At 62.5% G+C, this 56077-nt stretch carries 58 protein-coding genes and 4 tRNA genes; 13 read left to right on the top strand and 49 right to left on the bottom strand.

Annotated elements, in window-relative coordinates; genetic code table 11:
- Positions 1 to 30: 30 nt before the first annotated feature.
- Both XALGPE39_RS02975 and XALGPE39_RS02970 read right to left on the bottom strand, forming a co-directional pair.
- Complete coding sequence (locus XALGPE39_RS02975) at positions 31 to 675, bottom strand: histidine phosphatase family protein (RefSeq protein WP_045726924.1); 645 nt, start codon at positions 673 to 675, stop codon at positions 31 to 33.
- 156 nt (positions 676 to 831) lie between these two features.
- On the bottom strand, positions 832 to 2910 hold the full coding sequence (locus tag XALGPE39_RS02970) for a S46 family peptidase (protein ID WP_200893898.1): 2079 nt from the start codon (positions 2908 to 2910) through the stop codon (positions 832 to 834).
- Between the two features lie 232 nt (positions 2911 to 3142).
- Here XALGPE39_RS02970 and tdh point away from each other — a divergent pair, with 232 nt between their 5' ends.
- Both tdh and kbl read left to right on the top strand, forming a co-directional pair.
- Positions 3143 to 4174, top strand: a complete 1032-nt coding sequence (tdh, locus tag XALGPE39_RS02965; RefSeq protein ID WP_045726922.1) for an L-threonine 3-dehydrogenase — start codon at positions 3143 to 3145, stop codon at positions 4172 to 4174.
- 185 nt (positions 4175 to 4359) lie between these two features.
- A complete protein-coding gene (kbl, locus tag XALGPE39_RS02960; protein WP_045726921.1) occupies positions 4360 to 5562 on the top strand; it encodes a glycine C-acetyltransferase in 1203 nt (400 codons plus the stop codon).
- A gap of 216 nt (positions 5563 to 5778) precedes the next feature.
- Here the strand turns inward: kbl and XALGPE39_RS02955 are convergent, their stop codons facing one another.
- The 3 genes from XALGPE39_RS02955 to XALGPE39_RS02945 form a co-directional block, all read right to left on the bottom strand.
- Positions 5779 to 6528 (bottom strand): pseudouridine synthase, encoded by a 750-nt coding sequence (locus XALGPE39_RS02955; protein ID WP_045726920.1) that lies wholly within the window; start codon positions 6526 to 6528, stop codon positions 5779 to 5781.
- 111 nt (positions 6529 to 6639) lie between these two features.
- Positions 6640 to 7146 carry a hypothetical protein gene (locus XALGPE39_RS02950; protein WP_045726919.1) on the bottom strand — a complete coding sequence of 169 codons (507 nt, stop codon included), beginning with the start codon at positions 7144 to 7146 and terminating at the stop codon, positions 6640 to 6642.
- A gap of 268 nt (positions 7147 to 7414) precedes the next feature.
- Positions 7415 to 8515 carry an OmpA family protein gene (locus XALGPE39_RS02945; RefSeq protein WP_045726918.1) on the bottom strand — a complete coding sequence of 367 codons (1101 nt, stop codon included), beginning with the start codon at positions 8513 to 8515 and terminating at the stop codon, positions 7415 to 7417.
- A gap of 641 nt (positions 8516 to 9156) precedes the next feature.
- Between XALGPE39_RS02945 and XALGPE39_RS02940 the strand changes: the two genes are divergently transcribed.
- From XALGPE39_RS02940 to XALGPE39_RS02925, 4 genes are all read left to right on the top strand, one after another.
- Complete coding sequence (locus XALGPE39_RS02940) at positions 9157 to 10182, top strand: zinc-binding alcohol dehydrogenase family protein (protein ID WP_045726917.1); 1026 nt, start codon at positions 9157 to 9159, stop codon at positions 10180 to 10182.
- A 180-nt stretch (positions 10183 to 10362) separates the two neighbouring features.
- Complete coding sequence (locus tag XALGPE39_RS02935) at positions 10363 to 12408, top strand: NADPH-dependent 2,4-dienoyl-CoA reductase (RefSeq protein WP_045726916.1); 2046 nt, start codon at positions 10363 to 10365, stop codon at positions 12406 to 12408.
- Between the two features lie 339 nt (positions 12409 to 12747).
- A complete protein-coding gene (locus tag XALGPE39_RS02930) occupies positions 12748 to 13209 on the top strand; it encodes a cell wall hydrolase (protein ID WP_045726915.1) in 462 nt (153 codons plus the stop codon).
- A gap of 132 nt (positions 13210 to 13341) precedes the next feature.
- Positions 13342 to 13950 carry a glutathione S-transferase N-terminal domain-containing protein gene (locus XALGPE39_RS02925; RefSeq protein ID WP_045726914.1) on the top strand — a complete coding sequence of 203 codons (609 nt, stop codon included), beginning with the start codon at positions 13342 to 13344 and terminating at the stop codon, positions 13948 to 13950.
- Positions 13951 to 14181: 231 nt separating this feature from the next.
- On the opposite strand, the gene XALGPE39_RS02915 is transcribed toward XALGPE39_RS02925, so the two are convergent.
- From XALGPE39_RS02915 to XALGPE39_RS02905, 3 genes are all read right to left on the bottom strand, one after another.
- Positions 14182 to 16677, bottom strand: coding sequence for a prolyl oligopeptidase family serine peptidase (locus tag XALGPE39_RS02915; protein ID WP_045726912.1), 2496 nt, complete (start codon positions 16675 to 16677; stop codon positions 14182 to 14184).
- Positions 16678 to 16832: 155 nt separating this feature from the next.
- The gene (locus tag XALGPE39_RS02910) at positions 16833 to 17819 is read right to left on the bottom strand and encodes a malate dehydrogenase (RefSeq protein WP_045726911.1); all 987 of its coding nucleotides are present in this window, start codon (positions 17817 to 17819) and stop codon (positions 16833 to 16835) included.
- A gap of 239 nt (positions 17820 to 18058) precedes the next feature.
- Positions 18059 to 18553, bottom strand: a complete 495-nt coding sequence (locus XALGPE39_RS02905; protein ID WP_045726910.1) for a peptidylprolyl isomerase — start codon at positions 18551 to 18553, stop codon at positions 18059 to 18061.
- A 201-nt stretch (positions 18554 to 18754) separates the two neighbouring features.
- Here XALGPE39_RS02905 and typA point away from each other — a divergent pair, with 201 nt between their 5' ends.
- Entirely contained in the window at positions 18755 to 20584 is a 1830-nt protein-coding gene (gene typA / locus XALGPE39_RS02900) for a translational GTPase TypA (protein WP_045726909.1), read from the top strand.
- 12 nt (positions 20585 to 20596) lie between these two features.
- Positions 20597 to 21079 carry a DUF2127 domain-containing protein gene (locus XALGPE39_RS02895; protein WP_045726908.1) on the top strand — a complete coding sequence of 161 codons (483 nt, stop codon included), beginning with the start codon at positions 20597 to 20599 and terminating at the stop codon, positions 21077 to 21079.
- A 275-nt stretch (positions 21080 to 21354) separates the two neighbouring features.
- Here XALGPE39_RS02895 and XALGPE39_RS02890 read toward each other — a convergent pair whose 3' ends face one another.
- The gene (locus XALGPE39_RS02890) at positions 21355 to 22752 is read right to left on the bottom strand and encodes a 3-deoxy-7-phosphoheptulonate synthase class II (protein ID WP_045726907.1); all 1398 of its coding nucleotides are present in this window, start codon (positions 22750 to 22752) and stop codon (positions 21355 to 21357) included.
- Positions 22753 to 22962: 210 nt separating this feature from the next.
- Here XALGPE39_RS02890 and XALGPE39_RS02885 point away from each other — a divergent pair, with 210 nt between their 5' ends.
- On the top strand, positions 22963 to 25086 hold the full coding sequence (locus XALGPE39_RS02885; protein ID WP_045726906.1) for a TonB-dependent receptor: 2124 nt from the start codon (positions 22963 to 22965) through the stop codon (positions 25084 to 25086).
- A 246-nt stretch (positions 25087 to 25332) separates the two neighbouring features.
- Here XALGPE39_RS02885 and XALGPE39_RS02880 read toward each other — a convergent pair whose 3' ends face one another.
- The 40 genes from XALGPE39_RS02880 to XALGPE39_RS02685 form a co-directional block, all read right to left on the bottom strand.
- Positions 25333 to 25845 carry a disulfide bond formation protein B gene (locus XALGPE39_RS02880; RefSeq protein WP_045726905.1) on the bottom strand — a complete coding sequence of 171 codons (513 nt, stop codon included), beginning with the start codon at positions 25843 to 25845 and terminating at the stop codon, positions 25333 to 25335.
- Positions 25846 to 26030: 185 nt separating this feature from the next.
- Positions 26031 to 26414 (bottom strand): 50S ribosomal protein L17, encoded by a 384-nt coding sequence (rplQ, locus tag XALGPE39_RS02875; protein ID WP_045726904.1) that lies wholly within the window; start codon positions 26412 to 26414, stop codon positions 26031 to 26033.
- A gap of 270 nt (positions 26415 to 26684) precedes the next feature.
- On the bottom strand, positions 26685 to 27683 hold the full coding sequence (gene rpoA / locus XALGPE39_RS02870; RefSeq protein WP_045726903.1) for a DNA-directed RNA polymerase subunit alpha: 999 nt from the start codon (positions 27681 to 27683) through the stop codon (positions 26685 to 26687).
- A gap of 50 nt (positions 27684 to 27733) precedes the next feature.
- Entirely contained in the window at positions 27734 to 28363 is a 630-nt protein-coding gene (gene rpsD, locus XALGPE39_RS02865; RefSeq protein ID WP_045726902.1) for a 30S ribosomal protein S4, read from the bottom strand.
- Between the two features lie 14 nt (positions 28364 to 28377).
- Positions 28378 to 28770 carry a 30S ribosomal protein S11 gene (rpsK, locus tag XALGPE39_RS02860; protein ID WP_003470632.1) on the bottom strand — a complete coding sequence of 131 codons (393 nt, stop codon included), beginning with the start codon at positions 28768 to 28770 and terminating at the stop codon, positions 28378 to 28380.
- 9 nt (positions 28771 to 28779) lie between these two features.
- On the bottom strand, positions 28780 to 29136 hold the full coding sequence (gene rpsM / locus XALGPE39_RS02855) for a 30S ribosomal protein S13 (RefSeq protein ID WP_045728919.1): 357 nt from the start codon (positions 29134 to 29136) through the stop codon (positions 28780 to 28782).
- A 339-nt stretch (positions 29137 to 29475) separates the two neighbouring features.
- Positions 29476 to 30846 carry a preprotein translocase subunit SecY gene (gene secY / locus XALGPE39_RS02850; RefSeq protein ID WP_045726901.1) on the bottom strand — a complete coding sequence of 457 codons (1371 nt, stop codon included), beginning with the start codon at positions 30844 to 30846 and terminating at the stop codon, positions 29476 to 29478.
- 7 nt (positions 30847 to 30853) lie between these two features.
- Positions 30854 to 31297: a 50S ribosomal protein L15 gene (rplO, locus tag XALGPE39_RS02845; protein ID WP_045726900.1), complete on the bottom strand. Its 444-nt coding sequence runs from the start codon at positions 31295 to 31297 to the stop codon at positions 30854 to 30856.
- Between the two features lie 5 nt (positions 31298 to 31302).
- Positions 31303 to 31494 (bottom strand): 50S ribosomal protein L30, encoded by a 192-nt coding sequence (rpmD, locus tag XALGPE39_RS02840; protein ID WP_045726899.1) that lies wholly within the window; start codon positions 31492 to 31494, stop codon positions 31303 to 31305.
- Entirely contained in the window at positions 31487 to 32032 is a 546-nt protein-coding gene (gene rpsE, locus XALGPE39_RS02835; protein ID WP_045728918.1) for a 30S ribosomal protein S5, read from the bottom strand. Before rpsE ends, rpmD begins: the two co-directional genes overlap by 8 nt.
- Positions 32033 to 32186: 154 nt before the next feature.
- Positions 32187 to 32546 carry a 50S ribosomal protein L18 gene (gene rplR / locus XALGPE39_RS02830; protein ID WP_045726898.1) on the bottom strand — a complete coding sequence of 120 codons (360 nt, stop codon included), beginning with the start codon at positions 32544 to 32546 and terminating at the stop codon, positions 32187 to 32189.
- 93 nt (positions 32547 to 32639) lie between these two features.
- Complete coding sequence (rplF, locus tag XALGPE39_RS02825) at positions 32640 to 33167, bottom strand: 50S ribosomal protein L6 (RefSeq protein WP_045726897.1); 528 nt, start codon at positions 33165 to 33167, stop codon at positions 32640 to 32642.
- Positions 33168 to 33183: 16 nt separating this feature from the next.
- Positions 33184 to 33582, bottom strand: a complete 399-nt coding sequence (gene rpsH, locus XALGPE39_RS02820; protein WP_045726896.1) for a 30S ribosomal protein S8 — start codon at positions 33580 to 33582, stop codon at positions 33184 to 33186.
- Positions 33583 to 33849: 267 nt separating this feature from the next.
- Positions 33850 to 34155, bottom strand: coding sequence for a 30S ribosomal protein S14 (gene rpsN, locus XALGPE39_RS02815; protein WP_045726895.1), 306 nt, complete (start codon positions 34153 to 34155; stop codon positions 33850 to 33852).
- A gap of 65 nt (positions 34156 to 34220) precedes the next feature.
- Positions 34221 to 34763 (bottom strand): 50S ribosomal protein L5, encoded by a 543-nt coding sequence (rplE, locus tag XALGPE39_RS02810; RefSeq protein ID WP_010341606.1) that lies wholly within the window; start codon positions 34761 to 34763, stop codon positions 34221 to 34223.
- Positions 34764 to 34774: 11 nt separating this feature from the next.
- Positions 34775 to 35092, bottom strand: coding sequence for a 50S ribosomal protein L24 (gene rplX, locus XALGPE39_RS02805; protein WP_045726894.1), 318 nt, complete (start codon positions 35090 to 35092; stop codon positions 34775 to 34777).
- Between the two features lie 15 nt (positions 35093 to 35107).
- A complete protein-coding gene (rplN, locus tag XALGPE39_RS02800; RefSeq protein WP_003486699.1) occupies positions 35108 to 35476 on the bottom strand; it encodes a 50S ribosomal protein L14 in 369 nt (122 codons plus the stop codon).
- Between the two features lie 14 nt (positions 35477 to 35490).
- Positions 35491 to 35760: a 30S ribosomal protein S17 gene (rpsQ, locus tag XALGPE39_RS02795; protein ID WP_045728917.1), complete on the bottom strand. Its 270-nt coding sequence runs from the start codon at positions 35758 to 35760 to the stop codon at positions 35491 to 35493.
- An 11-nt stretch (positions 35761 to 35771) separates the two neighbouring features.
- Positions 35772 to 35957, bottom strand: coding sequence for a 50S ribosomal protein L29 (rpmC, locus tag XALGPE39_RS02790; RefSeq protein ID WP_012915064.1), 186 nt, complete (start codon positions 35955 to 35957; stop codon positions 35772 to 35774).
- Positions 35957 to 36370, bottom strand: coding sequence for a 50S ribosomal protein L16 (gene rplP, locus XALGPE39_RS02785; protein ID WP_012915063.1), 414 nt, complete (start codon positions 36368 to 36370; stop codon positions 35957 to 35959). Before rplP ends, rpmC begins: the two co-directional genes overlap by 1 nt.
- A 5-nt stretch (positions 36371 to 36375) precedes the next feature.
- Entirely contained in the window at positions 36376 to 37110 is a 735-nt protein-coding gene (gene rpsC, locus XALGPE39_RS02780) for a 30S ribosomal protein S3 (RefSeq protein ID WP_045726893.1), read from the bottom strand.
- Positions 37111 to 37127: 17 nt separating this feature from the next.
- Positions 37128 to 37463 (bottom strand): 50S ribosomal protein L22, encoded by a 336-nt coding sequence (rplV, locus tag XALGPE39_RS02775; protein WP_003486710.1) that lies wholly within the window; start codon positions 37461 to 37463, stop codon positions 37128 to 37130.
- A 12-nt stretch (positions 37464 to 37475) separates the two neighbouring features.
- Positions 37476 to 37745 (bottom strand): 30S ribosomal protein S19, encoded by a 270-nt coding sequence (rpsS, locus tag XALGPE39_RS02770; RefSeq protein WP_012915061.1) that lies wholly within the window; start codon positions 37743 to 37745, stop codon positions 37476 to 37478.
- Positions 37746 to 37751: 6 nt separating this feature from the next.
- A complete protein-coding gene (gene rplB, locus XALGPE39_RS02765) occupies positions 37752 to 38579 on the bottom strand; it encodes a 50S ribosomal protein L2 (RefSeq protein WP_045726892.1) in 828 nt (275 codons plus the stop codon).
- 10 nt (positions 38580 to 38589) lie between these two features.
- The gene (rplW, locus tag XALGPE39_RS02760) at positions 38590 to 38889 is read right to left on the bottom strand and encodes a 50S ribosomal protein L23 (protein WP_003470672.1); all 300 of its coding nucleotides are present in this window, start codon (positions 38887 to 38889) and stop codon (positions 38590 to 38592) included.
- Complete coding sequence (rplD, locus tag XALGPE39_RS02755; RefSeq protein ID WP_045728916.1) at positions 38886 to 39491, bottom strand: 50S ribosomal protein L4; 606 nt, start codon at positions 39489 to 39491, stop codon at positions 38886 to 38888. Before rplD ends, rplW begins: the two co-directional genes overlap by 4 nt.
- A gap of 12 nt (positions 39492 to 39503) precedes the next feature.
- Positions 39504 to 40154, bottom strand: a complete 651-nt coding sequence (gene rplC / locus XALGPE39_RS02750) for a 50S ribosomal protein L3 (RefSeq protein ID WP_045726891.1) — start codon at positions 40152 to 40154, stop codon at positions 39504 to 39506.
- An 11-nt stretch (positions 40155 to 40165) separates the two neighbouring features.
- Positions 40166 to 40477 carry a 30S ribosomal protein S10 gene (rpsJ, locus tag XALGPE39_RS02745; protein WP_045726890.1) on the bottom strand — a complete coding sequence of 104 codons (312 nt, stop codon included), beginning with the start codon at positions 40475 to 40477 and terminating at the stop codon, positions 40166 to 40168.
- 484 nt (positions 40478 to 40961) lie between these two features.
- Positions 40962 to 42152 (bottom strand): elongation factor Tu, encoded by a 1191-nt coding sequence (gene tuf / locus XALGPE39_RS02740; RefSeq protein WP_045726889.1) that lies wholly within the window; start codon positions 42150 to 42152, stop codon positions 40962 to 40964.
- 45 nt (positions 42153 to 42197) lie between these two features.
- Positions 42198 to 42273 (bottom strand) — tRNA-Thr (locus XALGPE39_RS02735).
- A gap of 30 nt (positions 42274 to 42303) precedes the next feature.
- Positions 42304 to 42377, bottom strand: a tRNA-Gly gene (locus tag XALGPE39_RS02730).
- 32 nt (positions 42378 to 42409) lie between these two features.
- Positions 42410 to 42495: transfer RNA gene (locus XALGPE39_RS02725), tRNA-Tyr, on the bottom strand.
- A gap of 169 nt (positions 42496 to 42664) precedes the next feature.
- Complete coding sequence (ychF, locus tag XALGPE39_RS02720) at positions 42665 to 43756, bottom strand: redox-regulated ATPase YchF (RefSeq protein ID WP_045726888.1); 1092 nt, start codon at positions 43754 to 43756, stop codon at positions 42665 to 42667.
- Positions 43757 to 43830: 74 nt separating this feature from the next.
- Positions 43831 to 44415: an aminoacyl-tRNA hydrolase gene (gene pth / locus XALGPE39_RS02715; RefSeq protein WP_045726887.1), complete on the bottom strand. Its 585-nt coding sequence runs from the start codon at positions 44413 to 44415 to the stop codon at positions 43831 to 43833.
- 57 nt (positions 44416 to 44472) lie between these two features.
- Positions 44473 to 45117 (bottom strand): 50S ribosomal protein L25/general stress protein Ctc, encoded by a 645-nt coding sequence (locus XALGPE39_RS02710; RefSeq protein ID WP_045726886.1) that lies wholly within the window; start codon positions 45115 to 45117, stop codon positions 44473 to 44475.
- Positions 45118 to 45227: 110 nt separating this feature from the next.
- Complete coding sequence (locus tag XALGPE39_RS02705; RefSeq protein ID WP_045726885.1) at positions 45228 to 46187, bottom strand: ribose-phosphate diphosphokinase; 960 nt, start codon at positions 46185 to 46187, stop codon at positions 45228 to 45230.
- Between the two features lie 140 nt (positions 46188 to 46327).
- Positions 46328 to 46404 (bottom strand) — tRNA-Gln (locus tag XALGPE39_RS02700).
- Between the two features lie 12 nt (positions 46405 to 46416).
- Positions 46417 to 47280: a 4-(cytidine 5'-diphospho)-2-C-methyl-D-erythritol kinase gene (gene ispE, locus XALGPE39_RS02695; protein ID WP_045726884.1), complete on the bottom strand. Its 864-nt coding sequence runs from the start codon at positions 47278 to 47280 to the stop codon at positions 46417 to 46419.
- Entirely contained in the window at positions 47277 to 47927 is a 651-nt protein-coding gene (lolB, locus tag XALGPE39_RS02690; protein ID WP_045726883.1) for a lipoprotein insertase outer membrane protein LolB, read from the bottom strand. The genes ispE and lolB overlap by 4 nt, the downstream gene beginning before the upstream one ends.
- Positions 47924 to 49597: a tetratricopeptide repeat protein gene (locus tag XALGPE39_RS02685; protein WP_045726882.1), complete on the bottom strand. Its 1674-nt coding sequence runs from the start codon at positions 49595 to 49597 to the stop codon at positions 47924 to 47926. Before XALGPE39_RS02685 ends, lolB begins: the two co-directional genes overlap by 4 nt.
- A gap of 66 nt (positions 49598 to 49663) precedes the next feature.
- On the opposite strand from XALGPE39_RS02685, the gene hemA reads away from it, so the two are divergent.
- The 4 genes from hemA to XALGPE39_RS02665 all read left to right on the top strand — a co-directional run.
- Positions 49664 to 50947 carry a glutamyl-tRNA reductase gene (hemA, locus tag XALGPE39_RS02680; protein ID WP_045726881.1) on the top strand — a complete coding sequence of 428 codons (1284 nt, stop codon included), beginning with the start codon at positions 49664 to 49666 and terminating at the stop codon, positions 50945 to 50947.
- Positions 50925 to 52010, top strand: coding sequence for a peptide chain release factor 1 (gene prfA / locus XALGPE39_RS02675; RefSeq protein WP_045726880.1), 1086 nt, complete (start codon positions 50925 to 50927; stop codon positions 52008 to 52010). Before hemA ends, prfA begins: the two co-directional genes overlap by 23 nt.
- Before the next feature lie 22 nt (positions 52011 to 52032).
- Entirely contained in the window at positions 52033 to 53742 is a 1710-nt protein-coding gene (locus XALGPE39_RS02670; RefSeq protein WP_045726879.1) for a tetratricopeptide repeat protein, read from the top strand.
- 886 nt (positions 53743 to 54628) lie between these two features.
- Positions 54629 to 56077 (top strand): glycoside hydrolase family 6 protein (locus tag XALGPE39_RS02665; protein ID WP_082061810.1); only part of this gene is annotated, 1449 nt, incomplete at its 3' end.

The raw sequence follows: 56077 nt of genomic DNA, 5'->3' as shown, positions 1-56077 counted from the left end.
AGCATCGCAAGGCGAACGAAGTAGCGGCGATTACAGCGCCCGGTGCTTTGCCTCGCCGAAGAACGGTGTGTGGTGCGCGCAATCGTTCAACCGCACCACCTCCAACTGGTCCAGATCCGGCCCTTCCAGCAGATTCAACGTGGTGGGTGCCTGACGGAAACTCCACAGCCGCGCAATCGGCAGGCCCAGTACTCGGCACAGGATCACCCGGTTAACCGCATCGTGTGCCACCACCAGCAAGGTGTCGTGTTCGCCCAGCCCTTCGGTGGCACGCGCCAGACCACGCCAGGAGCGCTCCAACACCTGCCGCAGCGATTCCCCGCCCGGCATCAGCACGGTATCGGGCTCTTCGCGCCAGGCGCGCAAGCGCGCCGGGTCCTTGTCGTGAATCTCGCTGGCCAGCAACCCTTCCCACTCGCCGTGGGCGATTTCCTGCAAGTCCGGCTCGGTCTGCAACATCGCTTCACGCTCGGCGCCCAGGGCCAAACATGCGGTGCGCTGCGCACGCAAGAGCGGCGAGGCGACCGCACGCGACAGCGACACTTCGCGCAGGCGCGCACCCAATGCCTGGGCCTGGGCCTCGCCGACCGGAGAAAGCGGGATGTCGATCTGGCCCTGGTAGCGGCCTTCGGCGTTCCACGGGGTTTCGCCGTGACGGGCGAGCAAAATGCGCATGCGCTGAGATTCCGTTGGGGGAAAAACCGTCTCGCTAACGAAAACGGAGCGGCATGATACTCGCTCCGTTGGTGAAAACCTGTGCGGTGCCGCTTTGTCGTCACCACGGCCTGCTGCAACGGCGGCGATCACAGTGCCGCCGTCGCAATGCCCACATCACTTGGCCAGTTTCAACTCTTGCAACAGCCGTGGTGCCGGCGCCACTTCCTGCATGATCCAATGCAGGTAGCGCGTATCAACCGCGATCATTCGGGTCATCGCCGGGTCGAACACCCAATTCGAACTCACCGACTCCCAGTTACCGTCGAATGCCAGACCAACCAGTTTGCCGTGCGCGTCCATCACCGGCGAACCGGAGTTGCCGCCGGTGATATCCAGATCGGACAGGAAATCCACCGGCACCGTACCCAGTTTCTTGTCTTCCAAGCCGCCATAGCGCTTGGCCTTGGCCGCTTGCAACAGCGCCTTCGGCGAATCGAACGGTTCGCTCCCGGTATCCTTGGCGACCACGCCATCGAGCGTCGTGAACGGGGTGTAGAACACGCCATCCTTCGGCGCATACCCCATGACGTTGCCAAAGGTGATGCGCAGCGAGGAGTTGGCATCCGGATAGACGAACTCACCCTTGCTCTTCTTGTAATCGGCCACAGCCTGCAGGTAGCGCGGACGCGCCAACAGATCCTCGCCTTCGCGACGCTTCTGTTCGCGCTCGATCTGCAGCAACGCAGGCATCAATGCCACCGCGTAGCGCAGCGCCGGATCGTCACTGGCTTCGAACGCGGCGCGGTCGGCATGCAACCATTTCAGACGCTCCTCTGTGCTACCCAACCGCGTGCCGGCCAGCCGCGTAGCGGCGGCTTGCGCATCGGCGCCGGCCAGCCACTGATCCAGCGCCGGCACATGCTGCGCCTTGGGCAACTTCAGATATTGCGCAAACCAGTAACGCTGCAGTTGGCTGTCCATCGCCGGAACATAACGATGCTCCATCTGCTTCATCGCACCCTCGATCTCGGGCAGGTCACGCGCTTGATACCCCGGCTCACGCTCGGCATCCGGCTTGGCGCGTTCGATCGCCAGGCGGTACAGCGACACCGCACTTCCCAGCACGCCGGTACGGCGCAACTGCCGCAGCACCAGGTCGCGGTCGCGGGTGGTTTTGGCCTGCTCGTTCAGCGCCAGCAATTGCGCATGCGCCTGCAAGGCCGCGCTGCCCGTGCGCCCCTGATGTTTCAACCACTCCAGCACCGCACGCTCCTCTTCGCGTTTCTTGGTGGCGGCGTCGATGCGCTTGAAGCCTTCCAACTGGCCTTCGAAGTTCTTGGCGACGTTGTTCCAACTGGCCATTGTGGCCGCGTACTTCACCTGAATCTCGGGGTTCTGCTTTCCAGCCTGCTCCACCAACGCGATCAGGTCGCGGTATTGCTGCGCGGCCACGGGATAGCCCCAGTCGGCGACGGCGTCGAATTCGGCAGCCAGCGCGTAACGACTGGTGCGCCCAGGGTAGCCGGCCACCATCACGAAATCGCCCGCACCCAGCGGCTGGTCGGCGAATGCCAGGAAATGCTTAGGCTGGTACGGCACGTTGTCCTTGGCATACGCCGCAGGCTTGCCGTCCTTGCCGACATAGGCACGAAAGAACGAGAAATCGCCGGTGTGGCGCGGCCACATCCAGTTGTCGATTTCGCCACCGAACTTGCCGATTCCCGACGGCGGCGCGTACACCAGGCGGACGTCGCGGATTTCCAAATTACGGAACAAACGGTAGGTATTGCCACCGGAGAAGCTGTAAAGCGTGCAGCGGTAACCGGCCTCGGCCTCGCATGCGGCGACCTGCGCCTTGTCGAAGTTTTCCAGCGCCTGCTTGCGTTTGAGCGCATCCTTGCCAGCGGCGTCCATGGCCGCCTTGGCCTGCGCGGTGACGTCGGTGATGCGATCAAGGACGTAGATGCGTTCGTTCGGACCGGCGCTCAATTCCGCGCTGCCAGTGGCAGCGTTGAAACCGTCGCGGATCAGGTTCTTCTGCGGGGTGGAATTGAGCTGGATCGCACCGTAAGCACAATGGTGATTGGTCACCACCAAGCCTTGCGGGGAGACGAAGCTGGCGGTACAGCCACCGAGCGAGACCACCGCGCCCATGGGGTCGCCGGTCAGGTCGGCCAGTTGCTGTGGCGACAGTTTCAAACCGGCTTTTTGCAGCGGGCCAGCGATATCCGGCAACTGCTGTGGCACCCACATACCCTCACCGGCATGGGCGCACGAAACACTGGCCAGAACGGCGGCAACGGCAACGGCGATGGTCCACGGAGTCGGACGCATAGAAGCGGTTTCCTTGAAGAAAGATCCGCCAGTCTAACGGCGGCGGCGGCTGTTCCCGACCGTGACCAATGGCACCCTATACGCCGCGGCGCATGACCATGCGAACGCGCGGCTTATACTTTGCTCCTCTCCAACCGAACCTTGCACCACCATGGCGCAGACAATGAAGGCGCTGGTCAAGCGCGACGCAACCAAGGGCATTTGGCTGGAACAGGTGCCGGTGCCGACGCCTGGCCCCAACGAAGTCCTCATCAAATTGGAAAAAACCGCGATCTGCGGCACCGACCTGCACATCTACCTGTGGGACGAATGGAGTCAGCGCACGATCAAGCCAGGCCTGACCATCGGCCACGAATTCGTCGGCCGCATCGCCGAACTGGGCCCAGCGGTCAGCGGCTATCAGGTCGGCCAGCGCGTTTCCGCAGAAGGCCATATTGTCTGCGGCCACTGCCGCAACTGCCGCGGTGGACGCCCGCATCTGTGTCCGAACACCCTCGGTATCGGCGTCAACGTCAACGGCGCCTTCGCCGAGTACATGGTGATACCGGCGTCCAACCTGTGGCCGATTCCCGACCCGATTCCATCGGAGTTGGCAGCGTTCTTCGATCCCTACGGCAACGCCGCGCACTGCGCGCTGGAATTTGACGTCATCGGCGAGGATGTATTGATCACCGGCGCCGGCCCGATCGGCATCATCGCCGCCGGCATCTGCAAGCACATCGGTGCACGCAACGTGGTGGTCACTGACGTCAACGACTTTCGCCTCAAGCTGGCGGCGGACATGGGCGCCACACGCGTGGTCAACGTCGCCAATACCTCGCTCCGGGACGTGATGGCCGACCTGCACATGGAAGGCTTCGACGTGGGCCTGGAAATGAGCGGCAACCCGCGCGCCTTCAATGACATGCTCGACTGCATGTACCACGGCGGCAAGATCGCCATGCTCGGCATCATGCCGCGCGGCGCTGGCGCCGACTGGGACAAGATCATCTTCAAGGGGCTGACCGTGCAAGGCATCTATGGCCGCAAGATGTACGAGACCTGGTACAAGATGACCCAGTTGGTGCTGTCCGGTTTTCCGTTGGGCAAGGTACTCACTCACCAATTGACCATCGACGAATTCCAAAAAGGTTTCGACCTGATGGAAGAAGGGAAAGCAGGCAAAGTCGTCCTGAGCTGGTAAGCGATCGGTCGCGATGGGCAGCATTGAATCCAGAAAGACGCGGGGCGTCGCCAGACACCCTGCATCGTCTCGGTGGTCGCTCAGCAGCCGATCTTTGCACGGACCACACTTCGTCAGCCAAACACCCTCTCCTTGAAAGCATCGCCACGGTAAAATCGGCGGATCTTCCGCCGTGCGTGCCCGTCATGACCGACTCCCGTCTCACCCAGCACTACGCCGACGAACTGGACGCGATTCGCGCGCAAGGTCTGTTCAAGTCAGAACGCATCATCGTCGGCCCGCAAGCGGCCGAGATTGCGCTGGCCGACGGCCGCCGCGTGCTGAATTTCTGCGCCAACAACTATCTGGGTCTGGCCGATCATCCCGCACTGATCGCTGCCGCCAAGGACGCCCTGGACACGCACGGCTTCGGCATGGCCTCGGTGCGCTTCATCTGCGGCACCCAGGATCTGCATAAGCGGCTAGAGGCGCAGATCGCCGCGTTCTTCGGCACCGAGGATACGATCCTCTACGCCGCCTGCTTCGACGCCAACGGCGGCCTGTTCGAACCGCTGCTGGGCGAACACGACGCGATCATCTCCGACGCGCTCAACCATGCTTCGATTATCGATGGCGTGCGCCTGTGCAAGGCAAAACGCTTCCGCTACGCCAACTGCGACATGGCCGAGCTGGAAGCGCAATTGCAAGCCGCCGATGCAGCCGGCTGCAAGACCAAGCTAATCACCAGCGACGGGGTGTTCTCGATGGACGGCTTCATCGCCCCATTGGACGAAATCACCGCACTCGCCAAACAGTACAACGCGCTGGTGCATATCGACGAGTGCCACGCAACCGGCTTCCTCGGATCCAGTGGCCGCGGCTCGGCTGAGGTCAAGGGCGTGCTGGACAGGATCGACCTGTTCACCGGCACCCTGGGCAAGGCCATGGGCGGGGCGCTCGGCGGGTTCACTACTGGCCGAGCCGAGGTGATCGAACTCTTGCGCCAACGCTCACGGCCCTACCTGTTCTCCAATTCGCTACCGCCGCACGTGGTGGCTGCCGGCATCAAAGCATTCGAAATGCTGGACGCAGCCGACGATCTACGCGAACGCCTGGTCGAGAACACCGCCTACTTCCGTGCACGCATGGCCGCCGCCGGTTTCGACATCAAGCCCGGCACTCACCCGATCTGCCCGGTGATGCTGTACGACGCGCCGCTGGCACAGCGCTTTGCCGAGCGCCTGCTGGAAGAAGGCATCTACGCAATCGGCTTCTTCTTCCCAGTCGTGCCCAAGGGGCAGGCGCGCATCCGCACTCAGATCAGCGCCGCGCATACCCGCGCGCACCTGGATCAGGCAATCGATGCGTTCACTCGGATCGGTCGCGAGTTGAAGGTCATTGGCACCTGACATGCGTCAGGTGCCAACAAGCCAAGCGTGCTTGCTCGCCGCGCAAGCCAGAGATTCTGGCGACACCTCGGCAGAGAACCGCATGGATGATGGCTAAGGGGTACACGCTGCGCAGGCAAGCGACGATGTGTCGAGCCTACTTCGCCCGACTCAATCGCACGACCAGGCTGCACCCCGATTTCGGCGATCTCCTGGCCATGCGATTCAGCGCGCGGCTTACGCGCTCACGTCCGTCACTGCCAACGCGCTGACTTCGGCCGCACTGAGTGTGCGCCATGCCCCCTTGCTCAGTTCACCCAGCGCTAGCGTGCCGATCGCCACCCGCACCAGACGCACGACGTCCACACCCAGGGCGGCGAGCAAACGCCGGATCTGTCGGTTACGCCCCTCGTCCAGCACCACCTCCAGCCAGGCGTGGCGCTCGCCCTGGCGCAACAGACGCACCTGCTTGGCACGTAGCACTTCGCCATCGGCGACAACGCCCGCACACATACGCTGCAACAGTGCCGCATCCGGCAGAACATCCACCTGCACGTGGTACGTCTTGTCCGGACCACTTCCCGGATCGGTGACGCGCGCCGCCCATTGCGGATCGTTGGTGAAGAGCAACAAGCCTTCGCTGGCCTTGTCCAGACGACCGACCGGCGCCAGCCATGGCAAGCCGGCACCATCGAAACAGCGGTAGACCGTCTCGCGGCCACGCTCGTCTTGCGCGGTGGTCACAAGCCCACGCGGCTTGTTGAGCATCAGGTACAAGCGTTCGCTCGCCGACAGCGGCGCACCATCCAAGGCAAGGCGATGCCGGCCACGCAAGATCGGGAATTCAGGGTCGGTGACAACCCGCCCATCGACCGCAACGCGACCGGCGGCAATCCAACGCACCGCCTCGGTCCGCGAGCACAGCCCCAACTTGGACAGCGTGCGCGCTAGACCATGTCGTGGCCCAGCCACCACAACGGGAGGCATCGCCGCCGTCGACGTCAGCGCACGCGACCGGCTTGAACGCGGCGGTTTCAACTATCGCACCATCGGATGGGCGCGGGCAGCGACCGGACCGCAGACGAACCCGCGCCGGGCTTACTTGGCCTCGACCGGTGCTGGTACCGGTACCGGCGCAGCAGCCGCAGCGGCCGGGGCGGCAGCCGGACGGGCCTTGATCACATGCACGCCACGCGCCTTCATCCACGCATCGAATTCATCGGCGGTCATACGTTTTCCGTTCTGACTCATGTCAAAGCGCCACGGCGTGTTGTCGAACGCGGTCTTCGGCTTGTAGGCCGACGGATCATTCGGATTGACCGCACCACCGGGAGGAATCGCTTTCGCCACGCTCTGACAGCTCTCCGCACGCAGGCGCAGCAGCACCCGATCCAGCGACTGATCGCTGCTGTAGGACTGCGTCAGCACCCCGCTGGGCATCCCCAGCTGCACATCGCGGCTGAACAACTCGGTGGCCACCGGCGCTGCAACCGTGGCCGGTAACGCCAGCGGCTTGGGCAGGAGATCGCCGGAGCAATCCGGCGCGGCATGGGCAACAGGAACCAGGGCCAGACCAATCAGGCTAGCCATCACGATACGCAGCATCGGTTTTTTCCACTCGGGCGAGACGACGCAGCGAGTGTAGGCAGGCCACGGCAGAGTTTCAATCAATACCGGCACTACATCGGCTAAATAATTGGGAAGGATGAAAAAATGCACCCCGCAAGAGATCCAGATCACAACGGTCCGGTAGCGGACGTATTGTTTGTCTGCGCGCCAATAGCGCAGAGGCGACCTCTTCGATCAAGGCGACCACACACAAACACAAAGCCCGGCGCGAGGCCGGGCTTTGCTTGAGACGTGAAGCGTCCGATCAGTTGTTCTGGACGTTCAGCTCGGTACGACGGTTCTTGGCGCGACCTTCCGGATTGTCCGAACCATCCGGGTTGGTGTTCGGCGCGATCGGGCGGGTCTTGCCGTAGCCAATCGGTCCGATCAGACGCGAAGCGTCAACGCCGTTCTTGACCAGGTAGTCGTACACGACGCGGGCGCGACGCTCGGACAGCTTCTGGTTGTACTTGTCGCTACCGATGGAGTCGGTGTGACCGGCAACCTCGACCTTCAGGTCGGGGTAACGCTTCAGGATCTCCGTGGCCTCGCTCAGGATCGAGATAGCATCCGGACGCAGGGTCGACTTGTTGAAGTCGAAGTTGACACCCTTCAGGTCGATCGACACCGGCACCGGGCAACCGTCCGGACCAACGGTCTGACCCGGCTTGGAGTCAGGGCACTTGTCGTCGCAGTTGTTGACGCCGTCACCGTCGTCATCCTTATCCGCGCAGCTCGGGGCAACCGGCGGCGGCGGCGGCGGCGGGACCGGAGCGGACGGGGCAGGCCCAAGCGGGATCACCACGCCAACCGAGGCCAGCGTGTCGCCGAACCAGTTACGGGACGGAGCCGCGACGCTCTTGTCGTCGAAATCAGCGCGGTAGGCCACTTCAGCGCGCACCGCAATGTGCTTGTCGAAGGTGGTCTGCAGACCGGCGCCGACCTTGGCGGCAAAGTTGCCGTCCTTGCGCTTGCCGGGGGAGATGGGACCGCCGGTATCGAACGATTCTTCAGCGCGCTGGTAGCCCGCGCCGAACAGCACGTACGGGTTCCAACCACGGCCTTCCTGGATGAAGTGGCGACGCAGGTCGACGGAGACGCCGTACTGGCTCCAGTTCAGGTCTTCGTTGGCCTTGAAGTTCGGGTTCTGATAGTTCAGTTCACCGTCCAGCGACCAGTTCGGGTTGATGAACTTGCCCAGACCAAGGGTGACGAACGGGGCATCGTTGGTGTGGCGATGCTCGTCCTGGAAATTGAAACCAGCAGCACCGGTCAGGTACCAACGGTCGTCGAATTCCTGAGCGGATGCTGCCTGGGCAACGGCCAGACCGCCCAACAACGCGGCGGTGAGAATTTTCTTGTTCATTAATACAGCTCCTTGTTTCGGGGAGTTAAAACGATAGAGGCATGGTTTAAGTACAGATGTCTCATCACATCCAGACGGCCGTTTCCGCATGCCATCGCCGCGCACCTTATGCTTGGCATGGTGAAGAGAGCGTTAACAAGCACGTAACATGTGGAAGCCGACGCCACTGACTGCTTGCTGCATGGCACCGACTACACCCTATACAGCTTGATGAAATCATGCAACGCAACTTTTACATTTGCGTTTGTCTTGGTAGACAGCGGTCCGCACAACGATGGATATCCCATTCCGGATCAAGAGACAGCCGCTGCTTAGCCAGTCAGGTCTTCGACAGAAGCGAAAATAGGCTGGTCCCGAGGCGGTCAGCGCTTTGCATGTCATGCGGTCGATGATCGCAAAAAGCCGGTGTCGCACCCCTTGGCGACCTGATCGTGGGCACGAGCACGGCTTAATAGTTGCGGCAAAATCTGCAACAGTCAGTCGGCACCTCAACCGGCCCACATGCAGCGATCAAAGACGACCAGCCCCGTGCCCGTGGTGATGTCGGTCTCCTAAGCTGGCGTCGTTGCGCGCAATCTGCTGCCTGCGGCCACTGCCCGAACCATGGCATCGCCCCTTCTCCCAATACCCAGGAGTCTTCAATGAAAGCGGTCGCCCTCACCCGATACCTGCCGATCGACGATCCGCAGTCACTGCAAGACATGGACCTGCCCATGCCAGCAACGCCTACCGGCTTCGACCTGCTGGTCCGAGTGGAGGCAGTGTCGGTCAACCCGGTGGACACCAAGGTGCGCACACCTAAGCCATTGCTGGAAACCCAGCCCAAGGTGCTGGGCTACGATGCCGCTGGTGTGGTCGAAGCAGTCGGCCCACATGCCGAGGGCTTCGAACCCGGCGACGAGGTGTACTACGCTGGCGACATCACCCGCGCCGGCAGCAATGCGCAATATCAGTTGGTCGATGCACGCATTGTCGCGCGCAAACCGACCACGCTGGATTTCGCCCAGGCTGCGGCACTGCCGCTGACCACGTTGACCGTCTGGGAACTGCTGTTCCAACGCATGCCGTTCGACTTCGACGACGCGCGCAATCGCGGCCTGTGCCTGCTCGTGATCGGCGGCGCTGGTGGAGTCGGCTCGATCGCGATCCAGTTGGCGCGGCACGCCGGCTTCAATGTGATCGCCACCGCCTCGCGCGCCCAAACCCGCGATTGGTGCCTGCAACTGGGCGCACACCACGTCATCGACCATCGCCAACCGCTTGCACCGCAGTTGCAGGAACTGGGCATCGAGCAAGTGGACGCGGCGCTGAACCTGGCCGACACCGACCGCTATTGGCAGGCGTTGGGCGAGCTGATCGCGCCACAGGGCCACGTCGGGCTGATCGTCGAGCCGACTGGACCGCTGCACATCGGCGATCCGTACAAGGCCAAATGCATCGGCATCCATTGGGAAATGATGTTCGCGCGCCCACGCTTCCGCACTGCGGACATGATCGAACAACACCGCATTCTGGCGCGCACGGCCAGTCTGGTGGATGCCGGTGCGTTGCGCACCACGCTGACCGAAACCCTGACCCCAATCAACGCGACCAACCTGCGTCAAGCACATCGGCGTTTGGAATCAGGGAGCACCATCGGCAAGTTGGCGCTGGCCGGCTGGGAGTGAACACGGCAACCCGATAGGTGCGGCATTGACCACGGCAAAGAACCGTTGCGGCCGATGGTCTGACTCTACGCATAGGGACTGACGGCAGGCACTGCGCCGCCGCTCCATCCGTCTCTAGCCCACTTGCCGCAGCGGTGATTTCGAGGCAACCTGCGGGCCATACGCAAGCGTATCCCCGCCATGTCATCGACCTCCGGTCATCCCGCCTCCACCACCACCTATCCGCATCTGTTCGCCCCGCTCGATCTGGGCTTCACGCAGTTGCGTAATCGGGTGCTGATGGGTTCCATGCACACTGGCCTGGAGGACCGGGCCCGCGACTTCCCGAAGCTGGCCGCCTATTTCGCCGAACGCGCCGCTGGCGGTGTCGGGCTGATCGTCACCGGCGGTTTCGCACCGAACATCGTCGGCTGGCTAAAACCCTTCGGTGGCAAGCTGTCATGGTCCTGGGAGGTGCGTCCGCATCGGCAGGTGACAGCCGCGGTGCACGCGCACGGGGCCAAGATCTGCCTGCAATTGCTACATGCCGGACGCTACGCCTATCACCCACTGTCGGTGGCGCCATCGCGACTGAAGGCGCCGATCACGCCATTCACCCCGCGCGCACTGTCCGAGCGCGGGGTCGAGCGCCAGATCCACGCCTATGCGCACGCGGCGCGGCTGGCGCGCGAAGCAGGCTACGACGGCGTCGAAGTGATGGGCTCGGAAGGCTATCTGATCAACGCATTCCTCGCCCCGCGCGGCAACCGCCGCCACGATGCCTGGGGCGGCGACGCAGTCCGGCGCATGCGGTTCGCGGTGGACATCGTGCGCCGTATCCGCGCCGCTTGCGGACCAGACTTCATCATCATCTACCGACTCTCGCTGGCGGACCTGGTCAAGGACGGCAGCGATTGGCAAGAGATCGTGGCGCAAGCCCAGGCAATCGAAGCGGCCGGCGCGACCCTGATCAACTCCGGTATCGGCTGGCACGAGGCACGCATCCCCACCATCGCCACCTCGGTGCCGCGCGCCGCCTTCGCCGCAGCCACCGCCAAGCTCAAGCCGCACCTGCGCGTGCCGCTGATCGCGAGCAACCGTATCAATATGCCAGAGGTGGCCGAACGCATCCTCGCCAGCGGCGGCGCCGACATGGTCTCGCTGGCGCGACCGCTGCTGGCCGACCCGGAATGGGTGAACAAAGCACGAGATGGTCAAGCACAGGCAATCAACACTTGCATCGCCTGCAACCAGGCTTGTCTGGACCACGTGTTCGAGCACAAAACCGCCAGTTGCCTGGTCAATCCGCGCGCGGCCGCCGAAACCGAACTGAACTACGTGCCGACCCGCACACCCAAGCGCATCGCCGTGGTCGGCGCAGGCCCGGCCGGCCTGGCCTGCGCCAGCGTGGCCGCCGAACGCGGACACCATGTCACCCTGTTCGACAGCGCCGCCGAGATCGGCGGCCAGTTCAACCTGGCCAAGCGGATCCCCGGCAAGGAAGAATTCCACGAAACCCTGCGCTACTTTCGCCACAGACTGGACACCACCGGAGTCGAACTGCATCTGCACACCACCGCCGATGCAGCGCGGCTGGCCGGCTTCGACGACGTCGTGCTGGCCACCGGTATCGTGCCGCGCAAGGTGGATTTCCCCGGCGCCGATCACCCCCATGTGGTCAGCTATCTGGATGTGCTGCAGGGACAGGTGCAGGTGGCAGACAAGGTCGCGATCATCGGGGCCGGCGGCATCGGTTTCGATGTCGGCACATTCCTCGTACATGCCGGTGCATCGACTGCACTGGACCCGGCGCGCTGGATGGCCGAATGGGGCGTGGATCCGCAGTTCGAGGGACGCGGCGCACTGTGCAAGCCGAGCCCGGAACCACCGTTGCGCAGCGTCTGGCTGTTGCAGCGTAGCCCGGGCCGTCCTGGTGCGCGGCTGGGCAAAACCACCGGCTGGATCCATCGCACCGCACTGAAGGCCAAGGGCGTGACCATGCTCGGTGGGGTCGAGTATCTGGGCATGGACGACAGCGGCCTGCGGATCCGGGTGAACAACATCGAGCAGTTGCTGGCGGTCGGCACCGTCGTGGTCTGCGCCGGCCAGGAACCACGGCGCGAGCTGCAGACAGCGCTGCTAGCCGCCGGATGCACCCCGCACCTGATCGGCGGCGCCGACCTTGCAACGGAGCTGGACGCCAAGCGTGCCATCGCCCAAGGCAGTTGGTTGGCCGCGCGCCTGTAGCAATGCGCGTTGTGTCGGGCGATGGCGGCACACTCCGATGCACGCCGCGCCGGGTCCACGACTCAGGCGAAAACCGCTGCGCTGCTCCGCGCGGCGGCATTTTCGCCACAGAAAACGCAACCACTGTCAACCGCCGAGATTCAGTTGCGATTGGGAACCCAGCCCCTATTGTGCGCGCCTTCTCACCCGATCCGCCCACCTTGGCGGATCCGCCGGACTCCAAATTGGACCGGCATCCGGGCGGCACGTGACAGGCCGCCTCCCCATGACGCCAAGTCGTCTCGCTTGCCGCGCCATCCGGCGCAGCACCGCGACGACCCATACGGAGCAAGGAGTAATATGAAACTGGCCTGGATTCTCTGGCTATCGCAACTGCTACCGCAACCTGCCGCCGACTCGTTGTGCCTGAGTACCACCGTGTATCTGGAAGCCCGCGATCAGACCTTGCGCGGGCAGCAAGCCGTCGCCGAAGTCGCACTGCGCCGCTTGGACAGCGGCCTGTGGGGTGATTCGATGTGTCAGGTCGTGACTGCGCGCAAGCAGTTCGCTCCGACGCTGGTGAAGCCAGGCACCGAACTGAAAAACAACAGCGCCTGGGCCGATGCGGTCAAGGTCGCCTTCGCCGCGGAGCGCAACTGGGCGCTTCCGCAAGGCAGGCGTAAGGAAATCGTGCCCGGTGCCAGCCATTTCGTCGCCAATACGATCGCCAGTCCCAATTGGCGCAATGCCTATCAGGTCGCCACCATCGGGGACCATACCTTCTATCGCGTTCAGAAGTTACGGCCACGCAACGCGTCCTAGCTAGTCTTCAGCGCGCTTACGCTGCACGGGCCGCAGGTTCTGCGGCCTCACCGTCAACGCGTGCGGTCATCGCCAAGTACCCCACACTGCGGGTAGGCTCTTGCCTCCCGATCACCTTGCGGAGTCCTTGCAATGAAACTGTATGCCAAGCCTGGCGCCTGTTCGCTAGCCGATCACATCGCCCTGCGTTGGGCGGGATTGCCGTTCGAACTGCAACTGCTCGATGCCGCCGCGATGAAGGCACCCGCCTATCTGGCCCTCAATCCCGCAGGCGCGGTGCCGGCGCTGCAGGTGGACGACTGGGTCCTCACCCAGAATTCGGCGATCCTCAACTACATCGCCGATCTAGCTCCCGACGCGCACTTGGTCGGTGACGGCAGCCCACGCGGACGCGCCGAGGTGCAACGCTGGCTGGCGTTCCTCAACACCGATCTGCATATGGCCTTCCCTCCTCTGTTCGGCAGCACCCGTTACCTGGACGACCCGGCGGCAATCGCACGTACTCAGGAGCATGCGCGCGAGCGGGTACGCACGCTGTACGCGCGCGTGGACGCAGCGCTGGAACAGAAGAGCTGGCTGGGCAGCATGCAGCGCTCAGTCGCCGACGCCTACCTGTTCGTCACCATGCGCTGGGCGCGCGCGCAGCAGATTCCGCTCGGTGCCAACCTGCAACTGCATTTCGAGCGGATGTCCGCCGATCCGCAGGTGCAAGCCGCACTGCAGGCCGAAGGCCTGAGCTGAGCCAAGGCACGGCGGTGTGCAGTGTGCGGCGACGCCACTGCGCCTCAGCCGTCCAGCGCGCGGTGAATCTTCGCCAGCTCGGCAGGGTCGCCCATCGCGCACAGGTCAAGAGCGAGCACGCGGCCGGTGGATTGGGTTGTCGCGCACGTTATCAAGCCAACGGCAAGCCCGCGCGGGAACGACATGGACGGAGCGGCGCAATAGCGCCGTCCGTGCCGTGCCGATGGACGATTACTTGGCCTTGACCGCCGCCGCTCGCGGCGGCGCATGCTTCACGTAGCGGTCGAACCACTCCAGCATTTCCGCCACCACGTCCTCGTTCGACTCGCGTGCGGTGTACCAGTGCGGCTCGAACGGCAGCAGCACCAGTCGCGCGGTACCACCGTTGCCGCGGATCGCCTGGAACAAGCGTGGCGCCTGAGTGGTCTCGGTGCCAGGGTTGGCATCATCCATGCCATGCACGATCAATAGCGGCTCATTAATTTTGTCGGCGTGGAAGAACGCCGATGCCTGCGCGTAGACCTGCGGCGCAGTCCAGAACGAGCGGCGCTCGCTCTGGAAACCGAACGGTGTCAGGGTCTTGTTGTAGCTGCCACTGGTGGCAACGCCGGCACGGAACAGATCGGTATGCGCTAGCAGGTTGGCCGTCATCAGCGCGCCATGGCTGTGGCCGGTCACACCGATCCGGTCGCGGTCCACCACTCCAAGCGCCACCGCCTTGTCCACCGCAGCTTGGGCATTTTCCACCAGTTGCTGCAGGTAGGTGTCATAGGCGTTCTTGGGGTCGCCGACGATCGGAAACGCGGCATCGTCGATAATGGCGTAGCCGGCCAGCAACAACAGTTGGTAGGAATGCAGGCGAGTGAAATCACGCGCCTCGGCACCGCTCACCTGGCCGGCCTTGGAAGCATCGGCATAATCCAGCGGATAGGCATACAGAATCGCCGGCAACCGTGTGCCCGCCTTGTAGCCGGGTGGCGTATACAAGGTGAAGGACAATTCCACGCCATCCTTGCGGGTGTACGTCACCAGTTGCTTCTTGATCTGGCGTACCAACGGCGTCGGGTCGGGGAAATGGGTGACGGGCACGAGGCTGGAGGCATACGCCACCTCGCCCGCAGCCGCGTTCGGTTGTGGCTGGCCCAGCGTGCGCAGGTAGATGTTCGGCGGATCCACCGGGGACTGCCGCCAGGTCAGCAGCCGCGTGGGGTCGTCACCGGCAAAACCAGCGAATATCTCGTCCACGTTCGCATCGCTGCGGAACAGACGTTGGGTCTTGCCAGTCGCCAAGTCGTAGCGATCCAGGAACGGACGATCACCGGACGGCGTGGCGCCTTGCCCTTCCAGGAACAGGGCACCGTGGTCCTCCTGCAAGACCGGCTCACCGTTCGCCAGCAGGCGCATGACCGGGCTACCGGGATCGGCGTACAAGTCGTCCATGGACAGGTCGAACAACACCCGCCCGGTGCTACCTGGATGATCGGTATCCAACAGCGTGGTGCGGCGCCAGTGGCGGTTCTGATCGACTTCATCCAGCAGCGCCTGTCCGCCCTGTGCGAACCAGCTCAAACCGGCATAGCGCTGGGTCACCCGCGCCAATTCGCGCGGCTTGCCGGTGAACGGTGCCGACAGTGTCAACAGCTTGTCGCGCGCCGGCACAGTGGCCTTCCAATCGCCACCATCCAGGGCCTCGGCCCAGACCAGGGTGGCCGGCTGGTTGGCACGCCAGGAATAAGCGCGCGGTCCGATCGGCACGCCTTGCACCGGCACCCGATCGGCCACCGGCAACTGCGCCAGCACCCGCTCGCTGCCCTCGGCCAGGTCCATGACCGCCACGTCATGCGCAAACCGGCCATAGGTGGTGACATAGGAATAAGGGCGCTGCAGGCGCTGCACGAGCACGTGGCGACCGTCCGGCGCGCCATCGACCACCGAATACAACGCTGGGACACCGACCTTGCGCTGTTGCCCGCTGGCCACATCGACGGTCATCAGTTGCGAGGTCGCGTAATAAGTGAACTGCGCTTCGTCCTCTGGACTGGAGAGCGTGTCGCGCGCCTCGTAGGTGCTGCTCTCGCCCTTGCCACGGCTCGTCTCCTTGACCTCAGGCCCTGGCGGCACCGCCGTCTTGAGCGGCGCCGGTCCAAGATCCTGCGGCACCGTCAGCACCAGCAGCGCCTGGCTGCCACCGAGCCACTGGATTTCGCCACCCAGCACTGGATTGAGCTGCACACCATCGATGCGATGCACGGCGCCGGTGGCGACATCGCCCACCCACAGTTCGACACGGTCGGCGGCGGTGTTGTTGAAAGCGAAACGGCGACCATCCGGCGACCACACCGGCTGCGCCGGACAGGCACCGGCAGGCAGGTGCACCGCGGTCTGGCGACCACTGGCCACATCGACCAGGCTAAAGCCATCCAGACACGCACGGATCCCGTAGCCGCTGGACATGTCGTGACGGCTGTGGGTACGGGGCTCCACGCGCACCCCCGCCAGTTTGAGGTACGGCTCGGCGACGCGGGCAATCGGCGGATACGCCTGGCGCTGCACAAGCAACAGCGTCGTGCCGGTCGGGTCCAATCGCGGCGACGGATTGAGCGGCGCACGCATCACGCTCAACAGCGGCTGGGGTGGTTGTCGATAACCGCCATCGGCGGCATGGGCGAGAACAGGCAACGCACTGGCAAGCGCCAGCACGCCGATCCAACGTAACGGCATGAGCATGATCCGATACCCCTCAAAAATGGCGCTGGCAACGTAGCACATCGCCTCGCGACCGCGACACGTACCAACGGCATACGCGTCCGGTGCACGCTGTCTCAAAATGCGAAACGCCGGGCAATGCCCGGCGTTCCGTGACCTCACCATCGCGACAACGATCAGCTCAGCAGATGAGCCACGCCGCTGCGTTCTTCTTCCAGTTCGGCCAGGGTCTTGTCGATGTAGGTGCGACTGAACGCGTCAATTGGCAGATCCTTGACCAAGGTGTACTCGCCGTTGGCGGTGATGACCGGGAAGCCAAACATCACCCCTTCCGGGATACCGTAGGAACCATCGGACGGCACGCCCATGGTCACCCACTTGCCATGGCTACCCAGCACCCAATCGCGCACGTGATCGATGGCGGCGTTGGCGGCGGAGGCCGCCGAGGACGAACCGCGTGCTTCGATGATCGCCGCACCACGCTTGCCCACGGTGGGAATGAAGGTCCCAGCGTTCCATTCCTGGTCGTTGATCGCCTCGGCAATGGAAGCGCCGTCGGCGGTGGCGAAGCGGTAGTCCGGGTACATGGTCGGGCTGTGATTGCCCCACACCACCAGCTTCTCGATGCCACCGACCGGCTTGCCGAGCTTGGCCGAGAGTTGGCTCAACGCGCGGTTGTGGTCCAGGCGCAGCATCGCGGTGAAATTCTTCGGGTTCAGGTCGGGCGCCGACTTCATGGCGATGTAAGCATTGGTGTTGGCCGGGTTGCCGACCACCAGCACCTTGACGTTGCGCTTGGCGACCTTGTTCAACGCCGCGCCCTGCGCGGTGAAGATTTTCGCGTTCTCCAGCAACAGATCCTTGCGCTCCATGCCCGGACCACGTGGACGCGCGCCCACCAGCAGGGCGATGTCAGCGTCCTTGAACGCGACTTCGGCATCGTCGGTGCCGACCATGCCGGCCAGCAGTGGGAACGCGCAATCTTCCAGCTCCATCATCACGCCCTTCAGCGCGGCCTGAGCCTTCTCCATCGGCAATTCGAGCAACTGCAGGATCACCGGCTGATCCTTGCCCAGCATTTCACCGGAAGCGATGCGGAACAGCAGGGCATAGCCGATCTGGCCGGCAGCGCCGGTCACGGCAACACGGACGGGTGCTTTCATGGGGGGTTCCTCTGCTAAGTAAAGAGTGAGACGAATTTGGTCAGGAGACCGGGATAAAGCAAGGGCGACAGCCACACGCTCGACGCTGTGTTGGCGCCATGTTCGAACGCGTGCAGGCCGAACGCCGGGATCGACACGCCGTCACTATCTGGCACAGCGACGACGCGGCGACCGGGCGCATGCGTAACACGCAGGCCCGACGCGACCGGCCACTGGGCTAGCCGCGCGGCCCGCAAGGATCAAGCGCTGAGCAGACGGTTCCACTCGGCGACACGGTCGGCCTTGGCCGCCAGCACAGCCTCGGCATCGCCTTCGATGGTAATCGTGTTGATCGCGTCACCCTGAGCGACGCTGTCCACGACCTCTAGACCCTCGATCACCTTGCCGAACACGGTGTGCCTGCCATCCAGCCACGGCGTGGCGACGTGGGTAATGAAGAACTGGCTACCATTGGTGCTGGGGCCAGCGTTGGCCATCGACAACACGCCGCGCTCGTGGCGCACACCGTTGTCGGTCTCGTCCTCGAAACGGTAGCCCGGGCCGCCGCGACCGGAACCTTCCGGGCAACCGCCCTGGATCATGAAGTCGGCGATTACGCGATGGAAACTCAGCCCGTTGTAGAAGCCGCGCTTGGCCAGGTTGACGAAGTTGGCCACGGTCAGCGGCGCCTTGTCGGGATACAACTCGATCTTAATCGTGCCGCGGGCGGTGTCGAAATGGGCAATCAGAGACATGGGGTTCCTCTAGGAAACGGGGGCGTCATGAAGGAGGCATAGGATACACGCCAGTCCGTTCGGGCTCTGCCCCAGCTCGACGATCACCGCACGAACGCACTCGCTCGGCCACCGCCGCAACATACCGGCAGCCACGACCAGATGCAGGTATACTAGCGAGCTTACTCTCTTCATTCCTGGCGCCGGCTGGCCCCCTTTCGCATGTCCATCGAAAATCTCCGCAATATCGCCATCGTCGCCCACGTCGACCATGGCAAGACCACCCTCGTCGACTGCCTGCTGAAGCAGTCCGGCACCCTGTCCGAGCGCACGGTGCTAGCCGAGCGGGTGATGGACAGCAACGACCAGGAAAAGGAACGCGGCATCACCATCCTGGCCAAGAACACCGCCATCACCTGGCGCGAGAACCGCATCAACATCGTCGACACTCCCGGACACGCCGACTTCGGCGGCGAAGTGGAGCGCGTACTGTCGATGGTGGACACGGTGCTGATCCTGGTCGATGCGATGGACGGGCCGATGCCACAGACCCGCTTCGTGACGCAGAAGGCATTCGCGATGGGCTTCAAGCCGATCGTGGTGGTCAACAAGATCGACCGCCCCGGCGCGCGTCCGGACTGGGTGATCGATCAGGTGTTCGACCTGTTCGACAAGCTCGGCGCGACCAACGAGCAGTTGGACTTCCCCATCGTCTACACCTCGGCGCTGAACGGTTACGCCGGCCTGGAAGACTCCGTGCGCGACGGCGACATGACCCCGCTGTACGAAGCGATCATGCGCCATGCGCCGAAGCCGGAAGTGGATCCGGACGGTCCTTTCCAGATGCGCATCAGCCAGTTGGACTACAACAATTTCGTCGGCGTGATCGGCATCGGCCGCATCCAGCGCGGCGTACTGAAGAAAAACATGCCGGTGTCGGTGATCGACCGCGAAGGCAAGAAGCGCCAAGGCAAGGTGCTGCAAGTGTTGGGTTTCCTGGGCCTGGAGCGCATCGAGCAAGACAGCGCGCAAGCCGGCGACATCGTCGCCATCTCTGGCATTCAGGAGCTGACCATCTCCGACACCGTGTGCGCGCTCGATACCCCTGAAGCGCTGCCGCCGCTGACCGTGGACGAACCGACCATCTCGATGACCTTCCAGGTCAACAATTCGCCATTCGCCGGCAATAAGGATCTGTCTGGGGGCAAGTTCCTGACCAGCCGCCAACTCAAGGATCGTCTGGAACGCGAAACCGTGCACAACGTGGCGCTGAAAGTGCAACAGCTCGAAGACGCCGATAAATTCTTGGTGTCCGGCCGCGGCGAACTGCATCTGTCGGTGCTGATCGAGAACATGCGCCGCGAAGGCTTCGAACTGGCCGTGTCGCGCCCGGAAGTAATCATCAAGGAAATCGATGGCAAGCTGATGGAGCCGGTCGAACAGTTGGTGGTCGACATCGAAGAGCAGCACCAAGGTGGCGTGATGGAGAAGCTGGGTATCCGCAAGGGTCAGCTGAAGAACATGGAGCCAGACGGCAAGGGCCGCGTGCGCCTGGATTACATGATTCCAGCGCGCGGCTTGATCGGCTTCCAGAACGAGTTCCGCACCCTGACCCAGGGCTCGGGCCTGTTGTTCCACGTGTTTGACCATTACGGCCCGAAGGAACAGGGCGCGATCGCCAAGCGCCAGAACGGCGTGATGATCGCCAACGCCCCCGGCGCCACGCCCGCCTACGCGCTGGGACCGCTGGAAGAACGCGGCCGCCTGTTCGCTGCTGAAGGCGACAACGTGTACGAAGGCCAGTTGGTCGGCATCCACTCCAAGGACAACGACCTGACGGTCAACGCAATCAAGACCAAACCGCTGACCAACATGCGCGCCTCGGGCAAGGACGACGCGATCAAACTGACGCCGGCGATCAAGTACACGCTGGAACAGGCGCTGGACTTCATCGAGGACGACGAACTGGTCGAAGTCACGCCGAAGGAGATCCGCCTGCGCAAGAAGCACCTGACCGAGAACGAGCGCAAGCGCGCCGGTCGCGCTGGCTGATCGCCCCACCCCATGGCCGCCAAAAAAGCGTACAACCCGGATCCACACGCGCACCCGGGCCTGCACGTGATCGCACTGCTGGAGGCCGGTAAAGGTCTGCTCGCGGTGCTGGCGGCCACGGGCCTGGAACTACTGGGTCCACTTCCGCTGCGCGCGGGGGTGGACAGGCTGATCGTCCGCTTCAGCCTAGATCCGGATCACGGCGCACTGCCATCGCTGTTGAACATGATTAGCCCCGGCGCGGTGCATCTGGCTGCCGCCGGCATGCTCGCCTACGGCGCACTGCATATCATCGAAGCCTGGGGTCTATGGCGCGCCAAGGCATGGGCCTCCTTGCTGGGCTGCATCTCCGCCGCCATCTACCTGCCGTTCGACGTCTACGCGATCGTGCGGCATCCCGGCTGGGCCTCGTGGGCCGTGCTGGCCATCAACCTCGCCGTGGTCGGCATCCTGGCACGCGACCTAGTGCGACGGCGACGACGCTCCATCACCTGACTGCAAACGCAGTGCTGGCGCCGTCTTCATTTACACACGAAACGCGCCAAGTGTCCCCAATCAGCCTTCTTGCAAGTGCCCGTGAACTCCCGAGAGTCTGGGCACCGCAATCCGTCGTGCCTGTGCATGTCTCCGGCAATGCACCGCGAGAACCACCAGGCGAGGAGCCCAGGATCAGCGCTACGCGGATCTGTCATGTATCGGCCCGCCAACGGAACCAGATCGAAACGCAGACGTTATGCGGCGCTCCTTTCTCCGCAATGCCACAGCGATAGTCAGACCGACAGCGACGGTGAACCGCGCCCGTTCTGCTTGCGCACGATCGCCAGCGCGATCTCCAGCGACTGCTCGTAGTTCAGACGTGGATCCACGCTGGAGCGATATGCGCGTTCCAGGTCACGCTCGGTCAGTTCGCGGGCACCGCCGATGCACTCGGTGACATCTTCGCCGGTCAATTCCAGATGCACGCCTCCCAGACGGGTTCCCGTCGCGGCATGGATGTCGAACGACTGCTCCACCTCGTCCAGCACGTTCTGGTAGCGCCGGGTCTTGTAACCGTTACTGGTACTCTCGGTATTGCCGTGCATCGCATCGCACACCCACAACACGCGGCGGCCATCGCGACGGACGGCCTCCAACAGCGGCGGCAACTTCTCGGCGATCTGCGTTGCCCCCATACGATGGATGAAGGTCAGCCGGCCCGGCTCGTCCTCCGGGTTGAGCACGTCGATCAGGCGCAGCAACTGATCCGGCTGCGCCGATGGCCCAACCTTGATCGCAATCGGATTGCGGATGCCACGAAAATATTCCACATGCGCGCCATCCAGCGCCGCAGTGCGCATACCAATCCAGGGATAATGCGTACTCTGATTGAACCAGCCCCACTGCCGCGGCACTTCGCGGGTCAACGCCTCTTCGTAGGGCAGCAGCAACGCCTCGTGCGAGGTGTAAAAATCGACCCGATTGAGGTTGTATAGCTGCGCGCCCGACAGCGTTTCCATGAAGCGCACCGCATCGCCAATCGATGCCACCATCTTTTGGTAGTCGTCGGCCAGCGGCGAGTAACCCACCCAATTCAGATTCCAGTACTCGGGATGGTGCAGATCGGCGAAACCGCCATCGATCAGCGCACGCACGAAGTTCATCGTCATCGCCGAGCGGGAATGCGCGGTGATCATGCGTCGCGGGTCCGGTACGCGCGCCTGCGCGGTGAATTCCGGCGCATTGACCACATCACCACGATAGCTGGGCAGGCTCACGCCATCGCGGGTCTCCATGTCGGCCGAACGTGGCTTGGCATACTGGCCAGCGTAACGACCGACGCGCACCACCGGCAGGCGCAGACCATGTACCAACACCAGACTCATCTGCAGCAGCACCTTGAGCCGATTGGAGATGGTGCTGGAGGCACAGTCGCTGAAGTTCTCCGCGCAATCGCCGCCCTGCAGTAGGAAGCGCTTACCTTCCTGCGCCTCGGCCAACTGTTTTTTCAACGCAAAGATCTCCCACGAGGTCACTAGCGGCGGCAATTCGCGCAGCTCCCCAAGCGTCTGTTCCAGTGCCTGCTGATCCGGATACACCGGCATCTGCAGCGCAGGTTTGCCACGCCAACTCGCGGGCGACCAAGACGATGTGGCGGATTCGGAAAAAGGGACGGAGGCGGACAGCGTCATGAAAGGTCTCCTTGGAAGCTTGCGATGTTCGCAGAGCCAGAGCGCGACGCATAGCGCGACACGCGCCGGAACACGACGAAATCGGCACTGATCTGAATGGCGAGTAACGCAATCTTCACCGCCATGACTTCCGACTGACGCGAACGGCGCCCCGAACATTGAATGTTATCTAGTAACATCCCTTTTACTTTCTCTCTGGCTCGCCTTGTCATGACACCCCGCACTCTCACCACTGCTATTGCCCTGGTCCTGCTGGCTACCCCGGGACTCACCCTCGCTGCCGACGCCTCCACCAACACGGCTGTCGACCTGGACCCAGTCACGGTCACCGCCAAACTCGAAGCCGCGCGCAACGCGCTATCGCCGGACATCGGCAGCAGCCAATACGCGATCACCGCCGAGGATATCGACCGCCTGCCGTTGGGCGCCTCCACGCCGCTCAACCAGGTGCTACTGCAGGCGCCGGGCGTGGTCCAGGACTCCTATGGCGGCATCCACGTGCGCGGCGACCACGCCAATCTGCAATACCGCATCAATGGCGTGATGATTCCCGAATCCATCTCCGGCTTCGGCCAGAGTCTGGACCCGCGCACGATCAAGAATATCCGCCTACTCGACGGCGCGCTGCCGGCGCAGTTCGGCGACCGCACCGCTGCGGTCATCGACATCACCACGAAAAACGGCGTTGAACTGGGTAACGGCGGCAGCGTCGGCATCACCGCAGGCTCTTACGGCACACTCAACCCCAATGCCTCCTGGTGGGGCAGCGAAGGTCGGCTCAGTTGGTTCGGCAGCGGCAACTACCTGCAAAACCGCATCGGCCTGGAAAACCCGACCGATAGCAGTAATCCGTACCACGACAAAACCCACCAGGGCAAAGCCTTCGCCGATCTCGGCTACCTGATCAACGAAAACACCCGACTCAGCTTGATGGTCGGCTACGCCAACAACCGCTTTCAAATCCCCAATAACCCGGGACAGACGCCTGCCTTCACCTATCTGGGCAACAGCAGCTTCGACTCCTCGCAGCTCAACGAAAACCAACGCGAGAACACCCGCTTCGGCAATTTGGTACTACAAGGCGAGCTAGGCACCACCAACTATCAGTTGTCGGCCGGTCAACGCTACAGCAGCGTCGCGTTCTCTCCCGACATCGCAGGCGACCTGATCTTCAACGGTGTCGCCTCGCAGGTCCAGCGCAGCAACCGCGCCAACACTGTGCAAGCCGATTTTTCCACCCCGTGGGGCGGATCGCACACCCTGCGCTATGGCGTGTACGGCAATTTCGAACATGCCATCGCCAGCAATAACGCTTACGTTTTCCCGGCCAACGACGACGGCAGCCAGAGCAGCGATGTGCCGCTGTTCATTCCCGATGCCAGCCGCTTCCACGCCAGCACCTATGCGGTCTACCTGCAGGACGAGTGGCAGCCCAGCGATGCCTGGACCATCAACTACGGCGTGCGCGGTGATCGTTACAAAGCCTTCGGCATCACCGAGGGCCAGCTCAGCCCGCGCCTTGGCGTAGTCTGGCATGCCAGCGACAGCACCACCCTGCATGCCGGCTATGCGCGCTACTTCACCCCGCCAGCCAGCGAGCTGATCTCCACCAGCGACATCGCCTTGTACGACGGCACCACCAATCAGCAATCGGCCGCAGGCGGCCCGACCACGCCCCTGAGCGAACGCAGCCACTACTACGACCTGGGAATCTCGCAGGCCGTTGGCGACCACCTCACCCTGGGCCTGGACACCTACTACCGCAAGGCCGATCGCTTGCAGGACGAAGGCCAGTTCGGTGCCGCCTACGTCTATTCCACCTTCAACTACCGCTACGGCCGTATCCGCGGCGCCGAATTCAGCGCCGACTACAGCAATGGCCCGGTCAACGCCTACTTCAACGCGGCCTACAGCAAGGCGATGGGCAAGCGGGTGATGACCAGCCTGTACAACTTCGATCCGGATGCGCTGGCCTATGTGTACGACCACTGGATCCACCTCGATCACGACCAGAAGCTGACGTCTTCCGGCGGCATCACCTATGCCCTGGCCGACGATAGCCGGATCGGCGCGAACTACCTGTTCGGCACTGGCTTGCGCACCGACGCCAACGGCGTACCCAACGGCGGCGCGATCGCGTCGTACTTCCAACTGAACCTCAGCGCCGGGCACGACTTCGGCCTTGGCAGCAGCCATCCGCTGCATGCGCAGTTGGCCGTACTCAACGTGCTCGACCGCCACTATCAGCTACGCGACGGCGGCGGCATCGGCGTCTTCGCACCGCAATGGGCACCGCGCCGTGGCGTCTACCTGAGCCTGCAGCAGGATTTCTAAACAGGCCGCAGACCTACCAGGCCGCCCCGAGTCGGGCCGGCCTGGCGGGAAGACGGAGAAAAGGCATCAGGCACATCCAGGAACGTGCCGCTGCAGCGCCGGGAGCACAATTTGCTCCTGGCCTGCAGACGATGGATCGGAATCGTGATCGTCAGCGACTGCCGGGCGGCCGACGCCACCGATGCGACATCAACGGACATCGCGACAGCGACTACTGCGCACGCTCAATGCCCCACCTGCAGACTCTCAATGCAGCGAGCGCCGCCTGGTCTTGAAACCTGCATACAACGCGAACACACCCAACAACACAAAACAGATCAGGCACCACATCGGCATCGACAGGCCCAGGAAGCGCCAATCGATCTTGCCGCAATCACCAGTGCCGGTCAGCACCCGACGCATCACCTCGAACGGCCCCAGCGTCTGCCGCAGAAAGCTCAGCGGCGCGCCACACGATGCCATCGGATCGGGAAATACCTGCACGTAGACATGTTTAGCGGCGATGCCCGCCCCTACGCCCGCCGCCAGGAATGCCAGCACGCCGTAGACCTTGCGCCCTGCGCTGCGCACCGGTCCGTGCAATGCACCGATCAGGAACAACAGGCCCAGCGCAGCAAACGCAATCCGTTGAAAGATGCACAACGGACACGGCTCGATGCCCAGTTGCAACTGCACAAAAATCGCATAACCAAGCAATGCGGCGCAGACCAGGAAACCGAGCAAAAACTGTGCACGGAAACGCCAACGGAACAGGTTCATTGGAATCGGACTCGCAACGACGATTCGATCATTATCCCCCATCCACTCGCTTACCATGCGCCATCCATCGGTGGGAATAGCTGGCATGACGACTCACAACGCCTTCTGCTAGGCCAGACACGAAAGCACACACACAAAAAAGCCCGGACATGCCGGGCTTTTTGCTACTGCCGTGGTAAACAGACTTACTCGGCGACAGCCTCGGCCACGAGCGGGCGATCGACCAGTTCGACATACGCCATCGGCGCATTATCACCGGCGCGGAAACCGCACTTGAGGATGCGCAAGTAGCCGCCCGGACGCGACTGGTAACGCGGGCCCAGCTCGACGAACAGCTTGCCCACCGCTTCCTTGTCGCGCAGACGCGCGAAGGCCAAACGGCGATTGGCAACGCCATCGACCTTGGCGATGGTGATCAATGGCTCGGCGACACGGCGCAGTTCCTTGGCCTTCGGAAGGGTGGTCTTGATCAACTCGTGCTTGAACAAGGACGCCGCCATGTTGGAGAACATCGCCTGGCGATGTGCGCTGGTGCGGCTGAACTTGCGACCGGATTTCTGGTGACGCATGGGCTTGGATTCCTATGAAAGATTGAAGCTGTTGGAGATCGCTGTCGCCATCCTGGCGTGAAAAATGGACTGCGGATGGTCCGAGCCGGCCGTCCTTGACCGAGCGACGCCGCAGGCATGGCGACCCGTCGGCGGAGTACTGCATGTTACAAGGCGTGATACGCATGCGACGGCGCAGGGTCGCCGCATCGCGCGGCATCACCTCTCCCGGCGCTCTATCCATCTGGACCAAGACCGCTGCCTTGCGACAACGGTCCGGATCCGAGTGACTTAGCCGAGCATGCCGTGCTGAGCGACGCCAGCAGGCGGCCAGTTTTCCAGCTTCATCCCCAGCGATAGGCCGCGCTGCGCCAGCACTTCCTTGATCTCGGTGAGCGACTTCTTGCCAAGATTCGGGGTCTTGAGCAATTCCACTTCGGTTTTCTGGATCAGATCGCCGATGTAGTAAATGCTCTCGGCCTTCAGGCAGTTGGCCGAACGCACCGTAAGCTCCAGATCGTCGATCGGGCGCAGCAGCACTGGATCGACACCGTTGCTCGCCGGCTTGGCCGCACCGCGGTCGCGATGGGTAAAGTCGCCGAAGACAGACAACTGATCGCTGAGGATATCGGCGGCGGTCCGCACGGCTTCCTCGGCATCGATCGTGCCGTTGGTTTCGATGTCCAGAACCAGCTTGTCCAAGTCGGTACGCTGTTCCACACGCGCGGACTCGACGGCGTAGGCAACGCGACGCACTGGCGAGAACGACGCATCCAGGACCAGGCGGCCGATGGTGCGGGTTTCTTCGTCCGGACGACGACGCGCGGCGGCAGGCTGGTAACCGAAGCCACGCTCGATCTTCAGACGCATGTTGAGTGCCGTGTCCTTGGTCAGGTGGCAGATCACATGATCGTTGTTGAGGATTTCAACGTTATGGTCGGTCTTGATGTCGGTGGCAGTGACCGTACCCGGACCCTGCTTGGACAGCGACAAGGTGGCGCTGTCGCCGGTATGCATCCGGATGGCCACGTCCTTGAGGTTGAGCAGGACTTCCAACACGTCCTCCTGCAATCCTTCGACCGTGGTGTACTCGTGCAGCACGCCGTCGATCTCGACTTCGGTGATCGCGAAGCCGGGAATCGAGGACAGCAGCACGCGACGCAGGGCATTGCCCAACGTATGCCCGTAACCGCGCTCCAAAGGCTCGATAACGACCTTGGCACGGTTGTCGGTAAGGCGTTCGATCTGCGGCCCACGCGGACGCAAGACCTGGTTGGCGGTAACCGTCATGTTGCGGGTTCTCCTGACGAGCTTCCGTCACCGGAAGCTCTCCAATGTGATTACTTCGAATACAACTCGACGATCAGCGCTTCGTTGATGTCGGCAGGCAAATCCGCACGATCCGGTACGGCCTTGAAGATGCCGCTGAACTTCTTCGAATCGACTTCGACCCAAGACGGGTTCAGATCGTGCGTTTCGGCAACGCCTAGCGCTTCCTGCACACGAAGCTGCTTCTGTGCTTTTTCCGACAGCGCGATCGCGTCGCCAGCCTTGACCTGGTACGACGCCAGATTCACCGACTTGCCGTTGACCAACACACCGCGGTGCGACACCAACTGACGCGCAGCAGGGCGAGTCACGGCGAAGCCCATGCGATAGACGACGTTGTCCAGACGGGTTTCCAGCAACTGCAGCAGGTTCTCGCCGGTGTTGCCCTTCTTGGTCGAGGCCTTCTTGTAGTAGTTGCGGAACTGACGCTCCAGCAGACCGTAGATACGCTTGACCTTCTGCTTTTCGCGCAGCTGGGTGGCGTAGTCGGACAGCTTGCCCTTGCGCGCAGTCGCGCCGTGCTGACCCGGCTTCTGCTCGAGCTTGCACTTGGAATCCAGCGCACGCGCTGGGCTCTTGAGAGAAAGATCGGCGCCTTCGCGGCGCGCGAGCTTACAGGTAGGACCGATATAACGAGCCATTTCTTATCGCTCCTTTAGACGCGACGCTTCTTCGGCGGACGGCACCCGTTGTGCGGGATTGGCGTCACGTCGATGATGTTGGTGATCTTATATCCGACGTTGTTCAACGAACGGACGGCGGACTCGCGACCCGGACCCGGGCCCTTGATGCGCACTTCCAGCGACTTCACGCCGTAGTCGAGCGCGGCACGCCCGGCTTTTTCGGCGGCCACCTGCGCCGCGAACGGCGTGGACTTGCGCGAACCGCGGAAACCGGCACCACCGGAGGTCGCCCAGGACAATGCATTGCCCTGCCGATCCGTGATGGTCACGATGGTGTTGTTGAACGATGCGTGGACGTGGGCGACGCCGTCGGTGACGACGCGCTTGATCTTTTTCTTGGTCTTTGCTGCTGCGGGCTTAGCCATGTCTGTCCCTTACTTTTTGATCGCCTTGCGCGGACCCTTACGGGTGCGGGCGTTGGTCCGGGTGCGCTGACCGCGCAGGGGCAGGCCACGACGATGACGCAGGCCGCGGTAGCAGCCCAGGTCCATCAATCGCTTGATCGCGATGCCGATTTCACGACGCAGGTCGCCTTCGACGATGTACTTGCCGACTTCGAGGCGCAAGCGCTCGATTTCCGGCTCGGACAGATCGCGGATCTTGGTGGCCGAGGTCACGCCTGCGGCTTCGCAGACTTTCTTCGAACGGGTACGGCCGATGCCGTAGATGCTTTGCAACCCGACCCAGACGTGCTTCTGGGCTGGCAGGTTGACGCCTGCAATACGCGCCATGACGCGGTTCTCCAACTGAGTGATGGCCCGACAGCGCAGCATGGCACTATCAGGCAGGATGGATCAAAAAGTGAACTTGTAAGTCTAGCAAGGTCTCGGGTTACATGGAAGCCCGTGGAACGTTTCGGTTCCGCAAGCCCGGCATGGGGAGTGTGCCCATGCTCCGGCGCCGGACATCGTTGGCGAGCACGCAAATTGCTGCCCACCGCCCGCGCGACTCCAGCGCAGGACCACGATATCTCACCCGCGCACGAGACCGCTGCACGGGCCGCCCTTCAAGTCGCAAGAGCACTCCAGGAAATGGAGCCTCTTCGCGGAAGGATTCAAACAGTATAGCAATCAACCGCGGGCAAAACCGCCACCGCGCGCGCCACCTTTCAGGTTGGCCTTCTTCAAAAGGCTTTCGTACTGGTGCGACATCAAGTGCGCCTGAATCTGCGCGATGAAGTCCATCACCACCACGACAGCAATCAGGAGCGAGGTGCCGCCGAAGTGGAAAGTGGTACCGAATTGGGCACGCATCACTTCAGGCAGCAGACACACGATTACCAAGTACAGCGAGCCGGCCGCAGTCAACCGAGTCAAGACGGAATCCACGTAGTCGGCGGTGGCCTTGCCCGGACGGATGCCAGGAATCAGTGCGCCGGACTTCTTCAGGTTGTCCGCCGTTTCCTGCGAGTTGAACACCAATGCCGTGTAAAAGAACGCGAAGCCGATGATCAACGCAGCGAACACGATCATGTGCACAGGCTCGCCTGGGCCAAGCGCGTTGGCGACACGTTGCAACACCGTGCCGAAAGTGGTGCTGGAGGCGGCCTGACCCGACCACATCGACAACGTCGCGGGGAAGGCAAGGATACTGGAGGCGAAGATCGGCGGGATCACGCCAGCCATATTCAACTTGAGCGGCAGGAACGAAGTCTGGTTCATGTACGCATTGCGACCGCCTTGGCGTCGTGCGTAATTGACCGTGATCCGGCGTTGCCCGCGCTCGACGAACACCACGAACAAGGTGAAAGCCAAAATGGTCAGCACGATCAGCAACAGCGAGATGAAACTCATGTTGCCATCGCGGTAGGCTTCCAAGGTATGGATCGCCGCTGCTGGCAAGCCGGCGACGATGCCAGCGAAGATAATCAGCGACACGCCATTGCCGATACCACGCTCAGTGACCTGTTCGCCCACCCACATCAAGAAGATGGTGCCCGCGGTCAAGGCAATCACCGCTGTGAGCACGAAGCCCATGCCGGGCGCGTAGACCACCGGCGCGCCACCAGGCGCCGTCTGATGCTGCAGCGCCAGGGCAATACTGCCGCCCTGCACGACGGCCAGCAAGACTGCACCGATGCGTGAATACTGCGTGATCTTGCGCCGCCCGGACTCACCTTCCTTCTGCATCGCTTTGAACGACGGGAAGATGTGCGTGGCTAGCTGGATCACGATCGATGCCGAGATGTACGGCATCACGTTCAACGCAAAGATGCTGAAACGGTGCAGGGCGCCGCCCGAGAACATGTTGAACATGTCCACGATACCGCCGCCCTGCGCCTGCATCAGCGCCAGCATGGCTTCGGGATTGACCCCCGGCACCGGCACATAGCAACCGATGCGGTAGACGATCAATGCGCCGATAACGAACAACAGACGCTGGCGAAGTTCCGTGAACTTGCCAAGCCCGCCGCCGAGTTGCCCCATGCCCGCCTGCGCCATTTGCGTGTTACTCCTGCACGCTGCCGCCGGCAGCCTCGATTGCCGCCTTGGCACCAGCGGTCGCCGCAACGCCCTTGAGCACGAACTTCTTGGTCAGTTCGCCCTTCAGGACCACCTTGGCCTTCTTGGCAGTGCTCGGGACCAGCTTGGCGGCGCGCAGCGCGGCGAAATCGATCTCGCCTTCCGGCAGATTATCGAGCTGGTAGGACAGCACTTCTGCCGTGTCCTTGGCCAGCTTGGAGCGGAAGCCGATCTTCGGCAGACGGCGCTGCATAGGGGTCTGGCCGCCTTCGAAGCCAGCCTTGATCTTGCCACCACCCTTACGTGCGAACGAGCCTTTGTGGCCGCGGCCGCAGGTCTTACCCAAGCCCGAACCGATGCCACGACCGACGCGGGTGCGTTCGGTGCGGGCGCCGTCGGCCGGCTTCAGATCATTCAGATGCAACGTCATGGCGATTACTCCTCAACCTGGACGAGGTACTGAACTTTATTGATCAGGCCACGCACTTGCGGGCTGTCCTTCAGTTCACGCACATCGTTGAGTTTATTCAGGCCCAGCGCACGCACCGACAAGCGGTGACGCGATTGGGTCCCACGCAGGCCGCGCACCAGGCGCACCTTCACTGTCTTGTTGGATGCATCAGCCATGGGCCAGATCCTCCACCTTCTTGCCGCGCTTAGCCGCGATGCGGGCCGGCGACTGCATTTCTTCCAGGCCGCGCAGCGTGGCGCGCACCAGGTTGATCGGGTTACGCGAACCAACCGCCTTGGCCAGCACGTTCTTCACGCCAACCGCTTCCAACACCGCGCGCATCGCGCCGCCGGCGATCACGCCGGTACCTTCGGAGGCCGGCATCATGAACACGCGCGCCGCACCGTGACCGGACTTGACCGCGTGCCACAGGGTACCGTTGTTCAGATCGATGTTGAGCATGCCCTTGCGCGCATATTCCATCGACTTCTGGATCGCGACCGGCACTTCGCGCGCCTTGCCGTAACCGAATCCGATCTTGCCATTGCCATCACCGACCACGGTTAGCGCGGTAAAGGTGAACTGACGACCACCCTTGACCGTCTTGCTGACGCGGTTAACCGCGACCAGCTTTTCGATCATGCCATCGTCGACTTTTTCTTCGCGGTTGCGGTCGCGTTCACGACCCCGCGGTGCACGCTGTTCTTCAGCCATTGTGATGCCCTTGATGATGGAAAAATTGACGGCTCGCATGCCGCTTATAGTTGTGGTGTGGAACGGAACTCCCCAGGTGCATACAGAAGACGCACCTGGATCCGATGCAACCCGCATCGGCAGGACGGGCGCGGCAACGCCGCACCCACAAGGATCAGAACTGCAGGCCGCCTTCGCGCGCCGCTTCAGCCAACGCCTTGATACGGCCGTGATAACGGTAGCCCGAGCGGTCGAAAGCGACCTTCTCGATGCCGGCAGCCTTGGCGCGCTCAGCGATCAGCTTGCCGACCTTCGCGGCGGCATCGCTGTTCTTGCCGTTCTTCAGGCCATCCTTGACGTCGGCCTGCAAGGTGTTCGCCGCGGCGAGCACCTTCGCGCCATCGGCGGTAAAGACCTGCGCGTACAAATGCTGCCCAGTGCGCAGCACCGACAGGCGGGCCACACCCAGATTGCGGATGTGGGCGCGGGTCGACTTGGCGCGACGCAGACGGGCGATATTCTTATTGATGCTCATGGTTATGTGTCCTACGGAAGCGGATCGACATTGGGCGAAGTGACTGTCGGATATCAGGCTGCAACAGACCAATTCCGGGCAGAACTCCCTGCCTTATGCCTTCTTGGCTTCCTTGCGAATGATGGCTTCACCGGCATACTTCACACCCTTGCCCTTGTAGGGCTCTGGCGGACGGAAGCCGCGGATCTTGGCGGCGACCTCGCCAACAAGCTGCTTGTCGGCGCCTTGCACCAGAATTTCAGTCTGGGTCGGGGCCGCAAGGGTAATGCCTTCAGGTGCCTGAAACACAATCGGGTGCGAGAAACCGAGCGCCAGGCTCAGATCCTTACCCTGCATCGTGGCACGGTAACCGACGCCCACCAGTTCGAGTTTACGCTCGAAACCAGCAGAGACGCCCTGCACCATGTTCGCCAGGATGGCACGCACGGTACCAGTGATAGCGATGTGCGAGTCGGTATTCGCCGACAGGGTGGCGATACCGTTTTCCTGCTTGATTTCGACACCAGCCGGCTTCGGCAGCGACAGGGTACCCTTCGGCCCCTTTACGCTCACCTGATCGGGCTGGACGCTCAATTCGACGCCCTTCGGGAGGGAAATCGGCTTCTTGGCTACACGGGACATATGAGTACTCCTTCCCTTAGGCCACGAAGCACAGGACTTCGCCACCGACGCCGGCCTGACGGGCCTGCGCATCGGTCATGATGCCCTTGGACGTGGAAATGATGGCAACACCCAGGCCGCCGAGAACCTTCGGCAACTCAGCCTTGCCGCGATATTGACGCAGACCCGAACGCGACACGCGCTTGAGCGTATCGATGACCGGACGGCCTTCGAAATACTTCAGCACGATTTCCAGCTCGGACTTGTTGTTTTCGATTGCGTTGACCCGCAGATCGCTGATGTAGCCTTCGGCTTTCAGCACTTGCGCGATCGCAACCTTGATCTTGGAGGACGGCATCTTTACCGTCGGCTTACCAACCGCGGCCGCATTCTTAATGCGAACCAGCAGGTCGGCGATGGGATCAGTCATGCTCATGGTGTCTACCTTTGAGTGCACCGATATCCGCTTTCGCGAAAATCTTGTGTGGTGAAACGTGTGGAGTGACGCACGGAAGGCAAACGCGCAAGGTCTTGGAGACGATCGTGCGCATTTACCAAAACAGCCCTTTCCTTGCTGTGCGGCAAGGAGCGGGAGTATACGACAAAACGTCCGATTTGCACCGGACGCGTTGACCAAATCGCAAGCGAGTGGCGAAATTACTGAACCCACTCCCTGAACAGAAGTGGGAAGCCAAGCGGCGTTTTACCAGCTAGCCTTGCGCAGACCTGGCACGTCGCCGTTCATGGTCGCCTTACGCAGCATATTGCGGCCCAGGCCGAACTTGCTGTAGACGCCACGCGGACGACCGGACAGTGCACAGCGGTTACGCTGCCGACTCGGCGACGAATCGCGCGGAAGCTTCTGCAGCTTGGTCACTGCCTCGGCCTTCTCGTCGTAGGACGCAGTGCCGGAGGCGATGATCTTCTTCAGCGCTTCGCGCTTGTCGGCGAACTTCTTCGCCAGCTTTTTCCGCTTGATGTCGCGGTTGACCATGGAGGTCTTTGCCATGTGTATGACCTTTTCGATTAGAAAGTCCGGCCATGGCTGGCCGGACTCTTGATCACGGACGATCGTTAATTGCGGAAGGGAAACTTAAACGCTTCGAGCAACGCTTTGGCTTCGGCGTCGGTCTTGGCGGTGGTGGTGATGGCGATATCCATACCCCGGATCGCATCGACGGCGTCGAAGTCGATTTCCGGGAAGATGATCTGCTCCTTCACACCCATGTTGAAGTTACCACGACCATCGAACGAGCGACCGGACACACCACGGAAGTCGCGCACGCGCGGCAGCGAGATGTTGATCAGGCGATCCAGGAATTCGTACATCTTGGCGCGACGCAGCGTGGTCTTGCAGCCAATCGGCCAACCATCGCGGATCTTGAAGGACGCCACCGAGATGCGCGACTTGGTCACGACCGGCTTCTGGCCGGAGACCTTCGCCATATCGGCAACAGCGTTCTCCAGGATTTTCTTGTTCGTCGCCGCCTCGCCCACGCCCATGTTAAGCGTGACCTTGACCAGCTTCGGTACTTCCATCGGATTGGTGTAACCGAACTTCTTCATCAGAGCCGGTACCACTTCTTCCTTGTAGATCTTTTCGAGACGGGAAGTCATTGTGTCATTCCTCAGGCGTCGAGCGCCTCACCGCTGGAGCGGAACACACGCAGTTTGCGTCCATCCTCCAGCACCTTGAAGCCAACGCGCTCGCCCTTGCCCGTCGCCGGGTTGAGAATCGCCACGTTGGAAATATGGATCGACGCTTCGCGCTCGACCACGCCGCCAGCGACACCCGCTTGCGGATTCGGCTTGGTGTGGCGCTTGACGATGTTCGCGTTGGAGACGATCACCCGATCGCCGTCGACGCGGACGATTTCGCCCTGCTTGCCCTTGTCCTTGCCGGTGGTGACGACGACTTGGTCGCCCTTCTTGATACGGTTAGCCATGTGTATGTCCTCCGCTCACAGCACTTCGGGAGCGAGCGAGACGATCTTCATGAACTTCTCGGAACGCAGCTCGCGGGTCACAGGCCCGAAAATACGCGTACCGATCGGCTCCTGCTTGTTATTGAGCAACACCGCGGCGTTGCCATCGAAGCGGATCAACGAACCATCCGGACGGCGCACACCCTTGCGGGTACGCACCACGACGGCATCGTAGACTTCGCCCTTCTTGACCTTGCCGCGCGGGATCGCGTCCTTGACGGTGACCTTGATGATGTCGCCAATGTGCGCGTAACGGCGCTTGGAGCCGCCGAGCACCTTGATGCACATCACTTCCTTGGCACCGGAGTTGTCGGCGACGTCGAGGTAGCTCTGCATCTGGATCATGATTCAGATCTCCCTTATTCGACCGCGCGGGTGACGATTTCCACCACCCGCCAGTTCTTGGTCTTGGACATCGGCGCAATCTCGGTCACGCGCACGACATCGCCTTCGTTGCAGGCGTTGTCGGCATCGTGTGCATGGAGCTTGGTCGAGCGCTTGATGTACTTGCCGTACAACGCATGCTTGACCTGACGCTCCACCAGCACGGTGACGGTCTTGTCCATCTTGTTGCTGACTACACGGCCTTCGACCGTGCGCAGCGTCTTGTTTTCGTTCTTATCGCTCATCACGGCCATCCTTACTTCGTGCTGCCGAGCAGGTGCTTGACGCGAGCGATCTCGCGGCGCACCCGGCGGGTTTCGTGAGTCTTCGGCAGCTGCCCGGTGACCCTCTGCATGCGCAGGGCGAACTGCTCCTTGCGCAGATCGGTCAGATGGGCCTTCAGATCGTCGGCCGACTTCTCGCGGAGTTGTTTGATGTCCATCAGCGTACCGTCCGGGTCACGAAGGTGGTGGTCACCGAAAGCTTGGCAGCGGCCAGGCGGAACGCCTCGCGCGCGATATCTTCACCGACACCTTCGATTTCATAAATCATGCGACCGGGCTGGATCTGCGCGACCCAGTACTCGACGTTACCCTTACCGGAGCCCATTCGCACTTCGATCGGCTTCTTGGTGATCGGCTTGTCCGGGAACACGCGGATCCACATTTTGCCGCCGCGCTTGACGTAGCGGCTGATCGAGCGGCGCGCCGCTTCGATCTGGCGCGCGGTCAACTGACCGTGCGCGGTGGCCTTCAAGCCGTATTCGCCGAAGCTGACGGCGTTGCCGCTCCACGCCAGGCCATCGTTACGGCCCTTGTGCATCTTGCGGTATTTGGTTCGCTTAGGTTGCAACATTGCCGTTACCTCGCTTCACGGGCCGGACGCGAGGGACGGTCGCCACGGTCGCCACGATCATTGCGATCGTTGCGCGGGGAATCGTCCTGCTTTTCCTGGCCAACCTGGGAGAAATCGAAGATCTCGCCCTTGTAGATCAACACCTGGATACCGATGATGCCGTAGGTCGTCTTGGCTTCGGCGAAGCCATAGTCGATGTCGGCACGAAGCGTATGCAACGGCACACGGCCCTCGCGGTACCACTCGGAACGTGCGATTTCCGCACCGTTCAAGCGACCGGAAACGCTGACCTTGATGCCCAGGGCACCCAGGCGCATCGCGTTACCGACCGAGCGCTTCATCGCGCGGCGGAACATGATGCGACGCTCCAACTGCTGCGCGATCGACTCGGCAACCAACTGCGCATCCAACTCCGGCTTACGCACTTCGGTGACATTGATGTGAGCAGGAACGCCCATCATCTCGCTCACTTCCTTACGCAGCTTCTCGATGTCCTCACCGCGCTTGCCGATCACCACGCCCGGACGGGCGGTGTGGATCGTCACGCGCGCGGTCTTGGCCGGACGCTCGATCAGGATCTTGCTGATACCAGCCTGCGCCAACTTCTTGCGCAGCATTTCACGCACTTTGAGGTCGGCTGCCAGGTAACCGGCAAACTCACCCTTGTTGGCGTACCACTTGGAATTCCAGTCCCTGGCGATACCGAGGCGGATTCCGATCGGATTAACTTTATGACCCATCGTCTTTTCCTTTCCGCTTACTTGGCGGCGCCCACAACCACAGTGATGTGGCTGGTGCGTTTGAGGATGCGGGTACCGCGGCCTTTCGCCCGCGCCATGAAACGCTTCAAGCTCGGACCTTCATCAACCATGATGGTCTTGACCTTCAGCTCGTCGACATCCGCGCCTTGATTATTCTCGGCATTGGCGATCGCCGACTCCACCACCTTCTTGATCAGGTGAGCGGCTTTCTTGTCCGAAAACTTCAGTAGGTTGACCGCCCGCTCGGCGGAAAGACCGCGCACCTGGTCAGCGACCAGACGGGCTTTCTGCGGTGAGATGCGCGCGGTGCGCAGGATTGCTTTCGCTTCCATCGTCATCTCTCCTTAGCGGCTCGACTTCTTGTCGCCACCATGACCTTTGAAGGTCCGGGTGACGGCAAATTCGCCGAGTTTGTGGCCGACCATGTTCTCGTTGACCAGCACCGGAACGTGGTTCTTGCCGTTATGCACGGCGATGGTGAAACCCACCATTTCCGGCAGGATCATGGAACGACGCGACCAGGTCTTGATCGGACGCTTGCTGCCGGCCGCGGCCTCCACCTTCTTGATGAGGTGGTGATCGACGAACGGGCCCTTCTTAAGTGAACGTGCCATGGTCGATTAGCCCCTACGATCGCGGACGATGAATTGTTCGGTGCGCTTGTTATGGCGCGTCTTGTAACCCTTGGTCGGCACACCCCACGGGGTGACCGGATGCGGATTACCCTGACCAGCTTTCGCCTCACCACCACCGTGCGGGTGATCGACCGGGTTCATGGCCGCACCGCGAACGGTCGGGCGCACGCCGCGCCAACGCTTGGCACCAGCTTTACCCAGCTTTTCGAGGTTGTGTTCGTCGTTGCCGACTTCACCGATGGTCGCGCGGCACTCGGACGGCACCTTGCGCATTTCGCCGGAGCGCAGACGCAGGGTGGCGTAAATGCCTTCGCGCGCAACCAACTGCACCGCCGCGCCAGCGGCACGCGCAATCTGCGCACCCTTACCTGGCTTCAACTCGATGCCGTGCACCGTCGTACCGACCGGAATATTACGCAGCGGCAGGGTGTTACCGGTCTTGATCGGGGCATCGGAACCGGCGATCACTTGATCGCCAGCCTTCAGGCCCTTCGGGGCGATGATGTAGCGACGCTCGCCATCGGCGTAGCACAGCAGGGCGATATGGGCGGTGCGGTTGGGATCGTATTCGATCCGCTCCACTCGCGCCGGAATACCTTCCTTGTTGCGCTTGAAGTCGATGATGCGGTAGTGCTGCTTGTGACCACCACCGACGTGGCGGGTGGTGATGCGGCCGTGGTGATTACGACCACCGGACTTGCTCTGCTTTTCCACCAGCGCAGCGTGCGGGGCGCCCTTGTGCAGATCGGGCGTGACCACGCGCACGGCCGAACGACGGCCTGCGGAAGTGGGTTTGAATTTCATCAATGGCATGGGATGTACCTCAGGCCTTGGCCGTTACGTCGATGGACTGGCCTTCGGCCAGACGCACGTACGCCTTGCGCCAATCGCCGCGACGACCGCTGCGCGAACGGAAGGACTTGTTCTTGCCCTTAACGTTCAACACATTGACCGACTCGACCTTGACGTCGAACAACTGCTCAACCGCAGCCTTGACATCGGCTTTGGTGGCTTCGCTCGAGATCTCGAAGACGTATTGATTGGAGAGTTCCTGCAGGCGCGCGGTCTTTTCCGAGACACGCGGGGCACGCAGCACGCTGAAGATTTTTTCGTTGCTGCTCATGCCAGCCACTCCTCGACCTTCTTGACCGCATCGGCGGTGATCACGACCGTATCGGCCCCGACCAGCGACACCGGATCCAGGCCCTGCACATCGCGCACTTCCACATAGGGAAGATTACGAGCGGACAGGTACAGATGCTCGGACGCTTCTTCGGTCACGATCAGCGGGCGCTTGCCCACATCCAGACCTTTCAGCTTCTCGATCAGACCCTTGGTCTTACTGGTCTGGACGTCGAACGCGTCGACAACCTTGAGACGACCCTGGCGATTGAGTTCCGAGAAGATCGCGCAGATCGCCGCACGGTACATCTTGCGGTTCACCTTCTGCTCGAAGCTGCGCGGCTTGGCCGCGAAGGTCACGCCGCCACCGACGAAGATCGGAGCAGTCAGCGCGCCGTGGCGAGCGCCACCGCCCTTCTGCTTCTTCGACTTCTTGGTGGTGCCATTGACTTCCGAACGTGTCTTCTGCGCCTTGGTACCAGCGCGACCGGCGTTGCGATAGGCAACGACGACCTGGTGCACCAGATCCTCGCTGAAATCGCGACCGAACACGGCATCGGAAACCGAGACCTTGTTATTGCTACCCGTGATAACGAGTTCCATCGTCATCTCTCCTTATGCCTTGCTAGCCGGACGCACGATCACGTCGCCACCGGCAGCGCCAGGCACCGCGCCGCGAATGGCGATCAAGCCACGCTCGACGTCAACCTTGACCACTTCCAGATTCTGCGTGCTCTGCTGCACCGCGCCCATGTGGCCGGACATCTTCTTGCCCGGGAAAACGCGACCCGGGGTCTGGCGCTGACCCAGCGAACCCGGCGCGCGATGCGACAGCGAGTTACCGTGGGTGGCGTCGCCCATGCGGAAGTTGTGCCGCTTGATGGTGCCTTGGAAGCCCTTGCCCTTGGTGACGCCCTGGACGTCGACCTTCTGGCCGACTTCAAAGATGTCCGCCTTGATCTCGCCGCCGATGGCAAAGTCGCCCAGCTGCGCATCTTCGACGCGGAACTCCCACAGGCCACGCCCCGCTTCCACCTTCGCCTTGGCGAAGTGGCCAGCCGCCGGCTTGTTGACCAACGCGGCGCGACGGGCACCCACGGTGATCTGCACAGCGCTGTAGCCGTCGCTCTCAACCGTCTTGAGCTGGGTGATACGGTTCGGGGTCGCTTCGATCAGGGTCACCGGAATGGAGCGGCCGTCTTCAGTGAAGACGCGGCTCATACCGGCCTTACGGCCCACGAAGCCCAACGAATATTTCTTCGTCATGGTCGCAGTCCTCAGGTCAACTTGATCTGGACATCGACGCCAGCCGCGAGTTCTAGCTTCATCAGCGCGTCCACGGTCTTGTCGTTGGGGTCGACGATGTCGAGCACGCGCTTGTGCGTGCGGGTCTCGTACTGGTCGCGCGCGTCTTTATCGACGTGCGGAGAAACGAGAATGGTGTAGCGTTCGATCTTGGTCGGCAACGGGATCGGGCCACGCACTTGCGCGCCGGTCCGCTTGGCCGTCTCAACGATCTCGCTGGCTGAACGGTCGATCAAACGACTATCGAACGCCTTCAACCGAATCCGGATCTTTTGGTCCGCCATAACGGTGGTTCCTTCGTTAAAAGAGCGACGGGCAAGGCCTCTGGGATACCTGCCCCGGTGATGTCCTGATGTCATATGCGCCAAGCGTTCCGACTCGGCGAGGGCATTCCTACACCCCAAAAACTGAGGCAGACCAGTCGACCCGGCCTGCCTAGACGGAAAAGTATAATGCGCAGATAGAGCGGCGTCAATAACACAAGGTTATTGAGTTCTCCACACAACGCGACCTTCCCGGTCTTGCGAACACGAGCGACTTCCTGCCCCTCTTTTCGCTGTCTTGCCGGCGCCCTACCCAGGAACGCCGAGCCGCGCATTATAAGGGGCGCTTGAGCTGTTCGCAACACTCTGCGGCAAGAAATATGCAGACCGGCCTATGCCGTGACCATGAACGACGAAGGGCCGACTTTCGCCGACCCTTCGCCTTCGCGGCGACCCAAGTCGCCGCCTATCCACTACATCCGGCAGCCAAGGCTGCCAGAGTGCATTACTTGATGATCTTGGCCACCACGCCGGCGCCGACGGTCCGGCCGCCTTCGCGGATCGCGAAACGCAGGCCTTCGTCCATCGCCACCGGGTTGATCAGCGTCACCACCATCTTGATGTTGTCGCCCGGCATCACCATCTCCACGCCTTCCGGCAACTGGCACGCGCCAGTGATGTCGGTGGTGCGAAAATAGAACTGCGGACGGTAGCCCTTGAAGAACGGCGTGTGACGACCACCCTCGTCCTTCGACAACACGTACACCTCGGCCTCGAACTCGGTGTGCGGCTTGATCGAACCCGGCTTGCACAGCACCTGGCCGCGCTCCACGTCGTCACGCTTGGTGCCGCGCAGCAGCAGACCCGCGTTATCGCCAGCCTGACCCTGGTCCAGCAGCTTGCGGAACATTTCCACGCCCGTCACCGTGGTCTTCTGCGTCGCACGGATGCCGACGATTTCGATTTCGTCGCCCACCTTGATGATGCCGCGCTCGATACGACCGGTCACCACCGTGCCGCGACCGGAAATCGAGAACACGTCTTCCACCGGCATCAGGAACGGCTTGTCCACGTCGCGCTGCGGCTCCGGGATGAACGTGTCCAGCGCTTCCACCAGCTTCAGGATCGCCGGCACGCCGATCTCGCTCTGATCACCTTCCAGCGCCAGACGCGCCGAACCATGGATGATCGGGGTGTCGTCGCCCGGGAAGTCGTACTTACTCAGCAGCTCGCGCACTTCCATCTCGACCAGCTCAAGCAGCTCGGCGTCGTCGACCATGTCGGCCTTGTTCAAGAACACCACGATGTGCGGCACGCCGACCTGACGCGACAGCAGGATGTGCTCGCGGGTCTGCGGCATCGGGCCGTCAGCGGCCGAGCACACCAGGATCGCGCCGTCCATCTGCGCCGCACCGGTGATCATGTTCTTCACGTAGTCCGCGTGCCCCGGGCAATCCACGTGCGCGTAGTGACGCGTCGGGGATTCGTATTCCACGTGGGCGGTCGAGATCGTGATACCGCGCGCCTTCTCTTCCGGCGCCGCGTCGATCGCGTCGTAGGCTTTGAATTCGCCGCCGAAGCGCTCCGCGCCGACCTTGGTCAGTGCTGCCGTCAGCGTGGTCTTGCCGTGGTCGACGTGACCGATGGTGCCGACGTTGACGTGCGGCTTGGTGCGCTCGAACTTACCCTTGGCCATGGCTGCTTCTTCTCGATGATCTTAGAAAGATTTGACGACTGAATATGGTGCTCACGAAAGGAATCGAACCTTCGACCTCCTCCTTACCAAGGAGGTGCTCTACCGACTGAGCTACGTGAGCGTTGCTTTATTGTGACACACGCGCGTTCAATGGAGCGGGAGACGGGAATCGAACCCGCACCATCAGCTTGGAAGGCTGAGGTTCTACCGTTGAACTACTCCCGCTACGGGATGACACACTGCCACAACAAAATTACTGGTGGAGGGAGGTGGATTCGAACCACCGAAGGCGTAAGCCAGCAGATTTACAGTCTGCCCCCGTTGGCCGCTTGGGTATCCCTCCAACTACCCGCCCCAACCCGGTCGCGAAACCGAATCAAAGAGGGGTGAAACAGCCCGCTATTCTTCCTTGACACCATTGCCTTGTCAACAGCCTTTTGACGCGGGCAGACATGGCAGCGCAATTGTCCGTGTGCGCTTGCGCAAAGCACGCGCAACAGCTTCGGATCGGATCAGACGTTGAAGCGGAAATGCAGGATATCGCCTTCCTGCACGCGGTACTCCTTGCCTTCCAGGCGCAAACGTCCGGCCTCGCGCGCGCCGCTCTCACCCTTGTACTTGATGAAATCGTCGTAGGCGATGGTCTCGGCACGGATGAAGCCTTTCTCAAAATCGGTATGGATCACCGCTGCCGCCTGCGGCGCGGTCGCCCCCACCTTCACTGTCCATGCCCGCACTTCCTTCACCCCGGCGGTGAAATACGTCTGCAGACCCAGCAGCGCATAGGCGGCGCGAATCACCCGGTTCAGCCCCGGCTCCTGCAAGCCCAGATCGACCAGAAACGCGTCGCGATCGGCATCATCCAGTTGCGACAACTCTTCCTCGATCGCCGCCGATACCGGCACCACTTCGGCACCCTCGGTCGCGGCGCGCGCGCGCACTGCCTCCAGGTGCGGATTGTTCTCGAAGCCATCCTCCAACACGTTAGCGATGTACATCACCGGCTTGAGCGTGAGCAAAAACAAATCGCGCACCAACGCTTTTTCTTCTTCATCCAGCCCCGCGCTACGCCCAGGCTTGCCGTCGGCCAGCGCAGCTTGCAACTTGGCAAGCACCGGCTTGCGCGCGGCAGCGTCCTTGTCGCCGCCCTTGGCCGCGCGCTCGGCACGGTTGAGCGCTTTTTCCACGCTATCCAAATCGGCCAGGGCCAATTCGATATCGATCGTCTCGATATCGGAAACCGGATCGACCTTGTTGTTGACGTGGATGATGTCGCTATGCTCGAAACAGCGCACTACGTGGGTAATCGCATCGACTTCGCGGATGTGCGCAAGGAACTTGTTGCCCAATCCCTCACCACTGGCGGCACCGGCAACCAAGCCAGCGATATCGACGAATTCGACCGCGGTGGGAACGACCTTCTGCGGATTGATGATCGCCGCCAGCGCACCAAGCCGCGGATCTGGCACCGGCACAACGCCGACGTTGGGCTCGATGGTGCAGAACGGGAAATTGGCCGCAGCGATGCCCGCCTTGGTCAATGCATTGAACAGAGTCGACTTGCCAACATTGGGCAACCCGACGATGCCGCACTTAATGCCCATGATTTACTTCCGGGATTTGGGATTCGGGATTGGAGATTCGCCCCGCGTCGTGGAGGCGAATCCCCAATCCCCAATCACGAATCCCTGCTCGTATGCAGCCGCTTCATCGCTTCGTTGAAATCGCCCTGCACCGCCAACGGCAGCACCGCGAGAGCGTCATCGATGGCGCGGTCGATCAATATTTGCTCGCCCTGGCTTGCACGGCTTAATACCCACGGCACGACCTTGTCCTTGTGCCCTGGATGCCCGATTCCAATACGCAAGCGATGGAAGCCGGCATGCCCCAGCAAGCGAATGGTGTCGCGCAAGCCATTCTGGCCACCGTGGCCGCCATCGAACTTGAGCCGCGCCGTGCCCGGCGCCAGATCGAGCTCGTCGTGCGCCAGCAGCGCCTGCGCAGGCTCGATTTTCCAAAACCGCAGCGCCGCCGTCACCGACTTGCCGCTGAGATTCATATAGGTGGCCGGCTTCAGCAGCCACACGGACTGGCCAGCGACATCCACCTTGGCAGTCTCACCGAACAACTTGGCTTCCACGCTCCAGCGCGCACCGGCCTGTTGCGCCAGATGATCGACAAAACGAAACCCGGCGTTGTGCCGGGTATTGGCGTGCTCGGCTCCGGGATTGCCCAGACCGACGATCAGACGCAGACCAGTCATGCCGCAGCGCATCGTCGCGGCGCCTGAACCACAATGGCCCAGGCGCCGCGCAGACGATTACTTGCCGTCCTTCTTCGCCGGCTCGGCCGCAGCCGCATCGGTTGCCTCGGGCTCTTCCTCGACCCGGCCATGCTTGGCAATGACCACCGCCACGTCGTGCTCCTTGCCCAACTTCAGTTGCGGCAACTCGACACCAGCCGGCAGCTTCAGATCGGACAAGTGAATCACATCGCCGACCGACAGCTTGGACAAGTCGACTTCGACGAACTCCGGCAGATCCTTGGGCAAGCACACGACCTGGATTTCGTTCAATTCGTGCGTGACGACCACTTCGGCCGACTTGCCGGCCGGCGACACATCCTCGTGGAGGAAGTGCAGCGGCACCGCAGCGTGCAGCACCTCGTTGTCGTTCACGCGCTGGAAGTCGATGTGCATGATCAACTGCTTGTACGGATGACGCTGCATATCGCGCAGCAACACCTTCTGCGTGTCGCCGTTCAAGCTCAGGCTGAGGATGGACGAATAGAACCAGTCGTTCTGGCTAGCCAGCCAGACTTCGTTGTGATTGAGCTGGATGTTGACCGGCTTCAGATCGCCACCGTAGACGATGGCCGGGATCAGGCCGTCGCGACGGAGGCGGCGGCTCGCACCCTTACCCTCGACTTCGCGGCGCTGAACCTTGATTTCATGCGTGGTTGCCATTTTGCGCTTACTACCTTAGTTGAATGAACCGCCTCGCGACGGTTTGAAAGACTCTCCCGCGACCAGAAGAGCCGGAACGTAAGCCGGGACGGGCAACGCCCGCCCGACCCTCAATCGACGTACAACGAACTGACCGACTCGCCGAAGGCGATGCGGCGAATGGTTTCGGCGAGCAACTCGGCAACGCTGAGCTGGCGAATCTTGCCGCAGGCGCGCGCCGCTTCCGAGAGCGGAATGGTATCGGTGACGACCAGTTCGTCCAGTTGCGAATTGCTGATATTGCTCACCGCCGGGCCGGACAACACCGGATGGGTGCAATACGCAGCCACCTTCAACGCGCCCTGGGCCTTCAAAGCGGCGGCCGCGGCGCACAGGGTGCCGGCGGTGTCGACGATATCGTCGACCAGCACGCACGTCTTGCCTTCGACGTCGCCGATGATGTTCATCACCGTCGCCACGTTGGCACGCGGACGGCGCTTGTCGATGATCGCCAGATCGGCATCGTCCAGACGTTTGGCCACAGCGCGCGCGCGCACCACGCCGCCCACGTCGGGCGAGACCACAATCAGGTTGTCGGTCCCGTAAGCGCGCCAGATATCAGCCAGCAACAGCGGCGAGGCATACACGTTATCGACCGGGATATCGAAGAAACCCTGAATCTGATCGGCATGCAGATCGACGGTCAGCACACGATCAGCGTTGACCGCACTGAACATCTTGGCGGCAACCTTAGCGGTGATCGGCACGCGCGAAGAGCGCATGCGCCGATCCTGTCGCGAATAACCGAAGTACGGCACCACCGCAGTCACACTGGCGGCACTTGCGCGCTTGAGCGCGTCGATCAGCACCAGCAACTCCATCAGGTTCTCAGCGCTCGGCGCACAGGTCGGCTGCACCACGAACACTTCCTGCCGACGCACGTTCTCCTCGATTTCTACCTGCACTTCGCCATCGGAGAAACGCGACACCATCGCCTTGCCCGCACGCACGCCCAACTCGCGACAGATGCTCTTGGCCAAAGGTTTGTTGGCATTACCGCAGAACACCAGCAGGTTACGTTGGTCTTGCATGAAGAAATCACTCAGGTGGCGGCAAAGAGCGTGTGGCGAAGATAGCGATGTGAAACCGGAGGAACCAAGGCAAAGCGGCGCTTCACCTGCTGCATCCGCGCACACAAATGTGCGGAACCTTGCGAGAGACTCGCATCAAATGGCAGGGGCGGTAGGATTCGAACCTACGAATGCCAGGATCAAAACCTGGTGCCTTGGGCCTCTTGGCGACGCCCCTGCGTAAAACTTGTCAAACCTCCAGCGCGTCGAGCAGCGGTGAGCGGGCAACGCCGCCTGCCACCCAGGCGCGCATCCCATCCGGCAAGTCCGCCAGCGCACGCTGTGCGGCGGCGCGATCGGCAAACTCGACGAAACAACCGCTCCCCGATCCGGTCAAGCGCGGCGTTCCGATCCTTGCCAGCGCCTGGAACGCCGCCTGGACAGCGGGTTCACGGCGAAGCAGGACCGGCTCGAACGCATTCCCGAGCAGGAAACCTGAAACGAAGTCGCCTATTTTCGCGGGAGCGGCATCCCGCGTCAAATCTTCAGACTGGAACAAGGTCGCAGTGGGCACATGAACACCCGGATCGACCACGACGTACCAGGCCGGAGGCAACACGATCGGGGTCAAACGCTCACCGATACCCTCGGCCCAGGCGTCGTGGCCGCGCACGAACACCGGCACGTCAGCGCCCAGCGACAGCCCCAACCTGGCCAGCGCGTCTTCATCCAGACCGGCGCCCCACAGCATGTTGAGCACAAGCAGCACGGTGGCCGCATCCGAGGATCCACCGCCGAAACCACCCCCGGCAGGAATCCGCTTTTCGACGCGGATATCCACCCCTTTGGCGATGTTGGCTTCTTTTTGCAGTAAGACGGCCGCTCGCACCAGGAGGTCGTCGGCCTCGGCAACCCCGGCCACGGAAGGCCCGATGCGCGCCACCACGCCGTCGGCGCGCGGCCGCACAGAGACCGTGTCACCCCAATCGAGCAGGCGGAACACGGTCTGCAATTGGTGATAACCGTCGGCGCGGCGGCCCGTGATCTGCAGGAACAGGTTCAGCTTCGCCGGGGCCGGCCAATGCGACCAGCCCCCGTCCGAGGCATGGATCATGACGCCGGAATGTCCCATTGATCGACCAGCAGCCGCACCTTGGCATCGCCACTGCGCGCCTCGATCCGCCGAGGCAGCGACGGCCGCCCAGCAACAGGCGGATACCACTCCTGAAACTCGATGTCCCAGCCCATCTGCCGCAGCAGATGTGGACGCCCCTGCGCATCGTCGTCGAGCCGCTCGGGCGCCTGTGCATCGCGCGCCACCAGGCCGCGCACCCAATCCGGCAGCAAATTGACCGGAATCTCCCAACCCGTCGCCGCCAGCAACACCTGCTGCGCATCCTCACCGGCACGCGGCCCACCCTCCAGACCGTCCAGACGTCCAGCCCCGGACTGGCTATCGCCGCGCAAGCGCCAGCTCTGCCGGGTCACCGGAGCGCTGAGCTGCACGTCGTAGCCGCGCCCGTGCTGGGCCCAGTCGATACGTCCACTGCCACCGTTACGCCCGTTGCTGACCGCGACGCGGCCCTGGAACGACCAGTTCGGCTGTGCCTGCAACCATTGCGCACGGGCCTTTTCCACCTGCCGCGCAGCCGCATCGGGCGCGCCAAAGGCCGGCGACGGCGGGCGCGACTGCACCCCCACACAACCAGCCAACGCAAGGGCCGCCATCACCCCCCATCCGGCGCGCAACAGCGCCTTCATGGCACTGCCTTTTCCATGGCCCGCTGCAAGGCGCGATTGTTCGGATCCAACTTGCGCGCTGCTTCGAAATACGTCTTGGCCTCCTCGTGCTTCCCCTGCTCCCACAGCAACTGACCAATGTGCGCGGCGATCTCCGGATCCTTCAGCAGACCCCAGGCGCGGCGCAGTTGCACGAGTGCTTCCTGGGTCTTACCGAGCCGGTACAACACCCAACCGTAGCTATCGATGATCGCCGCGTTCTCCGGATCAGCGGTACGCGCGCGATCGATCAACTCCAGCGCTTCGCGATAACGCTTGGTGCGATCGGCCAGGGTGTAGCCGAGCGCGTTCAGCGCCGCCACGTTGTCCGGCTCAGTGACCAGGATCTTGCGCAAGTCGGCCTCGGCGCGATCGATGCGGTCGCGGCGCTCCCAGGCCAATCCACGCGCGTACAACAGCGCATTGTCGTCCGGATAGGCGGCCAGGCCGCGTTCGAACACTTGCAGTTCGCCCGCATCGTCGCCGCTGCGCTGGCGCAATTCCGCCTCCAACACGTAGGCGTCGCGACGCGCGGCATCATCGGCATCGGCATCGTCCTGCAGCGCGCGCGCCTCGGCGAAGGCGGCGTCCTTCTGCCCCAAACCATACAGCGCGTCGGCCATGCGCAAACGCGCTTCGCTACGCAAGGGCCCGCTCGACACGCCACGGTACCAGTCCACCGCTTCCTGGTTGCGCTTGAGGAATTCGGCGATCTTGCCGAGCAACAGCCGCCGCTCCGGATCGGGCCGGTTCGTTCCCTTGCGCAACTCGTCGTACAGCGCAGTCAGCGCCGCGTTGTCCTGCAGCTTGGCCAGCATCGAGGCGCGCAAACCGTAGTTCTCCGTGCTCTGCGGCCCTAGCGCCAGCACCCGTGCCGCGCTGGCGGTATCGCCGATCGCATCATAGGAATACGCCAGCGCAGCGCGCAGTTCCGAATCCGCCGCCACCTTCGGCTCCACACCCTGCAACAGCGCGTGGGCTTGTTCACTCTTGCCCTCCTGCTGCAACTGGGTGGCATGCAACAGCGCCACTCGTGGCTCGGAGGGGAAGCGTTTGACCAACTGGTCGACGATGCGCTCGGCCAGCTTGGGTTGTTCAAGTCGCAGCGCCAATCGCCCGAACTCCTGCCAGGCTTCGAGCTGATTCGGGATAGCGTTCGCATCGAGCAACTGGTCCAGTGCTTTCGCCGCGATCTCCGGATCGCGGTTGCCGCTGACCAGCGCCATCAAGGCGAAGCGCCAACCACGCGGATCCTTATCGCGCAACAGCGCCACCAGCAGACCCCGCGCCTGATGCAAATTGCCGCCGCGCAACGCCAGTGCGGCCTCGGCACTACGCATCGCCAACGAGGCCGGCGCGCGCTGCCGCCACAACGCCAGCGCCTGCGCCGCCGCCTTGCCATCGTTGGACAGCATCGCGATGCGGGTGGCGCGCTCGGCCAGGCCGATATCGCCGGGACTGTCGTTGGCCGCCTGCAGATACCAGCGCGTGGCGTCGGCCAATTGCCCGGCCTGTAGCGCGAACTCGCCGGCCAGCACCGGGGTCAGCACGCCCTGGTCCGGGCGCGCGGGCTTGGCGTCAACCGGCGTCGCCACAGCGGCGGCGATGAGAGGCAGCAGCAAAAAGGTACGGATGCGAATCAATGCGGGCATCGGAAGCGGCCGGGCCGTAAAATGGGGCCCTGAATAGCCAGCAGCTTATCGCAAGCGACTGAACAGATGACGTTGTGGGTGCTCGGATTGAACCATCAGACCGCGCCGGTCGACCTGCGCGAACGGGTGGCATTCGCTGGCGATGCACTCCCGCACGCGCTGCAATCGCTGCGCGCGCTGCCCGAGGTGACCGAAGCGGCGCTGCTGTCCACCTGCAACCGCACCGAGCTTTACGCGATCGCCAACGACGCGCAGCAGTTGGCCGATTGGCTGGATTCACACGCCAGCGGCCTACATGGACATCTCTATCGCCACCAGGACGCCGACGCAGTGCGGCATCTGTTCCGCGTCGCCACCGGGCTGGATTCCATGGTCCTGGGTGAACCGCAGATCCTGGGCCAGGTCAAGGACGCCTGGGCGCTGGCGCGGGAACACGGGGCGATGGGCAACCGTCTGGATCGGCTGTTCCAGCAGACCTTCGCGGTCGCCAAGCGCGCACGCACCGATACGCGTGTCGGCGCCAATCCGGTCTCGGTGGCCTCGACCGCAGTACGTCTGGCCCAAGACGCTTTCGCCCGGCTCAACGAATCGACCGTGCTGCTGGTCGGCGCAGGCGAAACCATCGAACTGGCCGCCAAGCATCTCAGCGAAAGCCGCGTACAACGCCTGCTGATCGCCAACCGCACGCTTGCCCACGCCCAGGAGCTGGCCAGTCGCCATCGTGGCGTGGCACTGCCCCTGAGTGAACTGGAACGGCATCTGCACGAGGCCGACGTGGTGTTCTCGGCTACCGCCGCGCCCGCGCCGGTAATCAAGCGGGCGCAGGTCGAGCAGGCGCTGCGCGCGCGCAAACACAAACCGATGCTGTTGTTCGACCTGGCGGTCCCCCGGGATATCGCCACCGACGTGGCCGAGCTGGCCGACGCCTATCTATATACCGTGGACGATCTGGAACGCGCAGTCGAGGACAACCGGCGCAGCCGGCGCGAAGCGGCCCAGGCCGCCGAGGCGATCATCGACCTGCAGGTCGTGCGCTACATGGAGACGCTACAGGCCAGCACCCGTCAAGCACCACTCAAGCGCCTGCGTGCGCATGGCGAGAGCACCCGCGACGAGGTCCTGGCCAAAGCACGGCAACAACTGGCGCACGGCAAACCGGCCGAGGAGGTCCTGGACTTCCTCGCCAACACCCTGACCAACCGGCTGCTGCACCCGCCCACTGCGGCGCTGCGCGCAGCGGCACTACGCGGCGACAGCGAACTGGCAAACGCCGCCGAGCGCCTGTTCCCGGAAAAACCGGGCTACTTCCACCCAATACTGAAACCCGATGACACCGACCCTGCGCCGTAAGCTGGAGGCGCTGGCCGAGCGTCGCGAAGAACTCGAACGCCTGCTCTCCGACCCCGAAGTGGTCAGCGATAACCAACGCTTCCGCGACTACTCGCGCGAATTCGCGCAACTGCAGCCGGTCGCCACGGCGCTGGCCGAGGAAGCGGCAGCCAAGGCCGACCTGGCCTCCGCCGAAGCGATGCGCGCCGATCCAGAACTGCGCGAACTGGCCGAGGAAGAAATCGCCGCCGCGCAGGCGCATCTGGCCGAGCTGGATGCGCAACTGGCGCTGCTGCTGGTCCCGCGCGATCCACGCGACGACGGCAACCTATTCCTGGAAGTGCGCGCTGGCACCGGCGGCGACGAAGCCGCGATCTTCGCCGGCGACCTGTTCCGCATGTACGCGCGCTACGCCGAGCGCCAGGGATGGAAAGTGGAAGTGGAATCGGACAACCCCGGCGAACACGGCGGCTACAAGGAAATCGTCGCGCGTATCGTCGGTCGCGGCGCCTACTCCAAATTGAAGTTCGAATCCGGCACCCACCGCGTGCAACGCGTGCCGGCCACCGAATCGCAAGGACGCATCCACACCTCGGCGGCAACGGTGGCGATCATTCCCGAAGCCGACGACGTGGAAGAGATCGCAATCAATCCAGCCGATCTGAAAATCGACACCTTCCGTTCCTCCGGCGCGGGCGGCCAGCACGTCAACAAGACCGAATCGGCGATTCGCATCACCCACGTCCCCAGTGGCGTGGTGGTGGAGTGCCAGACCGAACGCAGCCAGCACGCCAACCGCGACAAGGCGATGAAACGCCTCAAGGCGCAGTTGCTCGATGCCGAACGCAACAAGCAGGCCGCCGCCGAAGCACAGGACCGCAAGCTGCAAGTCGGCAGTGGCGACCGCAGCCAACGCATCCGCACCTACAACTTTCCGCAGGGCCGCATCACCGACCATCGTGTCGAGGGCCTGACGCTATACGACCTGCCGGATGTGATCGAAGGCGATCTCGACGCGCTGATCGAACGCCTGAGCCACGAGCACCAGGTCGACGCACTGGCGCGGCTGAGCAACAGCGCGTGAGTCGCCTGGCAACAAAACACATATGAGCGGCGACGACGCCGACGAACTGCGCCACCTGCGCGAGACGGTACGACGCAACCCACAAGATTTCCTTGCCTGGGTGATGCTGGCCGATGCCGAACTCGGCGCTGGCGCCATCACCGCTGGCGAACATGCCGCGCTGCGCGCGCTGCAACTGCGTCCAGGCCACCCCGAAGCGCTGGCGCGGCTGGGCCGGGTGCGATGGACCCAGGGCCGCCATGCCGACGCCGCGCACAGCTTGCGCCACGCATTGCAGCAAGCCCCGCAACATCCCGGCATCGCCCTATGGCTGGGCCACGCCCTGGAGGACAACGGCGAAGCGGAAGCCGCCGCAGATGCCTACGCGCATGCGTATGCCCTGCTGCCGCAGGAACCATCGATTGTCGCGCACCTGCTCAACTGGCGACGCAAACTGTGCGACTGGCGCGATCTCGACGCGCTGTCGCAGCAGGTCCGTACCGCGGTGCGCCGTGGACATCCCGCGATCGAACCGTTCGCCTTCCTCAACGAGGACGCCGCTCCGGCCGAGCAACTGCGCTGCGCGCGCAACCGTGCCGAGGCGCTGGCAGCCACACTGACCCCACTGCCGGCAACCACGGTCCGCCAGCACGGCCCGCTACGGATCGGCTTTCTGTCCAACGGGTTCGGCGCCCATCCCACCGGCTTGCTGACCGTCGCCCTGTTCGAACACCTGCGTGCGCATGCGGACATGCAGGTACACCTGTTCGCACTGAACGGTGACGACCGCAGTGCGATCCACGCCCGCCTGCAAGCGGCGGCGCACACCTGGCACAGCGTGACCGCGCAAGCGCATCGCACCATCGCCCAACGCATCCGCGAGGCCGGCATCGACATGCTGCTGGATCTGCGTGGCTGGGGCGGCGGCGGCACGCCCGAAGTGCTGGCGCTGCGTCCGGCACCCGTGCAGATCAACTGGCTCGCCTACCCTGGCACGTCTGGCGCGCCATGGATGGACTATGTCATCGGCGATGACTACGCCCTGCCACCGGCTCTCACTGCACATTACAGCGAGCGGGTCCTGCGGCTACCACGTGCATTCCAGCCCTCCGACACCACCCGCCACGTCGGCATCCCACCGACGCGGCACGACTGCGGCCTGCCCGAAACGGGCACCGTGTTTTGCTGCTTCAACAACAGCTACAAATTGAGTCCACGCAGCATGGCGCGAATGCTGGCGGTGCTGCGCCAAGTGCCGGACAGCGTCCTCTGGCTGCTGTCCGGTCCCGGCCAAGCGGATGCGCGGCTGCGCCAAACCGCCCATCAAGCCGACCTGGACCCGGCGCGCCTGCGCTTCATGCCGAAACTGGCGCACCCGGAGTATCTCTCCCGCTATCGGCATGCCGACCTGTTTTTAGATACGCATTCTTACAACGCGCACACCACCGCCTCCGATGCACTGTGGGCTGGCTGCCCGGTCCTCACCTGCCCCGGCACCACGTTCGCCGCGCGCGTGGCCGGCAGCCTCAACCACCATCTGGGCATGGATGACATGAACGTGGTCGACGATGACGCCTTCATCGCCATGGCGGTGCGCCTCGGACGCGACCAGAGTGCGCTGCACGCGCTGCAAGAACGGCTGCGACAACGCCGGGAAACGAGCGGCCTGTTCGACATGCAAGGCTTTGCCGCAGATTTCGCCGCGCTCCTGTGCGCGCTGGCACGTGAGCATGGGTGGCGCAGCGCCACGTGACCTGCCGCACACTCGGCACGGCAGCAAGCCGGTCAAGACGACGCCTGAAACACCTTGCACTGCGCAAGCAATCCGCTGACATCCAGTTCGTCTCCACCCGATGATCGCTGACGCAAACGGGGGCTGCGCGGACCATGATTTTTTCGTGGCAGCGACGCCGCAGAGGTATTTTCACGCCCGGTCGTTTGCGCACTTACACGTGGGTAAGGGTTATTGACCCCAGATTCCGCGTGAAGATTTCATTAGTAAGCATATATTAAGCCACTCGTTCAGCAAGCGGCGTCACATTATTTTAGACGACCGATAAGCACTTCATCAGTTTGTATTCAAGGTTAATTCATTTCTTGAGCACGCTCACAGAATGCTGTATCTCGAAATTGATCTTCTGCTCCCAACAAGCAAGGCATTAAGACCGCGTGACATGTAGATCCTCTTCTCTTGTTCACTCGTCGCATTAATGCCGCGCCTCAAAACCATATTGGTGACACAAAGAGAAATCCATCTCGAAAATATTTTGGAAGCAACCCGTTCCTCTGGCAATTACCCGCATCTGCGGTCCATCCAATTTTTTCAAAAGAAAACAGCACGAATCGCAGCAGATTGCCAGCGCATTTAGATAGTTTCTCCAGCAACGACTAAACACATCCCCCAATGACCAGGGCCGCTCGATTTATTTATCGGCGGCGCTTCGGGGACTGCTACGCCAAAATTTCATTTCACTACACACTAATCGCCAGGGGGCAGCACACAAAGTGATCGAAACGGCCAAAGCGCCACGACCATGCTTGCATCAATAACAACCCTAATAAGACCTCAAAATAGAGAGACCACCATGAAAACAACAAAGCCGACCCGCAAGGGCTCCAAATATAAAGCAACTGCGTCATTGCTGAGCGTGTGCCTGCTCTCCAGCCTGGCCGCCCATGCTCAATCTCACGTAGACAATCCGTTTGTCGGCGCAACCAATTATTTGAATAAAGACTACGCCACGAATATCGACTCGTCGATTGCGAAGGTCAACGACTCGGCGCTGGCCGCAAAAATGCAGACGGTCAAATCCTACCCGACCTTCGTCTGGCTGGACTCGATCGGCGCGATCTATGGCGGCGATAGAAACGCGGGACTGCTTGGCCTGAAAGATCACCTGGATGCCGCCCTGGCGCAAAAGAAATCGGGAACTCCGATTACAATCGGGCTTGTGATTTATGACATGCCTGGACGCGATTGCCACGCACTGTCCTCTAACGGCGAACTCGCCTTGACTCAAGACGGACTGACTCGTTACAAAAGCGAATACATCGATGTAATCGCGGGGATCCTGGCAGATCCGAAATACCAAGATCTGCGTATCGTCGACATTGTCGAACCAGACAGCCTCCCGAACCTCGTCACCAACTTGGATACCCCGGCCTGCGGTCAAGCCTACTCCTCAGGCATTTACGAAGCCGGCATCAAATACGCCATCAACAAGCTTCATGCGATTCCGAATACATACAACTATGCCGATATCGGGCATAGCGGCTGGCTGGGTTGGGACAACAACCTCAGCAAAACCATCCCTCTGTACACACGAATTTTTCAAGACACCACGGCAGGCATTGCCAGTCTCGATGGATTTGCCACCAACACGGCGAACGCGACGCCAATCAGCGAGCCGAACCTACCAGACTCCAGTATGAATGTCGGTGGGCAGCCGATCAGATCGTCCAAGTTCTACCAATGGAACCCCATTTTCACCGAATCTGATTATGTGCAAAAGCTTTATAACAACTTCGTTTCCGCAGGTTGGCCAAGCAATATTGGATTCGTCATCGACACCAGCCGCAACGGCTGGGGTGGCGCCAGCCGTCCGACATCGGCCAGCGGAAGCGATATCAACTCGTATGTCGACTCCGGCCGTGTGGATAAGCGTACTGCCCGTGGTAACTGGTGCAATGTAAGCGGAGCGGGCATCGGCATGCCTCCGACTGCGGCACCGGCACCGCATATTGATGCTTATGCGTTCATCAAAGAACCCGGCGTCTCGGACGGCTCCAGCAAGTACATTCCGAACAATCAAGGCAAAGGCTTTGACAAGATGTGCGACCCTGGATACACAACACCGGATGGCGTGTTGACAGGTGCACTGCCCGATTCTCCGATTTCTGGCGCATGGTTCCACAACCAGTTCGTCATGCTGGTCCAGAACGCTTATCCGGCGATCACCGGTACCAGCGGTGGCGGTACCAGCGGTGGCGGCACCAGCGGTGGCGGCACCAGCGGCGGCGGCACCAGCGGCGGCGGCACCAGCGGTGGCGGCACCAGCGGTGGCGGCACCAGCGGCGGCGGCACCAGC

This window comes from Xanthomonas sp. GPE 39, from assembly GCF_000963005.1.
GTDB lineage: Bacteria > Pseudomonadota > Gammaproteobacteria > Xanthomonadales > Xanthomonadaceae > Xanthomonas_A.
The sequence above is the reverse complement of the archived record's forward strand: the minus strand, read 5'-3'. Positions and strand labels throughout refer to the sequence as shown.

Bases quoted from the DNA above. Each gene is read 5' to 3' on its own strand.
- XALGPE39_RS02940 (WP_045726917.1), top strand. From the start codon at position 9,157: ATGAAAGCGGTCGCCCTCACCCGATACCTGCCGATCGACGATCCGCAG.
- XALGPE39_RS02945 (WP_045726918.1), bottom strand. From the start codon at position 8,515: ATGAACAAGAAAATTCTCACCGCCGCGTTGTTGGGCGGTCTGGCCGTT.
- rplB (WP_045726892.1), bottom strand. From the start codon at position 38,579: ATGCCATTGATGAAATTCAAACCCACTTCCGCAGGCCGTCGTTCGGCC.
- rplE (WP_010341606.1), bottom strand. From the start codon at position 34,763: ATGACTTCCCGTCTCGAAAAGATCTACAAGGAAGAAGTGGTACCGGCT.
- kbl (WP_045726921.1), top strand. From the start codon at position 4,360: ATGACCGACTCCCGTCTCACCCAGCACTACGCCGACGAACTGGACGCG.
- ychF (WP_045726888.1), bottom strand. From the start codon at position 43,756: ATGGGCATTAAGTGCGGCATCGTCGGGTTGCCCAATGTTGGCAAGTCG.
- rpsE (WP_045728918.1), bottom strand. From the start codon at position 32,032: ATGGCTGAAGAACAGCGTGCACCGCGGGGTCGTGAACGCGACCGCAAC.
- rplR (WP_045726898.1), bottom strand. From the start codon at position 32,546: ATGAGCATCAATAAGAATATCGCCCGTCTGCGTCGCGCCAAGTCGACC.
- XALGPE39_RS02885 (WP_045726906.1), top strand. From the start codon at position 22,963: ATGACACCCCGCACTCTCACCACTGCTATTGCCCTGGTCCTGCTGGCT.
- ispE (WP_045726884.1), bottom strand. From the start codon at position 47,280: ATGATCCATGCCTCGGACGGGGGCTGGTCGCATTGGCCGGCCCCGGCG.
- XALGPE39_RS02685 (WP_045726882.1), bottom strand. From the start codon at position 49,597: ATGCCCGCATTGATTCGCATCCGTACCTTTTTGCTGCTGCCTCTCATC.
- rplN (WP_003486699.1), bottom strand. From the start codon at position 35,476: ATGATCCAGATGCAGAGCTACCTCGACGTCGCCGACAACTCCGGTGCC.
- XALGPE39_RS02935 (WP_045726916.1), top strand. From the start codon at position 10,363: ATGTCATCGACCTCCGGTCATCCCGCCTCCACCACCACCTATCCGCAT.
- rpsJ (WP_045726890.1), bottom strand. From the start codon at position 40,477: ATGGCGGACCAAAAGATCCGGATTCGGTTGAAGGCGTTCGATAGTCGT.
- XALGPE39_RS02905 (WP_045726910.1), bottom strand. From the start codon at position 18,553: ATGTCTCTGATTGCCCATTTCGACACCGCCCGCGGCACGATTAAGATC.
- tdh (WP_045726922.1), top strand. From the start codon at position 3,143: ATGGCGCAGACAATGAAGGCGCTGGTCAAGCGCGACGCAACCAAGGGC.
- pth (WP_045726887.1), bottom strand. From the start codon at position 44,415: ATGACTGGTCTGCGTCTGATCGTCGGTCTGGGCAATCCCGGAGCCGAG.
- XALGPE39_RS02955 (WP_045726920.1), bottom strand. From the start codon at position 6,528: ATGCCTCCCGTTGTGGTGGCTGGGCCACGACATGGTCTAGCGCGCACG.
- typA (WP_045726909.1), top strand. From the start codon at position 18,755: ATGTCCATCGAAAATCTCCGCAATATCGCCATCGTCGCCCACGTCGAC.
- rpsH (WP_045726896.1), bottom strand. From the start codon at position 33,582: ATGAGCATGACTGATCCCATCGCCGACCTGCTGGTTCGCATTAAGAAT.
- rpmD (WP_045726899.1), bottom strand. From the start codon at position 31,494: ATGGCTGATGCATCCAACAAGACAGTGAAGGTGCGCCTGGTGCGCGGC.
- hemA (WP_045726881.1), top strand. From the start codon at position 49,664: ATGACGTTGTGGGTGCTCGGATTGAACCATCAGACCGCGCCGGTCGAC.
- rplF (WP_045726897.1), bottom strand. From the start codon at position 33,167: ATGTCCCGTGTAGCCAAGAAGCCGATTTCCCTCCCGAAGGGCGTCGAA.
- XALGPE39_RS02915 (WP_045726912.1), bottom strand. From the start codon at position 16,677: ATGCTCATGCCGTTACGTTGGATCGGCGTGCTGGCGCTTGCCAGTGCG.
- XALGPE39_RS02925 (WP_045726914.1), top strand. From the start codon at position 13,342: ATGAAACTGTATGCCAAGCCTGGCGCCTGTTCGCTAGCCGATCACATC.
- XALGPE39_RS02950 (WP_045726919.1), bottom strand. From the start codon at position 7,146: ATGCTGCGTATCGTGATGGCTAGCCTGATTGGTCTGGCCCTGGTTCCT.
- rplO (WP_045726900.1), bottom strand. From the start codon at position 31,297: ATGACGTTGCATCTGAATGATCTGAAGCCGGCCGACGGCGCCCGCACC.
- XALGPE39_RS02975 (WP_045726924.1), bottom strand. From the start codon at position 675: ATGCGCATTTTGCTCGCCCGTCACGGCGAAACCCCGTGGAACGCCGAA.
- rplW (WP_003470672.1), bottom strand. From the start codon at position 38,889: ATGAGCAGCAACGAAAAAATCTTCAGCGTGCTGCGTGCCCCGCGTGTC.
- rpsK (WP_003470632.1), bottom strand. From the start codon at position 28,770: ATGGCTAAGCCCGCAGCAGCAAAGACCAAGAAAAAGATCAAGCGCGTC.
- rpsM (WP_045728919.1), bottom strand. From the start codon at position 29,136: ATGGCGCGTATTGCAGGCGTCAACCTGCCAGCCCAGAAGCACGTCTGG.
- rpsN (WP_045726895.1), bottom strand. From the start codon at position 34,155: ATGGCAAAGACCTCCATGGTCAACCGCGACATCAAGCGGAAAAAGCTG.
- XALGPE39_RS02930 (WP_045726915.1), top strand. From the start codon at position 12,748: ATGAAACTGGCCTGGATTCTCTGGCTATCGCAACTGCTACCGCAACCT.
- rpsD (WP_045726902.1), bottom strand. From the start codon at position 28,363: ATGGCTCGTTATATCGGTCCTACCTGTAAGCTCGCGCGCCGCGAAGGC.
- rplP (WP_012915063.1), bottom strand. From the start codon at position 36,370: ATGTTGCAACCTAAGCGAACCAAATACCGCAAGATGCACAAGGGCCGT.
- rpsC (WP_045726893.1), bottom strand. From the start codon at position 37,110: ATGGGTCATAAAGTTAATCCGATCGGAATCCGCCTCGGTATCGCCAGG.
- secY (WP_045726901.1), bottom strand. From the start codon at position 30,846: ATGGCGCAGGCGGGCATGGGGCAACTCGGCGGCGGGCTTGGCAAGTTC.
- XALGPE39_RS02895 (WP_045726908.1), top strand. From the start codon at position 20,597: ATGGCCGCCAAAAAAGCGTACAACCCGGATCCACACGCGCACCCGGGC.
- rpsQ (WP_045728917.1), bottom strand. From the start codon at position 35,760: ATGAGCGATAAGAACGAAAACAAGACGCTGCGCACGGTCGAAGGCCGT.
- rplD (WP_045728916.1), bottom strand. From the start codon at position 39,491: ATGGAACTCGTTATCACGGGTAGCAATAACAAGGTCTCGGTTTCCGAT.
- XALGPE39_RS02705 (WP_045726885.1), bottom strand. From the start codon at position 46,187: ATGCAAGACCAACGTAACCTGCTGGTGTTCTGCGGTAATGCCAACAAA.
- rpsS (WP_012915061.1), bottom strand. From the start codon at position 37,745: ATGGCACGTTCACTTAAGAAGGGCCCGTTCGTCGATCACCACCTCATC.
- XALGPE39_RS02880 (WP_045726905.1), bottom strand. From the start codon at position 25,845: ATGAACCTGTTCCGTTGGCGTTTCCGTGCACAGTTTTTGCTCGGTTTC.
- rplQ (WP_045726904.1), bottom strand. From the start codon at position 26,414: ATGCGTCACCAGAAATCCGGTCGCAAGTTCAGCCGCACCAGCGCACAT.
- XALGPE39_RS02710 (WP_045726886.1), bottom strand. From the start codon at position 45,117: ATGGCAACCACGCATGAAATCAAGGTTCAGCGCCGCGAAGTCGAGGGT.
- tuf (WP_045726889.1), bottom strand. From the start codon at position 42,152: ATGGCCAAGGGTAAGTTCGAGCGCACCAAGCCGCACGTCAACGTCGGC.
- XALGPE39_RS02970 (WP_200893898.1), bottom strand. From the start codon at position 2,910: ATGTGGGTGCCACAGCAGTTGCCGGATATCGCTGGCCCGCTGCAAAAA.
- rplC (WP_045726891.1), bottom strand. From the start codon at position 40,154: ATGACGAAGAAATATTCGTTGGGCTTCGTGGGCCGTAAGGCCGGTATG.
- lolB (WP_045726883.1), bottom strand. From the start codon at position 47,927: ATGAAGGCGCTGTTGCGCGCCGGATGGGGGGTGATGGCGGCCCTTGCG.
- prfA (WP_045726880.1), top strand. From the start codon at position 50,925: ATGACACCGACCCTGCGCCGTAAGCTGGAGGCGCTGGCCGAGCGTCGC.
- XALGPE39_RS02890 (WP_045726907.1), bottom strand. From the start codon at position 22,752: ATGACGCTGTCCGCCTCCGTCCCTTTTTCCGAATCCGCCACATCGTCT.
- rpmC (WP_012915064.1), bottom strand. From the start codon at position 35,957: ATGGACATCAAACAACTCCGCGAGAAGTCGGCCGACGATCTGAAGGCC.
- rpoA (WP_045726903.1), bottom strand. From the start codon at position 27,683: ATGACGGTTACCGCCAACCAGGTCTTGCGTCCGCGTGGGCCGCAGATC.
- rplV (WP_003486710.1), bottom strand. From the start codon at position 37,463: ATGGAAGCGAAAGCAATCCTGCGCACCGCGCGCATCTCACCGCAGAAA.
- rplX (WP_045726894.1), bottom strand. From the start codon at position 35,092: ATGGCTAACCGTATCAAGAAGGGCGACCAAGTCGTCGTCACCACCGGC.
- XALGPE39_RS02670 (WP_045726879.1), top strand. From the start codon at position 52,033: ATGAGCGGCGACGACGCCGACGAACTGCGCCACCTGCGCGAGACGGTA.
- XALGPE39_RS02910 (WP_045726911.1), bottom strand. From the start codon at position 17,819: ATGAAAGCACCCGTCCGTGTTGCCGTGACCGGCGCTGCCGGCCAGATC.